Here is a 47,942-nt window from a genome sequence, read left to right on the forward strand (position 1 = left end):
GGACGGGCGAGGCCCCGGAGGGGCTGGGCGACGCGGACGCGCCGGGCGATGCCCCGGGCCGCGTGCGGCCGAGCGCGGACGGCAGCACCGGCCCCGGGGCGCGGAGCACCGAGGGCTGCCCGGTGGCGGGCGCGGGCACCCCGCTGACCTTGCCATCCGGGCCGAGGAAGGCGGGGCTGCCGCCGGGCACCATCCCCAGCGCCCGTGCCCGGCGCTCCAGTGCGGCGGGGGCGGAGAGCTTGTCGACGTCCTGCTGGAGCGCCTGGCGCTCGTCGGTGAGCTCCTTGGTCTGCTTCTCCAGCTTGCTGAGGTCGAACGACCCCTGGTTGAGGGAGGAGTTCAGCAGCAGCAGCGCGATCAGGCCGGAGCCGAGCAGGACCACGACCAGCAGCACGAAGGGCGTGCGCCTGGCCGTGGCACCCCCCGGCGCCGGCCGCGCTTTCGGCCCCGTCCCCCTCGTGCTCACGATTCCCCCTCGTCCGCACCGCCGCGGCGGTGGCCGATGTCACAGCCGTCCGCCCGGCGCGGGGCTGCCGCTCCCGTCGCCGTCCGCGGCCCGGCGGCCACGCGTACGCCGCTCACAGCACTACCTCGTTCGCTTCTCCGCACGCACGGCACAGAGGTACCGCCCCCGTCGCCCTTCGCGGCCCCGCGCACGCCGCTCACGGGGTCACCTCTTCCCGGATGCGCTCCGCTCCCCGGAACCGGGCCGGGGCGGCTCGGCGGTTCTCGGCGATCTCCTCCTCGGTGGGCAGCTCCGCACCGCGGGTGAGCAGCTTCAGCCGGGGCTGGTACGGCTCGGGGATGACCGGCAGCCCGGGCGGCGCCGTATGGCGGGCACCGGCCGCGAACACCTGCTTGACCAGGCGGTCCTCCAGCGAGTGATACGACAGCACGGCGATCCGCCCACCGACCGCGAGCGCCCCCACAGCCGCCGGAATGGCCCGCTCCAGAACCGCCAGCTCGCCGTTGACCTCGATCCGCAGCGCCTGGAAGGTGCGCTTGGCCGGATTGCCACCGGTGCGCTTGGCGGCCTGCGGCAGCGCCTCGCGGATCAGTTCGACCAGCCGGGCGCTGTTGGTGAACGGCTCCTTGGCGCGTTCGCGGACCACCGCGTCCACGATCTTCTTGGCGAACTTCTCCTCGCCGTACGCCCGCAGGATGCGCACCAGCTCACCCGGCGGGTAGGTGTTGAGCACCTCCGCCGCGCTGACCCCGGTGGTCTGGTCCATCCGCATGTCCAGCGGGGCGTCCTGGGCGTAGGCGAACCCGCGCTCGGCCTCGTCCAGCTGCATGGACGACACGCCGAGGTCGAAGAGGACCCCCTGGACGCGCGGCACGCCGAGCCGGTCCAGGACCTCGGGCAGTTCGTCGTAGACCGCGTGGACCAGCGTCGCCCGATCGCCGTACGGGGCGAGCCGCTCACCGGCGAGCCGCAGCGCGGCCGGGTCGCGGTCGAGGGCGATCAGCCGGACCTGCGGGAACTCGCGCAGCAGCGCCTCGCTGTGGCCGCCGAGGCCCAGGGTGCAGTCGACCACGACCGCGCCGGGCCGGGCGAGAGCGGGGGCCAGCATGTCCAGGCAGCGCTGGAGCATGACGGGAACATGGAGAGCGTTGCTGCTCATTGCGCTGCTCGTGCGCCCTTCTGGGGGTCGGGCGAGGAGGGCACGCACCTCCGGGTCCCCACCCGCTCTGAAGGGGAAGCGGCCTACTGGCGCCGGGGAAGTGACGTCAGGCGACCGGAGCGGGAGGAGGCCGAGGGGTACGTACGCACCGCGCTCACGCGAAATTCCGGGGTCCGAGGGGAGCGTCACGCCTCCCACTTCGCGCCACTTTAGTCCACTCGTCCCTTCGGTCAACCAACCGGCCAGCGCGTCCCGCCCCCGGGGGTGGTATCACCTCCCCCGGGGGCCACACAGCGGGGCATCCGGGGTTGTGGATTGACTCACATCACTCCTTCGGCCCACCCGGTTGCCCTCGTTTGCCCTACCTAAAGAGAAGACAAAATCCGCTGGTGAGAGGTAGTGTCACAACCATGTCGATAGCAGCGCCGCAGCCGAACCCGCCCGCCGACCGCGACGCCCGCACGGGAATCACGGTCACCGACGAACTCGTGGAGGCCAACCGCCGGTACGCCGAGAAGTTCACCGACCCCGGGATGGACGCGCGGCCCGTGCGCCGGGTCGCCATCGTCGCGTGCATGGACGCCCGTCTGGACCTGCACGAGGCGCTCGGTCTGGAACTGGGCGACTGCCACACCATCCGCAACGCGGGCGGTGTCGTCACCGACGACATCATCCGGTCCCTGACCATCAGCCAGCGCGCGCTGGGTACCCGCAGCGTCGTGCTCATCCACCACACCGGCTGCGGTCTGCTGAACCTCACCGAGGACTTCCGGCACGAGCTGGAGGAAGAGGTGGGCCAGCGGCCGTCGTGGGCGGTCGAGGCGTTCCGGGACCTCGACGGGGACGTCCGCCAGTCGATGCAGCGGGTGCGTACCTCGCCGTTCCTGCTGCACACCGACGACGTCCGCGGCTTCGTCTTCGATGTGACGACCGGTCTGCTGCGGGAGGTCACGCCGCGGGCGTGAGGGAACGCTGAGGGGATTCAGCACCCCAAAGTCGTACAGGCGTGACAAATAACCCCGGGTTATCCACAGCCGAGTGACGCGAGGCCGCGAGGACCGCAAGAATGCATAGGTGACATCGTCCCCCGCAACCACGCGGGGGCCGGTGCCAGCGTTTGCGGTGGGCCGGTCCGTTCCGAGGGCCACGGCCCTGAGAACGGGCCGAGGAGGGCCGGGTGACGACCTATGACGAGCGAGCGAGCCTCAGCGATCTGACCACCACAGCGGAGCGGGTCCGCCGGTCGGTGGAGAGTGTGATCGAGGGCAAGCCAGAGGTCGTACGGCTTTCGCTGACGGTGCTGCTCGCCGAGGGGCACCTGCTGATCGAGGATGTGCCGGGCGTGGGCAAGACGATGCTGGCCAAGGCGCTCGCCCGGTCCATCGACTGCTCCGTGCGGCGGATCCAGTTCACCCCGGACCTGCTGCCGTCCGACATCACCGGCGTGAGCATCTTCGACCAGCAGCGCAAGGAGTTCGAGTTCAAGCCGGGCGCCATCTTCGCCCAGATCGTGATCGGCGACGAGATCAACCGCGCCTCGCCCAAGACCCAGTCCGCGCTGCTGGAGTCGATGGAGGAGCGCCAGGTCACCATCGACGGGAAGAGCTACGAGCTGCCGAACCCGTTCATGGTGGTGGCCACGCAGAACCCGGTCGAGATGGAGGGCACCTATCCGCTGCCCGAGGCGCAGCGCGACCGCTTCATGGCCCGCGTCTCCATCGGATACCCCAGCCCGCAGGCCGAGCTGGCGATGCTGGACGTCCACGGCGGGGTCTCCCCGCTGGACGACATGCAGCCGGCCGCACATGCCCATGAGATCGTCAAGCTGGTCGAGGCGGTGCGCTCGGTGCATGTCGCCGAGGCCGTCCGGCGGTACGCGGTGGACCTGGTCGCCGCCACCCGCAACCACCCCGACCTGCGGCTGGGCGCCTCGCCCCGGGCCACGCTGCATCTGCTGCGGGCCGCCAAGGCGTCCGCCGCGCTGGCCGGGCGGGACTTCGCGCTGCCGGACGATGTGCAGTCCCTGGCCGTCGCGGTGCTGGCGCACCGGCTGCTGCCCACCGCGCAGGCCCAGCTGAACCGCCGCACCTCGGAGCAGGTCGTCGCGGACATCGTGCAGCGCACCCCGGTGCCCGCCTCCAACCCGCGCGGCACGGGCGCGATGCCGCCCATGCCGCCCATGCCCCCGGCCGACTACGGCCGGCAGCAGCCGGGCGCGCGGAGGCTGTGATGGCCGCGGGGGGGACGGACATGGGCCCCGAGGGCGGCGGCGCCGGGGAGCGCTCGGGCGGGCTGCGGGCCGCCCTCGCCGGTCTGACGACCCGCGGCCGTTCCTTCCTGGCCGCGGGGCTGGCCGCCACGGTGTGCAGCTACGTCCTGGGCCAGGCGGACCTGCTGCGGGTCGGGCTGCTGCTGGCCGCGCTGCCGCTGGTCTGCGTGGCCGTGGTCCACCGCACGCGGTACCGGGTGGCGGGCAGCAGACGGCTGGCGCCCGCGCGGGTTCCGGCGGGCTCGGAGGCCCGGGTGCATCTGCGGATGGACAATGTCTCGCGGCTGCCCACCGGGCTGCTGATGCTCCAGGACCGGGTGCCCTATGTGCTGGGTCCGCGCCCCCGGTTCGTGCTGGACCGGGTGGAGCCGGGCGGCCGGCGCGAGGTGTCCTACCGGGTCCGTTCGGATCTGCGGGGCCGCTATCCGCTGGGCCCGCTGCAGCTGCGGCTGACCGATCCGTTCGGGATGTGCGAGCTCACCCGCGCCTTCAGCGCCTATGACACGCTCACGGTGGTGCCCCGGGTCGAGCCGCTGCCCCCGGTGCGCCTGACCGGCGAGGCCGCGGGGTACGGGGACGGACGGCACCGCTCGCTGGCGCTGGCCGGGGAGGACGACGTCATTCCGCGTGGTTACCGCGTCGGTGACGATCTGCGCCGGGTGCACTGGCGGTCCACCGCGCGGTACGGGGAGCTCATGGTCCGCCGGGAGGAGCAGCCCCAGCGGGCCCACTGCACGGTGCTGCTGGACACCCGGAGCGCGGCCCACCACGGCTCCGGGCCCGACTCGGCCTTCGAATGGGCGGTCTCGGGTGCGGCCTCGGCCGCGGTCCATCTGCTGGAGCGGGGCTATGCGGTCCGGCTGCTGACCGACACCGGAAGCTCGGTGCCGGGCCCGGACGGCGGGGGCGGCTTCGCCGGTTCCACCCATGACTCGGCGGAGACGGCCGGGCTGATGCTGGACACCCTCGCCGTGGTGGACCACTCCGACGGCGAAGGGCTGGCGCGCGCCTATGAGGTGCTGGGCGGCGGTGAGGGGCTGCTGGTGGCCTTCCTGGGCGATCTCGACGAGGAGCAGGCGGCGACGGCCGCCCGGATGCGGCACCGCACCGCGGCGGCGGTGGCCTTCGTACTGGACGGCGCGGCCTGGTCGCGCGGGCCGGGGTCCGGGGACGGACGGGAGCTGGAGGAGCGGCTGCGGCGGCTGCGCGAGGCGGGGTGGACGGCGCTGCCGGTCGGCCCGGGGGCCTCGCTGGCACAGCTGTGGCGGCAGGCCGACGCCCAGGGTGCCGCCCGGGCGGACGCCGAAGGTCCCGCGATCGGCGGCAGGACGGGGAGCTGGGCATGAGTGGGAGCGTTCGGCTCGCGATATGCGCCACCGTGGCCACGGTGGCGGCGGCCTGTGCGCTGCTTCCGCTGGTGGATCCGGCGAGCTGGCTGTTGCAGACCGCCCTGTTGCTGGCGGTCCAGAGCGCGACGGGTGTGGTGGCCCGCCGGGTGCCGCTGCCCCGTCCGCTGACGGTGGCCGTGCAGGCCGTGGTGACGCTGCTGCTGCTCACCCTGGCCTTCGTGCGCGACCAGGCGCTGGGCGGGGTGCTGCCGGACCCACCGGCCCTCCACGAGTTCGCGCTGCTGCTGCGCGACGGCGCCGACGACGTGGGCCAGTACGCGACCCCCGCGCCGCTCACCGACGGCATCCGGCTGATGCTGGTGGGCGGGGTGATGGTGATCGGCCTGGTGGTCGACGCGCTCGCGGTGACGTACCGCAGCGCGGCCCCCGCCGGGCTTCCGCTGCTCGCGCTGTACTCGGTCGCGGCGGGTCTGTCCGACGGCGGGAACGACTGGCTGTGGTTCCTGCTGGCGGCGGTCGGCTATCTGCTGCTGCTCCTGGCCGAGGGCCGGGACCGGCTGTCCCAGTGGGGCCGGGTGTTCAGCGGTGGCGCCCCGCACCCGGCGGGGATGCCGCCGTCCGGCCTGGCCGGGGCCCGGGGCGGCTCGGCGCTCGCCCCGGTCCGCACCGGCCGCAGGATCGGCGTGCTGGCGCTCGGCATCGCGCTCGTGGTGCCCGCGGCGCTGCCGTCCCTGGACGGCGGGCTGCTGAACCGGCAGGCCGGCGGCGCCGGGTCGGGCAGCGGCGGCGGCACGATCTCGGCGGTCAATCCGCTGGTGTCGCTGCAGGACAGCCTGAACCAGCCGGAGAACAGGGAGGTGCTGCGCTACCGCACCTCCTCACAGACCACCCAGGACCTGTATCTGCGGATCGTCGCGCTGGACCAGTTCGACGGCACCTCGTGGAAGTCCTCCGAGCGGCATGTCACCGATGTGCCCGGTCAGCTGCCTTCACCGGCCGGGCTCGGCCCCTCGGTCAGGGTCTCCTCGATCGACACCTCGATCTCGGCCGCCGACTGGTACGCGCAGAACTGGCTGCCCCTCCCCTACCCCGCGTCCAGGGTCCAGATCGACGGGCGCTGGCGCTATGAGCCGGAGGGCCGCACGCTGGTCGGCGACCGCGGCCAGACCACCCGGGGCGCGCGCTACCGGGTCACCAGTCTGCTGGTGGAGCCGACGGCCGAGCAGCTGGCGGACGCGCCGCCACCGCCACCGCGGCTGCGCAACGAGTACACCAAGGTGCCGGACTCGCTGCCGTCCGTGGTGGCCCGTATGGCGCGCGAGGTGACCGCCGGCGCGGACAACGCGTACCAGAAGGCGGTCAAACTCCAGGACTGGTTCGCGGTGAACGGAGGGTTCCGTTACGACACCCAGGTGCAGTCCGGCAGCGGCTCGGCCGCCATCGTCCGGTTCTTGAAGCGGAAGGAGGGCTTCTGCGTCCACTTCTCCTTCTCGATGGCGGCGATGGCCCGGACGCTGGGCATCCCGGCGCGGGTGGCCGTCGGGTTCACCCCCGGCACCGCCCAGGCGGACGGCACGGTCTCGGTGGGGCTGAAGGACGCGCACGCCTGGCCCGAGCTGTACTTCGAGGGCGTGGGCTGGACCCGTTTCGAGCCCACCCCGAGCCGTGGCACCCAGCCCGACTACACGATGGAGCAGACGCCGTCGGGCGAGCCGTCCGACGAGCCGACGACCGAGCCCAGCGCATCCTCGGAGCCGACCGCCGAGCCGACCGCCTCCGACAGCTGCACCCCGGAGATGAAGAAGCTGGACACCTGCGGAGGTGCCGCGGCCCAGCGGCCGGACAGCGGCGCCTCGGGCGGGGGCTGGTCGGCGACCAAGGTCACCAGCTGGAGTTCGCTGGCGGTGCTGCTGGTCGTGGTGCCCCTGCTGCCCATGCTGTGGCGGCGGCGGATCCGGACCCGCAGGCTGGACGGCTCGGGCGGGCGCACGGAGCAGGACGCCGCCGACCGGATCCTCGCCGCATGGCGTGAACTCACCGATTCGGCCTGGGACTTCGGTGTGCTGCCGGACGACTCGCTGACCTCGCGCAGCGCCGTGGCCCGCATGGTGCGGGTCGCCGGGCTCGACGCCGAGCCCGCCCGGGCGGCGCAGCGGGTGGCCGCCGCGGTCGAGCAGGTGCTCTACGCCCCGCATCCGCGCCCGGTCCCGGGCGTCGCGGACGACGTCCGGCTGGTGCTGGCCGGCTTCCGGGCCAAGGCCGGGCGCCGGGAGCGGCTGCGTGCGCTGCTGGCCCCGCGGTCCGCGGCCCAGGTGGTGTGGGCGTGTGGACAGCGCTGGTCGGCGCTGGTCGAGCGGTGGGGATTCGCCCGCTGGGCGCGCTGGGCCTCCCAGCTGCGGTTCCCCCGCGGCCAGCGGAGCTGATTGATGTTCTCCGGGCCGTCCCGAGCCCCGGCACGGCGTGCGCGGGGGCCCGGGACGACCGGCCCAGGGTTCGGGGTGGCCGGTTCAGGGGCTTGGGGTGGCCGGTTCAGGGGGTCGTCGGGGCGACCGGTCCAGGGGGTCGGGGCGGCCCTGCCGAGGGCTTGGGACGGCCCCAGGGGCTTGGGGTGGCGCGCCGAGGGCCTCGGGGTGACCCCGCCAGGGGCTTGGGGTTGTCCGGCCGGGGGCCGGGGATTACCCCGCCAGGGCCTGGGCCAAGGGCTCAAGGCGAACCCATCAGGGGCCTGGGGCGACTCGACGTGGGGCTCACGGGCGGCCCGAGTTCGCCTCGGGGACTTGAGGGGGCTCAGGAGGCCAGACAGACAGTAGGCCGGGAGCGGCTCCAGCGGTTCGGCAGGCTCAGACGGGGGCTGGCGATGCGGTCGAGGGCCGCGGAGAGGCCCCGGAAACCACTGGGAAGCGTCAGAGGCGTTACGGCAGCACGGTTGAGGGGCGGTCGCCGACTGGCGACCGCCCCTCAACCGTTACCACCATTGCAGCCGTTCATCTGCGCATGCTCAGTGGCCCTGCTCATCACGGCGTCGCTGCCACCGCTCCTCGATTCGCGTCATCATCGAGCGTCGCTGACGCCCCTGACGGCGAGGAGCCGCCCCGCCGCCGCGCTGTGCCTCGCCGGGTTTGGGAGCCTTGCGCCAACCGGTCACCGCGAGCACCGCACATCCCAGCATGATCAGGAAGCCCACCACGCTGATCCAGATCTGGGGAACGATCACTCCGACCATGAGGAGTGCGATGCCCACCAGAAAACCCGCGACCGCCTGGTAGACCCGTCGCCGGGTGTACGTGCGCAGGCCGCTTCCCTCAAGCGCTGTCGCGAACTTGGGATCTTCGGCATACAACGCTCGCTCCATTTGCTCGAGCATGCGCTGCTCGTGCTCCGAGAGCGGCACGGAGTCCTCCTACTCGTCGGTCGCGGGGGGCGACCGGGGTGCGACCCTTTCAAGGATAGGCAGGGAATCGCCCCCGTGAAACCCGCCCCTCAGCGCCAATTAGCCCACCCCGTCGTGCGGGGCGAAAGTTGACGCTGAGACGTCCATTCCCCTCCCGCCGATTGGCCATGCCGGACGGTGTACCTCGATCATACGGGGCCGGACGTCCGATCGGGCCTCCTGTGGCCTACTCCACCTGCGCCGCCCGCCGCCTGGTGGGGCGGGCGGGGCGATCAGTCACGCTCGGCGAGAACGTGCAGCTGAGTGGCGACGGAGCGGAAGGCGGGCAGCTCGGCGGCGGCCTCCTCCAGCTGCAACAGAGCGTCCAGCGCCCCGGGCTCGGTGTCCACGAGCACTCCGGGGACGAGATCGGCGAAAACCCGCACCCCGTGCACCGCGACGATCTCCAGCCCGGCCGCACCCACCAGCTCGGACAGCTGGTCGGGGGTGAAGCGGCGCGGCATCGGGTCTCCGGAGCCCCAGCGCCCCTCTGGGTCGGTAAGCGCTTGCCGGGCCTCGGTGAAGTGACCGGCCAGGGCGCGGGCCAGCACGGCGCCGCCCAGGCCCGCGGCGAGCACGCTGAGGGTTCCGGCGGGGCGCAGGGCCGCCGCCGCGTTCCGCAGTCCCTCGGCGGGGTCGTCCACGTACTCCAGCACCCCGTGGCAGAGCACCACGTCGTAACCGTCCCGCTCGACCACGTCGAACAGCCCGTGGACGTCGCCCTGGACTCCGCGTACCCGGTCGGCGACCCCGGCCTCGGCGGCCCGCCGCTCCAGCGCGAACAGGGCGTTCGGGCTCGGGTCGACCACGGTCACGCGATGGCCGAGACAGGCCACCGGGACGGCGAAATTACCGCTGCCGCCGCCGGTGTCCAGGACGTCCAGCGCCCCGTGCACGGCCTCGCCTCCGGCGGCCTCCCGACCCGCGGCCTTGGCCCGCCGTTCCAGGGCGTCTTTCAGGACCTCCCAGACCACGGCGGTACGGAGGGACGCACGGGGGCGCTGCGGGTCTGACACGGCGAGTGGCTCCTCGGCGGGGTGCCGCCACCGCCCGGAGGCGGTGACGACGGCTTACTGACGTCGGCTCTCCCAGCCTATTGCCTCCGCGGGCCGGGCCGGGCCGCGCCCACCGGCCCCCCGGGACGCGCCACCGGCTGCCGGGGACACTGAGCGGCGGGGACACGCCCACCGGCCATCGGGGGTGCGCCTACCGGGCGCCGGGGACACTCCTACCGGGCGCCGGAGACGCGCCTACTGGGCGCCGGGGACACGCCTACCGGTCGCCGGGGAGCCGGGCACGGAACGTACCCACCCTCCTGGTACGCGCCCACAGGCCGTCGGGAAAGCACCCACCGCCCCCCTGGTACACGCCACAGGCCGTCGGGAAAGCACCCACCGGGCGCCGGGAACACCTGTCGGCAAGGACACCGGGCAGCGGGAACGCACCCACCGGCCGCCGGGGAGTCAGGCCGCCGGGGATGCGCCCACCGACCGCCGGAGACGCACCCACCAGGCGCCGGGACACGCCCACTGGCCGCCGGGGATGCGATTCAGGCGCCCGATGGGTCCGGCTCCTCGCCCGGCGGGGTCTGCTGGGGCAGGGCGGGCTGCAACATCAGCATGCGCTCCACCAGCCGCAGGAACATCCCGGTGGCGCGCAGCAGATCATCCGCGTCCCGCCGGCCGGCCGCGCCCGGTATCCCCGCCTCGGCGCGGGCCCGGCGCTCGGCGCCGGAGGCGAACAGCGCGCTCCACTCGGCCAGTTCGGGCGCGACCTCCGGCAGTACCTCCCAGGCGCTGCGGATCCGGGCGCGACGGCGGGCGGTGGACTCGGGGCGGCCGCGCACGGCGAGCACGGCGGCGGCCGTGCGCAGGGCGGCCAGATGCGCGGCCGCGAAGCGCTCGTTGGCGGTCTCGAGCGCGGCGGCCTCCTCCAGGCCGCGATGGGCCTGGGTGAGCAGGTCGACGGCGGCGGGCGGGGCGGACGCGCGGCGCAGCACGGGGTGGACATCGCTCGCGGGGCCGGTCAACGAGGGGGCAGGGGCGGCGGCACGGTGCCGGCGCGCTGCGGCGGTACGGGCCATGACGAACCTCCTGTCGTCGCGTGGCGGCCGGTCATGTGATAGAGCGACCGCCGTATGGGCCCATCGTGGGGCACACCACTGACAATCGGCCCTGACCTGCACGTATGACCCCGATGACGAACCCCGCCCGGCCATGCTCCATACTTGTATTTACACTGACCGGTCAGTTCAAAACTCAAGGGAAGTGGTTCGTGTGGGGGACACCCCGGAGGGGGAGACCGGCGCCGCGGTGACGGCCGAGGGGCTCGGCGTCAAAGGGGCGCACGGCTGGGCGTTCCGCGGTGCCGATCTCACCGCCGACCCCGGTGCACTGATCGCGGTCGAGGGCCCGTCCGGCTCGGGTCGCACCTGCCTGCTGCTCACCCTCACCGGCCGGATGCGCCCCACCGAGGGCCACGGCCGTGTCGGCGGGTTCCGGGTACCCCGGCAGATGGCGCGCATACGCCGGATCGCCGCCCTCGCGCACGTGCCGGGCGTCACCGAGCTCGACCCGGTGCTCACGGTCGCCGAGCACCTGCACGAGCGGGCCCTGCTGCGGCGCCGGTTCGCCGACTCCCCGCGCGGGCTGCTGCGCCCGCGCCGCGAGCGGGCGGCCGCGTCCCGGGCCGGGATCGACGCGGCCCTCACGGCCGCCGGGCTGGACCTCGACACGCTGCCCAAGGGGCCGCGTACGGCGGTGAGGGACCTGGAGCGGCTGGAGGCGCTGCGGCTGTCGATCGCGCTCGCGCTCATCGACCGGCCACGGCTGCTGGCCGTCGACGACGTCGACATGAAGCTCTCGGACGCCGAACGCGAACGGGCCTGGGCGCTGCTGCGGGAGATCGCGGAGGGCGGCATCACGGTCCTCGCGGTGTGCGGCCAGGCTCCGGAGGGCGCGGTCGTGGTCCGGACCGCACGCGAGCGCGCCGCCGGAGACGACGAGACGCCGGGGAAACCCCGGAAACGGAAGCAGCAGCGGGAGCAGCGGGAGGAGCCGCAGGAACCAGCCAGGCCGGAGAGGCCGGAGAGGCCGGAGAGGCCGGAGAGGCCGGAGAGGCCGGAGAGGCCGGAGAGGCCGGAGAGGCCGGAGAGGCCGGAGAGGCCGGAGAGGCCGGAGAGGCCGGAGAGGCCGGAGAAGGCCCCGCAGGCAGAGAAGGCCCGGAAGGCCGACGCGCGCACCACCGGGGCCGGCGAGACCGGGTCCGACTCCGACGGCTCCAACGGCAACGGGCCCGACCGGAACGAGGAGGGAGCGGCGGATGCGCTCACCGAAACTCGCCGCGCTTGAGCTGAAGCGGTTCGGCAGGGGAAGGCTGCCGCGGGCGGCGCTCGCCGCCCTGCTCCTGCTGCCGCTGCTCTACGGCGCGCTGTACCTGTGGTCCTTCTGGGATCCGTACGGCAAGCTCGACAAGATCCCGGTCGCCCTCGTCAACTCGGACACCGGCGCCACCGTGAAGGGCGAGCGCCTCACCGCGGGCGACGACATCAGCGGCAAGCTGCTCCACAGCAAGACCTTCGACTGGCACCCCACGAGCGCCGCCGAGGCCCGTAAGGGCGTCGCGAACGGCACGTACTACCTGTCGCTGACCGTGCCCCCGGACTTCAGCCGGCAGATCGCCTCCAGCTCCGGGAAGACCCCCGAGACCGGCGCCCTGAAGGTGCGCACCAACGACGCCAACAACTACATCGTCGGCCAGATCTCCCGCTCGGTCTTCTCCGAGGTCCGCGCGGCGGCCTCCGCCAAGGCGTCCCGCGGGTTCTACGACAACATCTTCATCTCCTTCGCCGACATCCACGGCGAGACGGAGAAGGCCGCCAGGAGCGCCGACAAGCTCGGTCAGGGCATCGGCAAGGCCAAGAAGGGCGCCGACGACCTCGCCGCGGGCCTGGCCAAGGCCAAGGAGGGCAGCCGCGACCTGAAGTCCGGGCTCGGCAGGCTCTACAAGGGTTCGGGGACGTTGCAGACCGGCGCGGGCGGGGTCGCCGACGGCACCCAGGCCCTGTCCGACAAGGTGAACGATGTGGCGGCCAAGGTCCGCCCGTTCCTCAAGGAGCACGGCAAGGAGATCGGGGACGTCTCCCAACTGGTCGCCGACGCCTCCCGTAAGGCGTCCGACAACCTCGACACCCTGCCCGAGACCACCGCCACGGCGGCCGCCAAGGCCCGTAAGGCGTCCGACGACCTCGCCGCCGACTACCGGACCCGCTGTAAGGGAGCGGTACCGGTGGACCCGGACTGTCCCGCCCTGAAGAAGTCGGTGGCGGCGGCCGGCACCGCCGCCGACGTGGCCGAGGGCGTCAACAAGCTGGTCCAGGACAACACCACCCAACTGGACACCCTCGGTGGCCATCTGGACGCTCTGCACGACCAGGCGCTCTGGCTCGCCCACCACGCCCCGCACCTGGGCACCGACCTCGACACCGCCGTCCGGAAGATCAACACCCTCAACTCCGGGGCGCAGAAGGTCGCCAAGGGCGCCGGAACCCTGCACACCGGGCTGAGCACCGCGAAGACCGGCGCCTCCGACCTCGACAGCGGTGTCGGCAGGGCACGCGGCGGCGCGGACACCCTGGGCGGCGGGATGTACCGGCTCGTCGACGGCTCCGGCAAGCTCTCCGGCGGTCTGCACGACGGCGCCGCCAAGATCCCCGACTACGGCAAGCAGGACCGGGACTCCCGTACCGAGGTGATGTCGGACCCGGTACGGCTGGTCAACCAGGCGCTGCACAAGGCGCCCAACTACGGTACGGGGTTCGCCCCGTACTTCATCCCGCTCTCCCTGTGGGTCGGCGCGATGGTGGCCTACATGCTGATCCAGCCGCTCAACGGACGCGCGCTCGCCGCGGGCGCCTCCTCGTGGCGCATCGCGCTCGCGGGCTGGCTGCCGGTCGCCGCGATCGGTGTGCTCCAGACGCTGGCCCTGATGGCGGTGTTGCACTGGGCGCTCGGTCTCCAGATGGTGCGGGCCGCGGGCACACTGGGCTTCCTGATGCTGGTGACGGCCTGTTTCGCGGCCATCGTCCAGTGGCTCAACGCCCAGTTCGGGTCGGCCGGCCGGATCCTGGTGCTGGCCCTGCTGATGCTCCAGCTGACCTCGGCGGGCGGCACCTATCCGGTGCAGACCAGTCCGCGCTTCTTCAACGCCGTCCACCCCTTCCTACCGATGACCCATGTGGTGGACGGGTTGCGCCGGCTCATCACCGGCGGCGGGCTCGGCCCGGTGTGGTCCGCCTGCGGGGTGCTCATCGGATACGGCGTGGCCGCCCTGGCGCTCACCGCGTGGTCGGCGCGGCGTCGGCAGGTGTGGTCGCTGAACCGGCTGCATCCGGAACTGAGCCTGTGAGCGGGAGCACATCGACAGCGGGCAGAATCGGCGCCATGGACAGCAGCAGCACGCGCCGCCAGGCCACACGGCAGAAACTCTTCGAGGCAGCGGTCACCCTCATCGCCGAACAGGGCTTCTCCTCCACCACCGTCGATGAGATCGCCGAGCGGGCGGGGGTGGCCAAGGGCACGATCTACTACAACTTCGCCAGCAAGACCGTGCTCTTCGAGGAGCTGCTGCGGCACGGCGTCGAGCTGCTGACCGCCTCGCTGCAGCGTGCCGCCGACGAGAACGCCGAGCGCGGCGGCAGCCATGTGGACGCACTGGACGCGATGGTCCGGGCCGGGCTGCACTTCATCTCCCGGTATCCGTCGCTGACCCAGCTGTACGTGGCCGAGCTGTGGCGCACCAACCGCGCCTGGCAGTCCACCTTGATGCTGGTCCGGCAGCGGGCCATAGCGGTGATCGAGGCCGAGCTGCGGGCCGGGGTGGCCGCACGGGAGTTCAGCGAGGACATCGACATCCCGCTCACGGCGTCGGCGCTGTTCGGGATGGTGCTGGTGGCCGCGCTGGACTGGCAGTCCTACCAGCCGGAGCGGTCGCTGGAGGATGTGCACGCGGCGCTGTCGCGGCTGTTGCAGGGCCGGGTGGGCGGAACGGTGGCCTCCGGACAGGAGCGGTGACCTCCCGGTAGGAGGGTCCCGTTAGGAAGGGTCCCGGTAGGAGGGCCTGGCCCGCGACAGGAGGCGTGGCCTCCGACAGGAGCCGGACTTCCCGGACGGCCCGGAGCGGCGGGCGGACCGGCCCCGGAGCAGGAACGCAGAAACCGGGCGGAGGAACGCAGAAACCGGGCGGAGGAACAACGAGTCCCGGCAGAGGGACGAAGAGCCCCGGCGGAGCAACCCAGAAGAGGAGACAGGCAGAAGGCGCTGTCCCGGCGGATCGGCCCCCACCGATCCGGCCGGAACAGCGCCTCCCCCCGTGAATCCCCCGTCCTTCCCCCGTTGGAGGCTCCTGATCCCGGAGACTCCCGGTGACTCCCACCTTTCCGTCCGGGCCGCCTCGCCGTTCCGCCGCCCCGTGTCGGCGGTGCGGCGAGCGGCCCTTCCGTGTGCTCCACTCTCCCGTCTGTGCAGGTGGCGACCCATCCGCGCGGCTACTCATCTACCGGTCTGAGTACGCGTACTCAGGTCTGGGCGCTCATCCCCAGGCGCGGTGCCCCGGTTGTCGGTGGCTGCGGATAAAGTCGCGGTCATGGCACGGATTGCGGTGATCGGCTCCGGGATGGGCGCCATGGCGGCGGCCGCCCGGCTGGCCGTGGCGGGCCACCGGGTGGTGGTGTACGAGCGCGGGCGGACCCATGGCGGCGGGGTCGGCCGCTTCGAGCGGGACGGGTTCCGCTTCGACACCGGCCCGGGGCTGCTGCACCTGCCCGCGGTCTACCGGGATCTGTTCGTGAAGACCGGCAAGGAGACCCTGGAGCAGAGCGTCGAGCTGATCCAGGTCGACCCGGCGAGCCGGCATCTCTTCGCCGACGGCACGGACGTCCGGCTGCCCAATGCCTCGCGTGCGGGGGTGGTCCAGGCGCTGGACGCCGCCTTCGGCGCGGGCGCAGGCGAGCGCTGGAGCGATCTGGTCAACCGGGCGCGAGAGGTGTGGGACGCCACCCGCAGACCGCTGCTGGAGGAGCCGCTGCGCGCCGACTGGCGGGTCCTGGGCCGCGACCCCTATCCGGCCGCCCCCGTGCGGCGCGGATGGCTCGGCGGGCTGTTCGGCCGGGGCGGCGCCGACGGCCCGCCCACGCTCGCCGGGGTGGCCCGCCGGGAGCTGAAGGACCCGCGTGCCGCCGCCCTCCTGGAGAGCCATGCGCTGGCGCACGGCCTCGACCCGCGATCCGCGCCCGCCGCCGCCACCGTCCTGCCCTATGTCGAGCAGACCTTCGGCACCTGGTACGTGCGCGGCGGTATGCGCGCGCTCGCCGATGCGCTCCATGAGCGCTGCCGTCGGCGCACGGTGGAGTTCCGCTTCGAGGCCGAGGTCACCGGCATCGTCGAGAAGGACGGCCGGGCGGCGGGTGTGGAGCTGGCCGACGGCACCGTCGCGGAGGCCGACGCGGTGGTCTCGGGCATCGACCCGGCGCTGCTGCCGCCGCTGCTCGGCGGGCAGGAGCCCTGGCGGGAGGGGGACGTCCGGCCGGAGCCCGGCGCGGACACCGGCACGTCGGGGCGGCTGACCGTCTTCCTGGCGCTGCGCGGCGCCCGCCCCGGGGACGCCGCTCACCGCACCGTGGTCCACACCCCGGACCGGGAGGCGGAGTTGGCCGCCGTCTTCGGCGACGGCCACGGTCTCCGCGAGCCCTGTCCGCATCCCACGGTGACCGTGCTGCGCCCGGACGATCCCGCGGTGCGCCCGGACGAGGATCACGAGGCCGTCACCCTCAGCGCGGTCGTCGCCCCGCACGGCGCGGTGGACTGGGCGGACGGCGGGGCGGCGGAGCGGGGTGCCCAGCGGCTGATCACGGCCGCCGAGGCCGCGATCCCCGGGCTGCGGGACCGGACGCTGTGGCACGAGGTCCGCACACCCGCCGACATCGGCGCGCGGACGGGCGCCCGGGGCGGCGCCGTCCCGGGCCCCGTGCTCGCCGGGGCGGACGGCGCGTTCCTGCGGCCCGCCAACGCCACCCGGCTCCCGGGCCTGTATCTGGCGGGCGGCTGGGCCCATCCGGGCGGCGGGCTCGCCCACGCCGGGATGTCGGGCGCCCTGGTGGCCGGGCTGATCGTCGAGGGCGACGACTGGCGCGGCTCCCAGTAGCCCCACAGGGACGAGCCGCGTCTCCCGGGACTCGAAGAGTTCCGGGGACCCCGAGACCCCCGGGGACCAAGAGTTCCGGGGCCCCAGGCCCGCGGACCCCAGGTCCGCCGGGGACCAAGAGCCCGGGGAGCGGGCTCACTTCCGGCGGCGCGGCTCAGTAGCGGTACTGCTCGTCGAAGCCCTGGGGATAGCCCTGGTGCTGCTGCTGGTACGGGTACGCCTGCTGGTCCGCCGCGGGGGCGGCGTCGCCCTCGCGCTGCTGCGGCACCCAGGACCCGCCGGGCTGCATCGCGTCGTATGCCGGATCCGGCGCGGGATAGGAGGAGTCGGCCGCCCAGTGGTCGCCGCCCACGGCCCCGCCACCCCCGCCGCCGTACGGATCCTGCTGACCGTACGGCGCGTACTGCTCGGCGTACTGCTGCTGGCCGTACGCCTGCTGCTGCTCATAGGGCTGGGCCGGGGGCTGGGCGCCGCCGTACGGATCCTGGTGGCCGTAGGAGGCCGCGTACGCCTCGTTCCCGTAGCCGTACTGCCCGCCCTGGCCCGGCTGGTCCGCGTAGCCGTCCTGGCCGCCGTAGCCCTGGCCCTGGCCCTGGCCGGGGTTTTGGCCGAGGTCCTGGCCGTGCTCCTGCTGCGAGTCGTAGCCGCCGTACGTCTCGTACGCGCTGTAGCCGCCGGCCGCGGCGTCGCTGTACGCGCCCGAGGCCGGGGTGAAGGGTGACGGCTCGTCATAGACGCCGTACTCGGCGGTCTCGTCGGGCATCGGCTGCGGCTGGTACGCGGGCGGCTCCGGCCGCGCCGCCGGGACCGCCTCCAGATCCGACACCTCCAGGATCGGCTCCTTGTCGGCGCCGTCCGGCCGGGGGCTCTTCTTCCCCCGCCCGGGCAGCCCCGGCAGTCCGCCGCGCAGCGCCCACCCCGCGGCGAAACCGCGCCGGAAGGAGAGCGTCACATACGTCTGGCCTATCGCGAAGGCGATCGCGCCCGCCCCGATCACCGGGACCGATGGGATCAGCACACCGACGACCACGCCCAGGAAGCCGAAGAAGGCCAGCAGCCGCCAGCGCAGCCGCGCCTTGTACTGCAGGAGGACTTCCCCCAGCAGCCACAGCGCGACGACGCCGAAAGCGATGTAGAGGACCGTCCAGCCCATGCCCGCCCCTCTCAATGCGGCCGCCCGTCGGCTGCCGTCATCAGGACCGCTGATGCAGCCCCAGATTCTCGTAGATTTCCAGCGTCGCCGTGGAGTGGTTCAGGGTAATGAAGTGCAGCCCGGGGATCTCCTCGGCCATCAACCGCGCGCACAACTCGGTGGCGTAGTCGATCCCGATTGAGCGTACAGCCGCCGGGTCGTCCTTCACCGCCAGGATCCGGTCCGCCAGTTCGGGCGGGAAGGCGGCATTGCTGAGCTGTGCGAACCGCTCGATCTGCTTGACGTTCGTGACGGGCATGATCTCAGGGATGATCGGTGTCGTACAGCCCGCGGCCGCGACCCGGTCACGCAGCCGCAGATAGTCCTCCGGGTAGAAGAACATCTGCGTGATGGCGAAGTCGGCGCCCGCGCGGCACTTGTCGATGAAGTGACGGATGTCGGTGTCCCAGTCCGTCGACCGGGGGTGCATCTCGGGGAACGCGGCCACGCCGACGCAGAAGTCCCCGGACTCCTTGATCAGCCGGACCAGCTCGGCGGCGTAGGTGAGGCCGTCGGGGTGCCGGATCCACTCCCCCATCGGGTCGCCCGGCGGATCGCCGCGCAGGGCGAGCATGTTCCGGATCCCGGCGCCGGCGTACTGGCCGATGATGTTGCGCAGCTCGGCCCGGGAGTGGTTGACAGCGGTCAGATGGGCGACGGGGGTGAGCGTGGTGTCCGTCGCGATGCGCTCGGTGGCGCGCACGGTGCCCTCGCGGGAGGAACCGCCGGCTCCGTAGGTCACCGAGACGAAGGTGGGCGAGACGGCTTCCAGCCTGCGGATGGCGTTCCACAGCGTCTGCTCGCCCCTCGCCGTCTTGGGGGCGAAGAATTCGAAGGAATACGACTGCTCGCCCGACGCGAGCAGATCGCGCACGGTACGGGCGCGATCTGTCCTGGTGGAAGCGGTGCCTAGGGCCATATGAGCAGGCTATCCACCCGGCTCGCCCACGCCCACCCGATCACGGAGATATGGGGTTTTTGCCAGGTTCCTGTCCGCAGTGCGGACAGCGCCGCGCGCCCTCGACCGCCTGCCGGTGCGCCCCCGGCCACCAGGCCGCCGCCGGGCGTGCGCCCTCGGCCGCCCCCCTCCAGCGCGGCCTCGACGGCCCACCGGCACGGCCTCGATCCCCTGTCGCCCCCTCGACCGCCACCGGCGCGTCTTCGCCCACCAGCGCACCGTCGGCGGCCCTCGACGGCGCCAGCGGCCCTCGACGGCCCCCGGCGGCCCCGGCCCCGGCGCAGTCTCGACCGCCTCCCAGCGGGTCCCCAGCGGATTCCCGGCCGCCGGGCGGGCCGAGCCGGGGAAGCAGTGGCCGGACGGGTCCGGCAGTGGCCGGGCGGGTCCAGACGGGGTCCAGGCGGGGAGAGCGGCCCGGTGAGCGGCTGGTCCGGCCCCGGTCAGGCCGCGCGCACCCGCTTCGCCAGCTCCGCCGTCGCCGCCGCCGGGTCGTCGGCGGCCGTAATGGCCCGGACCACGACGATGCGCCGGGCGCCCGCCTCCAGCACCCGGTCCAGGTTGGAGGCGTCGATTCCGCCTATGGCGAACCACGGCCGCTCCGTGCCCAGCCCTGCGGCGTGGCGGACCAAGGACAGCCCCGGGGCGGGGCGGCCCGGCTTGGTGGGGGTGGGCCAGCAGGGGCCGGTGCAGAAATAGTCCACACCGGGCTGGACGGCCGCCGCGTCCACCTCCGCCTCCGCATGCGTGGAGCGCCCGATCAGCACGTCCGTGCCGAGGATCGCCCGCGCCGCCGGCACCGGCAGATCGCCCTGGCCCAGATGGAGCACAGCGGAACCGGCGGCATGGGCGACGTCCGCCCGGTCGTTGACGGCGAGCAGCTTTCCGTGCCGACGGCAGGCGTCCGCGAAGACCTGGAGGTGCTCCAGCTCCTCGGCCGCCTCCATCTCCTTGTCCCGGAGCTGGACGATGTCCACCCCCGCCCCCAGGACGGCGTCCAGGAACTCCGGCAGATCGCCCTGGCGCTTCCGCGCGTCGGTGCACAGGTAGAGACGGGCGTCGGCCAGCTGCTCACGAGCGGCGGTGGACATGGATCGGTTCCCCCTTGAGGGTCGGCGGCTGGAGGGTCAGCGGCGTACGGGCCGTGAGCGGAGCCCGGCCCGTACGCCGAGTGCGATGCGAGAACGGCGAACCCCGTACGAGAACGGCGACCCCCGTACGAGGACGGCGAGCCCCGTACGGACGACGGGACCCGTACGAGGACGACGGGCCCGGTGTGAGCCCGGTACGGCATCCTCTGCGGGCCCGGTACGAGCACCCGGTACGAGCGTGGTACGCGGGCCCCGGTACGGGGAGGCCGCCGGAAGCGGGGCGGGAGCGGCGTCAGACGGCGAGCGCCTGCGCGCGCCGCTTCACTTCCGTGCCACGATTCTCGCTCAGGGCCTGGGCCGGGGTGCCGGGCAGGCTCGGGTCCGGGGTGAAGAGCCACTCCAGCATCTCTTCATCGCTGAAACCGTCGTCCTTCAGAAGCGTCAAGGTGCCCACCAGGCCCTTGACGATCTTTCCGTCACCGATGAACTCCTCGGGCACCTGAAGCACCCTGTTCTCGCCACGGCGCACCGCGATCAGCTGGCCCTCCTTGACCAGCTGCCGGACGCGTGTCACCTCGACACCGAGCCGTTCGGCGACATCGGGGAGGGTGAGCCAGGCGGGGACGAGAGCATCGATCTTTGCGTCAATCTCGGTCACGGAACAAGCCTGCCATCTGGGACTGACAGTCGGTAGCCGGGAGCCCGCCGCGCGGGCCGCACCGCCCCGCCCCGGGCGCCCGGCCCCGCGGTCACCGGCCGGTCAGCGGACGGCCGACTTCAGCGGCACCGAGGGGTCCGTGGCCCGCGTCCGGTCCAGCCGGGCGCCGCGCTCGATCAGCTTGCGCCCCTGGGCCAGATCGCGCGGACGGCCGACCGCCAGCAGGGCGACCAGGGCGCCCTCGCGCAGCCAGCACACCGACCAGGCGGCGCCGGCCGGATCGCCGCGCCAGACCAGTTCATCGGCCTCCGAATGGTGTCCGGCGTACTGCACGAAGCGCCCGAACTGCTCGGACCAGAAGTACGGCACCGGGTCGTAGACCGAACCGGGGAAGTGGGCCGCCGTCCGGCTCCCCACCACATTGGCGGCGACGGTGCGCGGCCCCTGCAGCGCGTTGTCCCAGTGGTGCACCAGCAGCCGCGTCCCGTAGCGGGCGGAGGGGAAGGAGGCGCAGTCACCGACGGCGTAGACGTCCGGCACCGAGGTGCGCAGCCGGTCGTCCGCGGCCACGGACCGGTCCTCGGCCAGTTCCACGTCCGAGCCCGCCAGCCAGTCCGTGGCCGGCCGGGCCCCGATCCCGACGACCACCGCGCCCGCCCGCAGGCGGGTGCCGTCGGCGAGCAGCAGCCCGTCCTCGTCCACGGAGGTCACCCGGGCGCCGGTCACCAGCCTGGCGCCGCAGTCCTCGTACCAGGCCGTCATGGGGGCGGCGACCTCGGCCGGGAGGGCGCCCGCCAGCGGCCGGTCCGCGGCCTCGACGACGGTCACGACGCAGCCCGCCTCGCGCGCCGCCGTGGCGAACTCCGCGCCGATCCAGCCCGCCCCCACGACCACGATCTCCCGCTGCCGGGCGAGCACCGGACGCAGCCGCTCGGCGTCGTCCAGAGTGCGCAGCAGATGGACGCCGGGCACGCCCTCGGTGCCCGGCAGCGGGATCGGCTCGGCGCCGGTGGCGATCACCAGGATGTCGTACGGGACCGGCCCGGCCCCGGTCTCGACCAGTCGCTTGTCGGCGCGCAGTCCGGTCACTCGGACGCCGAGCCGCAGCCCGATGCCGAGCCCGGCGAAGTCGACGTCGAGCGTCGACCCGTCGGCCTTTCCGAGCAGCACGGCCTTGGACAGCGGCGGCCGGTCATAGGGCTGGTGGGTCTCCTCGCCCAGCAGGACGATCTCCCCCGTCCAGCCCTGTTCGCGCAGCGCGACGGCGGTCTGCACTCCCGCCATTCCCGCGCCGACGATCACCACCCGCTGTTCGCCGCCACCCGGGGACGCCTTCGTCCCCGTCGTCGTCTCATCGCTCACACGGATCACTGTATTGCGGCAGGCGGAGCCGACCGCAGAGCGCAGGACGAGATCTGGGGCACAGAACGGGGGTACGGACGGGGTACAGACGGGCGGTACGGACGGGGGCACGGACGGGATCTGGACGCGGTCCGGACGGCGGATCGCCCGGGTGAACCGTACGGCGGCGGCGCGGCGGGGCGAACGGCCGCCCTTCCGGCCGATTCGGGCCCCGTACTAGGGTGGCGGGACGAGCACTCGCGGGAGCCCGGACGCACCGGGCTGAGAGGGAGGCTGACACGGCCTCCGACCGTACGAACCTGATCCGGGTCATGCCGGCGAAGGGAGGGGCGGCGTGTCCACGCCCGCACCAGGTCATCACGACGGATCACGCACACCGAGTCACCACGACGGCCCGCACGCACCAGGTCACGACGAACCACAGGCACCAAGCCACCGTGACGGACCACGCACCCCGGGTCAGCACGGCGGGCCCCCGGCACCGGGCCACCGCGGCGGGCAGCACCCACCGGGCCACCGTGACCGACCGCACACACCAAGCCACCATGACGGCCCACAACAGGCACCGGGTCGCGGTGACGGACCGCACACACACGGCCACCGCGGCGGGCCGCCCGGCCGTCCCCATGACGCACTCGTCATCGGCGGCGGCGTCATCGGCCTGGTCACCGCCTGGCGGGCGGCCCAGCGGGGCCTGCGCACCGCCCTCGTCGACCCGGCACCCGGCGGCGGGGCCGCCCGCGTCGCGGCCGGGATGCTGGCCGCCGTCACCGAGCTCCACTACGGCGAGCAGACCCTGCTCGGCCTCAACATCGCCTCCGCACGCCGCTACCCCGACTTCGTGGCCGAGCTGGAGGAGGCGAGCGGCCAGGACGTGGGCCACCGCGCATGCGGCACGCTCGCCGTCGCGTTCGACTCCGACGACCGCGCCCAACTGCGCGAGCTCCACACGTTCCAGCAGGAGCTCGGGCTGGAGTCCGCGTGGCTGACGGGGCGTGAGTGCCGCCGTCTGGAGCCGATGCTCGCACCGGGCGTACGGGGCGGGCTGCGCGTCGACGGCGACCACCAGGTGGACCCGCGGCGGCTGGCGGCGGCGCTGCTCACCGCGTGCGAACGGGCCGGGGTGGACCTCCACCGCGCCCGCGCGGAGCGGCTGCTGCTGGACGGCGACCGCGCCACCGGGGTCGAGCTGACCGGCGGCGCGCGCCTGACCGCCGAGCGGACCGTACTGGCCGCCGGCAGCCTCAGCGGGCGGCTCGCGGGCGTCCCCGGCGAGGTCCTGCCGCCCGTACGCCCCGTCAAGGGGCAGGTGCTGCGGCTGTCGGTGCCCGAGCGCTACGCGCCGTTCCTCTCCCGGACCGTACGGGCCGTAGTGCGCGGCGGGCCGGTCTACCTGGTGCCGCGCGAGAACGGCGAGCTGGTCGTCGGCGCGACGACCGAGGAGCTGGGCTGGGACACCACGGTCACCGCCGGCGGGGTGTACGAACTGCTGCGGGACGCCCATGAGCTGGTGCCCGGCATCACCGAGCTCCCGTTGGTGGAGACGTGCGCCGGGCTGCGCCCCGGCTCCCCCGACAACGCCCCGATGCTCGGCCCGACCGCGCTGCCGGGGCTGCTGCTGGCCACCGGCCACCACCGCAACGGCGTCCTGCTCACCCCGATCACCGGCGATGTCATGGCCGAGGTGCTGACCAGCGGAGAACTCCCGCCGGAGGCCCGGCCGTTCACCCCGCGGCGCTTCGCGGCCGCCGCGGACGCCGGGGCGGCCCCGGCCGTCCCCGCGGCCCCCGACGCCGCGCCCTCCCCAGCACAGGAGCAGCACACATGACCGTCTCCGTCAACGGCGAGCCCCGCGAGTTCCCCGACGGGACCACCCTCGACCGGCTCGTCGCGACCCTCACCCAGGCGCCCTCCGGCGTCGCCGCCGCCGTCAACGAGACGGTTGTCCCGCGTACCCAGTGGCCCGTGACCCCGCTCGGCGACGGTGATCGCGTCGAGGTCCTCACCGCGGTCCAAGGAGGCTGATCCGACCCATGGCTCCCACGACGAGCACCACGACCGCCGAGACCCCCACGGACCGCACGGCCGCCCCGGACCGCACCACGACCGCCACGGACCCCACGACCGCCACGTCCACCCCCGACCCCAAGACCACCACGCCCACCACGACCGCCACAGACCGCACGCCCACCCCCAACCCCAAGACCGCCATGTCCACCACATCCATCACGGACCCCACGACCGCCCCAGCCCCCGCGACGGCGCACCCCCCGGCGGCCCACGGCGTCGCCGCCGACCCGTTCACCATCGCCGGGACCACGTTCGGCTCCCGCCTGATCATGGGCACGGGCGGCGCCCCCAGCCTGGAGGTCCTGGAGCGCTCGCTGCTGGCCTCCGGCACCGAGCTGACGACCGTCGCGATGCGGCGGCTCGACCCGACTGTGCAGGGGTCGGTGCTCTCCGTGCTCGACCGGCACGGCATCCGCCCCCTCCCCAATACGGCCGGGTGTTTCACCGCCGGTGAGGCCGTGCTCACCGCCCGCCTCGCCCGAGAGGCCCTGGGCACCGACTGGGTCAAGCTGGAGGTGGTCGCCGACGAGCGCACCCTGCTCCCCGATCCGATCGAGCTGCTGGACGCCGCCGAGACCCTGGTCGACGACGGGTTCACGGTCCTTCCGTACACCAATGACGATCCGATCCTGGCGCGGAAGCTGGAGGACGTCGGGTGCGCCGCGATCATGCCGCTCGGCTCCCCGATCGGCTCCGGTCTCGGCATCCGCAACCCGCACAACTTCCAGCTGATCGTCGAGCGCGCCACCGTGCCGGTGATCCTCGACGCGGGCGCGGGCACGGCGTCGGACGCCGCGCTGGCCATGGAGCTGGGGTGCGCGGCGGTGATGCTCGCCTCCGCGGTCACCCGGGCGCGGGAGCCGGAGCTGATGGCGGGGGCGATGCGGCACGCGGTGGAGGCGGGTCGGCTGGCCCACCGGGCGGGCCGCATCCCCCGCCGCCACTTCGCCGAGGCGTCCAGCCCGGCCGAGGGGCTGGCGGCCCTGGACCCCGAGCGCCCGGCGTTCGGCTAGTTCTGCCGTCCGGGGACGTTGGTGACGGACGACGCGCCGTGTCCGCCGGGCGGCATCCCACAGGCCGCGCCGCCGGGCGGCATCCCGCGGGCCGCGCCAGTGGGCCCGGCCCAGCGGGCCCACCGTCCGGCGCCGCCCTCTACCGTGGACCGAGGGGGGCACACACAGCGTGCGGCGCACAGGGCGGAGGTGGTCGCCGTGACCGTGACCGTGGCCGACCGGATCGAGCGGGAGGTGTACGTACGGGCGCCGATCGACCGGGTGTGGCGGGTGCTGACGACGCCCGAGCACATCCGCGCCTGGTACGCCCCCGGCGGCTGTGAGATCGATCCGCACCCCGGCGGGACGCTCCGGTTCCGCTGGGACGAGCACGGGGAGTTCCACGGCCGGGTCGAGCGGGCGGTCCCCGACGCCCTCTTCCGCTTCCGGCTGGCCCTGGAACCCGATCACGCCCCCTCGGCCCCCGGGGAAGCGACCGTGGTGGAGTTCGCGCTCTCCGCCGAGGGACGGGGCACCCGGCTGCGGTTCGCGGAGAGCGGTATCCGCGCCCTGGCCGTCCCCGACGAGGCGAAGGCCAAGCACGCCGAGTACGCCACGCTGTCCTGGACCTCCGCCCTCGAGGAACTGGCCGCGATCGCCGCCGCATCGCACAACTGACTCACCGGTGTCACCGTTCCGCTGCAGTCCCGCTCCGCCCGGGGCGACCGGTCCTGGCTCATTCGGGCCCCTCGTAGACTTCCCCCGTGGATACGACCCTCCAGGACCCCCTCGTCGGGCAGGTGCTCGACGGCCGCTACCGCGTCGAGGCGCGCATCGCCGTTGGCGGGATGGCGACGGTCTACCGGGCCGTCGACACCCGGCTCGACCGTGTGCTCGCCCTGAAGGTGATGCACCAGAGCCTCGCCTCCGACGCCGCCTTCGTCGACCGCTTCATCCGGGAGGCGAAATCCGTCGCGAGACTCGCGCACGCCAATGTGGTCGCCGTCTACGACCAGGGAACGGACGGCGACCACGTCTATCTGGCCATGGAGTACGTCGCGGGCTGCACCCTGCGCGATGTGCTCCGCCGGCGCGGGGCCCTGCATCCGCGCGCCGCGCTGGACATCCTGGAGCCGGTGCTGGCCGCGCTCGGGGCGGCCCACCGCGCCGGTTTCGTCCACCGCGACATGAAGCCGGAGAACGTGCTGATCGGCGACGACGGCCGGGTCAAGGTGGCCGACTTCGGGCTGGTCCGGGCGGTGGACACCAACACCAGCGCGTCCACCGGCGCCGTCCTCGGCACCGTGTCGTATCTCGCTCCCGAGCAGATCGAGCACGGCACGGCCGACACCCGCGCCGACGTCTACGCCTGCGGTGTGGTGCTGTACGAGATGCTGACCGGCGTCAAGCCGCACGGCGGCAGCACCCCGGCGCAGGTGCTCTACCAGCATCTGAACGAGGACGTCCCGCCGCCGTCCGCCATCGCGCCCGAGGTCGCCCCGGAGCTGGACGCCCTGGTCGCCTCGGCCACCGCGCGCACCCTCGAGGAACGCCCCGCCGACGCCGTCGCGCTGCTGGGCGCGGCCCGCACGGCGCGCGCCGCGCTGACCGACGCCCAGCTGGACGCGGTGCCTCCGCAGGCCAAGGAGGACACCTCGGCCGGTTCGGAGAACCGTACGACGGTGATTCCGCGCCCGACGGCGGCAGGTGACGACCCGGAGCCGCTCCACCACACCAGCCGCCTGGAGCTGCCCCCGGAACCGCCCCGGCCGGAGGGGCGCGGCCGGGGTGGCCGGGGGCGGCTGCCGCGCCGCGGGATCGTCACGATCGTCGCCGCGGTGCTGCTGCTGATCGGCCTCGGCGTCGGCGTCTGGTACGTCAGCGTCGGCCAGTTCACCGAGGTTCCGCCGGTGCTGCGGAAGACCCGGGCGGAGGCGGAGAAGAAGCTGCACGACGCCGGTCTCGATGTGAAGGTCGTCAATGAGTTCAGCGATGTCGTCCCCAAGGGCAAGGTCATCGGCTCCAAGCCCGGACCGGGCGAGCGCGTCCGCGGCAGCGTGACCATCCGCGTCTCCCAGGGGCCGCCGCGGGCCGAGGTGCCCAATGTGGTGGGCATGCCGCTCGCCGACGCCAAGCGGAAGATCGCGGACCAGGGGCTGACGGTCGGCAAGGTCACGCGTCGCTTCAGCAGTGAGACGGCCCAGGGCTCGGTCCTCTCCACCAGCCCGGGTTCCGGCTCCGTACGCCGCCCGGAGACGGCCGTGTCGATCGTGGTGAGCGAGGGACGGCCGGTCGACGTCCCGGATGTGGTGGGCGATTCGGTCGCCGAGGCCCGGTCCACGCTCCAGGAGGAGGGCTTCAAGGTCAAGGTGGCCGAGCGCCAGGTGTTCTCGGAGGAGGACAAGGGCTCGGTCGCCGCGCAGTCCCCGTCGGCGGACGACCGGGCCGCCAAGGGCGACACGGTGACGCTGACCGTCTCCAAGGGCCCGCAGATGATCGAGGTGCCGGACGTCACGGGCCTGAAGGTCGACGAGGCCAAGCAGCAGCTGGAGGAGGCGGGCTTCAAGGTGAACGTCGACAAGGCGCTGCTGTTCCCCGGGAACACGGTGAAGGACCAGTCGGTGGAGGCCGGGGACGAGGCGCCCAAGGGCAGCACCATCACCATCAAGCTCGACGGCGGCGTGTTCTGACTCCCCCCGGCCTGCACGGACAACACCGCCAGGTCGGTCTTGCTTCAGTCTCCGCGCTGGGCAGGGTGAATCGGAGATGTCGCGGTCCGGGCGACTGAGTACGAGTACTCATGGAGGCGTCCCGTCCGGCCCTCTACGCTGAACCTTTGGTCACTGTGAGTTGCGTGAGGCGACAGAGGGGGAGTACGTGTCGTTCGACGCGGAGTGGGCGCAACGCAAACGCGAGGCATCCGGTGACGCCGGGATGAACCTCGCGAGCGCCGGCACCAAGCCCAACGGGGGACAAGGCGTCGGCGGCGAGAGCCGGGGCAGGTGACGGGGAGCAGTGGATTACGCGACTCTCAAGTCCCTCAAGCCGTCGGAGTTCGAGGACGCCGCCGATGGCTATCAGGCCGTCAGCAACATGGCGGACCACGCCAGGGAGAGTGTGGAGCAGCGGATCGCCGCCAAGATGCAGGCAACCCTTAAAGGCGAGGCCGCATCGGCAGCCCTGACTCAACTGCGGAACTTGGGACAGAACTTCCATTACATCCAGGTCGAGTGCGGTCTCGCCAGTACGGCGCTGAACGCCATGGCGAGTGACTTCCGGGCAGCGAAGAAGAAGCTCGACTCCGCCGTGGCGGATGCGCATGACCAGGGGTTCACGGTGAACGCGGATGGTTCGGTGAGCTATCCGGCGGGAGGCGAGAAGGACGAGGACGGCAAGACCCCGGAGGGCGGGAACGTCTCCGGCATCGCGAACGCCTCGTCGAAGGGCCCACTCACGGACGCCGGTGATTCGTCGGACACGGCCAAGGCCATTGCCCGACAGGCAGCCAACTTCGATCCCAACCCGAACCATGCCCGGGCCCTGGAGTACGCCAACCGCATCGCCCAGGCGGTCCAGGAAGCGGCGGAGGCCGACGAGCTGTGGGCGCCGAAGCTGCGGTCGCTGAAGGCCGATGACGATCTGACGGTCTCCGACGACGACTGGATCGATGCCAAGAAGGACACCGGCGGCGTTCGCACGGCCGCGAAGAACTATCTGGGCGCCATCAAGGACCGGCCCAAGAACGGCGATCCGAAGTTGACCGCCCAGTGGTGGAAGGGGCTGTCCAAAGATCAACAGGAGGCTCTGATCGCCCTGGATCCAGCCGGCCTGGGGAAGTCGGACGGGCTTCCGGCCGAAGTGCGCGACGAGGCGAACCGCACCGTACTGAGCGAGGCACGCGCCCAGTACCAGAGGGAGCGGGACGCGATCCCTCCCGAGCCCACGAAATTCAGACATCTCGGCCCCAATACCGAGGCGTACACCGACGAATGGCTTGCCTGGCACCACAAGTACGAGAACCGAGCCAAGCAGCTGGACAAAGCATTAGCCGGCATGGACAACATCGAGAAGCGCTTCGAGAGGACAGGGACGAAGAACCTTCCCGAGGCGTATCTGATCGGATTCGACCCCTTTGCGAATAGCGACGGAAGGGTCATCATCGCCAACGGAAATCCGGACACTGCCGACCACACCGCAGTGTATGTACCGGGCTCGAAGACGGATATACGCAGTATCAACGACGAGCTCGACAAGAGTGAGACGCTGTGGCGGGAGAGTTCTTCTCTGCGTCCCAATGATTCCGTGTCGACGATCACGTGGTTCGACTACAACGCGCCGCGCTCAGTAAAGCCCATGATCGAACACGATGTGTTACCCGAGGCCATGTTCGATGACCAGGCGGCCGAAGGGGCTCCCCGTCTCCGACAGTTCCTCGACGGCAATGCGGCGGCACACGAGTCGGCCACGGGAGAAAAGGGCCACAGCACGCTTATCGGCCACAGTTACGGCACTACGGTTATCGGGGACGCCGCCAAGGTCGATCCTCCTTACCACGGGGGCCAGGCCCACGATCCCCTGCCGGTGGATGACGTGATGACGGTAGCGAGCCCTGGCGTACAGGCAAAGTCGCCCGGTGACATGGGTCTCGACCCCAAGCACTTCTGGGCGATGGCTTCCCCAGACGACAGCGTACCAGGATGGGGCAAGACGGCCGGACTCGGTGAAGACAGGATCGTTCCCTCGGATCCGGAGTTCGGCGCCAATATCATGACGACAGACACCGAGGGCCATAGTGGCTACTGGGATTACAAGGACAATGAGGCCTCGAAGAGTCTGACAAATCAAGCCGGCGTCATTGTGGGCGAGTACGACGAAGTTGGACTGAAGCAGGAGGCTCACGAGTGACTCTACAGAACGGAAGGACGGTTCGCGCAACTCTGGCGCTACTGGGCGCCCTGATGCTGACGGTGGGGTGTTCCTCGATGGACGGAAATTCGAGCGGGCTGGAATACGAGCCACAGGTTCGCAAAAGTCGAGCAGTGGAAGAGGAAGTCGGCACCCTCTCCAGCAGGCTGCTCGAAATGCTGAAAATCAAGGGAAAGGTGACCGACCTTGCCCCCATGGCCAGCTCCTGCCAAGTGAGCGACGACGCTACGAAAAAATATCGCAGCGTTCGACACCCGTGGTCCATCTACGATGTCGACAACAAGACCCTCGAAAAGGGCATGAACAACCTTGCGGCGCAATTGCCGAAACAGGGATGGCGGGTCGTGAAGGACGGGCCAGACGAAAGCAGGAATCGTAACCGGGAGATTCTGGCCGTGCACACCAAAACACACACCCAGATGGAAGCCACCTGGAGGAAGCGGCCCGAAGGCGACGACCCGCTCATCTCGTTCGCCGTGTACTCCCGGTGCTTCCGCGATCCTGGCCACTCCTCCTGACCTCCTTGGCTTGAGGCCAGGGCCGGGGCGGGAGCCGGCGGCTGGGATGCTGGAGGGGTGAGCACGAACCGCATCCGCAACCCCATCGGGGGCCATGTCCGTGTGGCCGGTGGCCTCGCCACCGTCGGCCTCGCGCACGCCGCCGACATCGGCGCCGAGACCGTCCAGGTCTTCGTCGCCAATCCGCGCGGCTGGGCCACCCCGGTCGGTACGCCCGCCCAGGACGAGGCGTTCCGCGCCGGCTGCGCCGAGCGGTCGATACCTGTGTACGTCCACGCCCCCTACTTGATCAACTTCGGTTCGCACACCGAGGCCACGGCCGAACGCTCCGTCGCGTCCCTGCGCCATTCGCTCCGCCGAGGCCGGGAGATCGGCGCGCTCGGCGTGGTCGTCCACACCGGCTCGGCGACCGGGGGCCGTCCGCGTGCCACGGCGATCGCGCAGGTGCGGGAGCGGGTGCTGCCGCTGCTGGACGAGCTGACGCGGGACGACGACCCCTGGCTGCTGCTGGAGCCGACCGCCGGGCAGGGCACCTCGCTGTGTTCACTGGTGGAGGAGCTGGGTCCGTACGTCGAGGCGCTCGACCGGCACCCCCGGCTCGGCGTCTGCCTGGACACCTGCCATGCCTTCGCGGCGGGCCACGACCTCGCCGCCCCGGGCGGTATGAAGCAGACCCTGGACGAGCTGGTGTCCGTGATCGGCGAGGGGCGGCTCAGGCTGATCCACGCCAATGACTCCAAGGACGTGGTCGGCGCGCACAAGGACCGGCACGCGAACATCGGCGCCGGGCATATCGGGGCGGAGCCGTTCCGCGAGCTGTTCACCCACCCGGCGACCGACGGGGTCCCGCTGGTGATCGAGACGCCGGGCGGCACGGAGGGGCATGCGGCGGACGTCGCCCGGCTGAAGGAGTTGCGCGCCGGGGTGTCCTGAGAACGCGCCCGACGCACTGAGGAATACCCCCAGGGGGTAAAGCGTTGACGAGGGTCGAACGAAATCCGCGACCACCGCTGGGGGCACGGGCATGCGACAGCATGAGCACAGGCAGAGCGGACCGCATGAGCCCCATGGGCACCAGGACCAGGAGCACCAAGGTCATGGGCACCAGGGTCATGGGCACCAAGGCCCCGGTCACCAGGAGCACCACGGGAGCGCGGCGAACTGGTCGATGGCCGCCCAGGCCACCCTGCACTGCCTCACCGGCTGTGCCATCGGCGAGGTCGTGGGCATGGCCATCGGCACAGCCCTGGCCTGGCACAACGTCCCGACCATGATCCTCGCGATCGCGCTCGCCTTCGTTTTCGGCTACTCCCTGACGATGCGGGGCGTGCTGCGGGCCGGGCTCGATATGCGCAGCGCGCTACGGGTGGCCCTGGCGGCCGACACCGTATCGATCACGATCATGGAGCTCGCCGACAACGCGACGATCGTCGTCTTCCCGGGCGCGATGGACGCGACACTGTCCGACGTTCTCTTCTGGCTCAGCCTGGCCCTGTCGTTCGCGGTGGCCTTCCTGGTCACCACGCCGGTCAACAGGTGGATGATCGCCCGGGGCAAGGGGCACGCGGTGGTCCACCAGTACCACTGACCACGCCACGGCGGCGCGGCCGAACGCCCCTAGAGCTCTGGGCCGTCGCCCGGCTCCTCCTGGTAGGAGTAGCGCTGTTCCGCCCAGGGGTCACCGATGTTGTGGTAGCCGCGCTCCTCCCAGAAACCGCGGCGGTCGGCGGTCATGTACTCCACCCCGCGCACCCATTTCGGGCCCTTCCAGGCGTACAGATGGGGCACCACCAGCCGCACCGGAAAGCCGTGCTCGGCGGTGAGCAGCTCCCCGTCCTTGTGCGTCGCGAACATCGTGGTCTCCGCCGTGAAGTCGGACAGCCGCAGATTCGAGCTGAATCCGTATTCCGCCCACACCATCACATGGGTGACGTCCGGCGCCGGCGGTGCGAGCCCCACGATCTCCCTGGCGGAAACCCCGCCCCATTCGGCGTCGAGCATGCTGAATTTGGTGACGCAGTGCAGATCGGCCACGACCGTCGAGTACGGCAGGGCCGAGAACTCTTCATGCGTCCAGCAGTGTTTTTCGCCATCCGCCGTGGCACCGAAGACGCGGAACTCCCACCGGTCCGGCTTGAACTTCGGGACCGGCCCATAGTGCGTAACCGGCCAACCGCGCTGCAGTCGCTGCCCGGGGGGCAGCTTCGCGAGCTCCCCCTCGCGGCTTTCCGACTGACCCATGGGCTCCATGGTCTCAGACCGCCGGGGGTGGTCGTGACCAGGGCATCGAGCATCCGGACAACTGGTGGTAAGCATGGACTTACTGGACGGTCCACCAGGCGCGATGCGACGATGCGCGGTACCTGCCGTTCCCGATCGGATTGGAAGGAGCCCCTCCGATGCAGGGTGACCCCGAGGTCCTCGAGTTCCTCAACGAGCAGCTGACCGGCGAACTGACCGCGATCAATCAGTACTTTCTGCACTCCAAGATGCAGGATCACTTTGGCTGGTCTCGACTTGCCAAACACACCCGGTCGGAGTCCTTCGATGAGATGAAGCACGCGGAGATGCTCACCGACCGGATCCTTCTCCTGGACGGCCTGCCCAATTACCAGCGGCTCTTCCACGTCCGGGTGGGCCAGACGGTGACCGAGATGTTCCAGGCCGACCGGCAGGTGGAGGTCGAGGCGATCGACCGCCTCAAGCGGGGCGTCGAGCTGATGCGGTCCAAGGGGGACATCACCTCGGCCAATCTCTTCGAGGACATCCTCGCCGACGAGGAACTCCACATCGACTATCTCGACACCCAGCTCGAACTGGTCGAGAAGCTCGGGGAGGCACTGTACATCGCCCAGCAGATCGAGCAGCCCAGCGACTGAGACCGAGCGGTCGAGCGACCGATCCGGGGCGCCCGGCCGGGCCGGGACCCGGCTCAGGCCGCCTCGGCCGACCGGGCCGGGGAACGCGTCGGGCCCGCGCCCGTCAGTCCGCCCCGGCCGACCGGGCCGGGACGCCCGTCAGGCCGCTTCGGCCGCCGCCGGGACGGGCGCCGCGGCGGTGGCCGCCTGACCACGGCCCGTCAGGACGACCGGGTCCAGCGCCTCGCGCCGGGGGCAGGCTCCACGGCCCAGCAGCGCCTGGATCTTCCGCACACACGAGCCGCAGTCGGTGCCCGCCTTGCAGGCGCCGGCGATCTGACGCGGGGTACAGGCGCCCGTCTCCGCGTGCTCACGCACCTGCTGCTCGGTGATGCCGAAGCATGAGCAGACGTACACGGGCTCTCCAGCGATGGGATTGATCAGTGAGGTAATCCTTACCTTACCCGCCCTGCCGGACCCCCACAACGCGGGTGGGGCACGGATCCCTGTGATCCGCGCCCCACCCGCGTCTTTGTGATCTTCGCCGGTGCCTACTGGTCCCGGTACATCTCCGCCACCAGGAACGCCAGGTCCAGCGACTGGCTGCGGTTGAGCCGCGGGTCGCACGCCGTCTCGTAGCGCTGGTGCAGATCGTCGACGAAGATCTCGTCGCCGCCGCCCACGCACTCCGTGACATCGTCGCCGGTCAGCTCCACATGGATGCCGCCCGGATGGGTGCCCAGCTCCTTGTGGACCTCGAAGAAGCCCTTGACCTCGTCCAGCACGTCGTCGAAGCGGCGGGTCTTGTGCCCGGACGCCGCCTCGAAGGTGTTGCCGTGCATCGGGTCGCAGACCCAGGCGACCTGGGCACCGGAGGCGGTGACCTTCTCCACCAGGTCGGGCAGCCTGTCGCGGACCTTGTCCGCGCCCATCCGGGTGATGAAGGTGAGCCGGCCCGGCTCGCGGTCCGGGTCGATCCGCTCGATCAGCGTCAGCGCCTCTTCCGGCGTGGTCGTCGGGCCGAGCTTCACCCCCACCGGGTTGCGGATCTTCGACGCGAACTCGATGTGCGCCCCGTCCAGCTGCCGGGTGCGCTCACCGATCCAGACCATGTGCCCGGACACGTCGTACAGCTCGCCGGTGCGCGAGTCGGTGCGGGTCAGCGCCGTCTCGTAGTCGAGGATCAGCGCCTCGTGCGAGGAGAAGAACTCGACCGTCTTGAACTCCTCCGGGTCCACCCCGCAGGCGTTCATGAAGGACAGGGCCCGGTCGATCTCCCGGGCCAGCACCTCGTAGCGCTGACCCGAGGGCGAGGACTTCACGAAGTCCTGGTTCCAGGCGTGCACCTGGCGCAGGTCCGCGTAGCCACCGGTGGTGAAGGCCCGCACCAGGTTCAGCGTCGAGGCCGACGCCTGGTACATCCGCTTCAGCCGCTGCGGATCGGGGATCCGCGCCTCGGCGGTGAATTCGAACCCGTTGACGGAGTCGCCGCGGTAGGTGGGCAGCGTCACCCCGTCGCGGGTCTCGGTCGGCTTCGAGCGCGGCTTGCTGTACTGCCCGGCGATCCGGCCCACCTTCACCACCGGAACCGATCCGGCGTAGGTCAGCACGGCGCCCATCTGCAGGAGCGTCTTCAGCTTGTTGCGGATCTGGTCGGCGCCCACGCCGTCGAACGCCTCGGCGCAGTCACCGCCCTGCAGCAGAAACGCCTCGCCCCGCGCCACGGCCCCCAGGCGGTTCCGCAGCGCGTCGCACTCGCCCGCGAAGACGAGCGGCGGATAGGACTCGAGCTCAGCGATCACATCGCGCAGAGCCGCTCGGTCCGGCCACTCGGGCTGCTGCGCCGCGGGAAGAGACTGCCAGGTGTAGCCACCGGCGTGGGTTTCAGCGTTCACGGTCACCCGCACAAGGTTACGTGGTCTCCCTGGCCGTCCAGCCTGCTTGCCCACGGTGTGAGACACCACCCTCACGCCCTGAGCTCGCACCACACCTTTTCGCCGGGCGCGCCCCCGGCCCGGCCGACGCCCCGGGCGCCCTCCGAACGACCCCTCCGAACGACCGTGCCGCCGCCCGCCCCCGCGGACGGTGGCCACGACACCGAAGTCCCGTACGCTGTCCCCATGAGCGCCGCGCCGCTGCCGGACTGGGTGATCCCACCTCCCGGCGGATTCACCGCCGAGGATCTTCTGCGGCTGCCTGAACTTCCCCCGCACACCGAGCTCATCGACGGAAGCCTCGTCTTCGTGAGCCCGCAGGAAAAATGGCACAGCCGGGTGATCAATCTGCTGGTCGCGGAGCTGGACCGGCAGGCCCCGGACGGGCTGCGGGCCGATCGGGAGATGACCGTACGACTCGCGAAGCGCCAGGCCCCCGAGCCGGACGTGGTCGTGGTGACGAGCGAGGCGTACGACCGCGACGAGCCGTCCACGTACTACGTTCCCGAAGACGTCGTGCTGGCCGTCGAGGCCGTGTCGCCGGACTCGGAGGAGCGTGACCGCGACACCAAGCCCCGGAAGTACGCGAAGGCGGGCATCCAGCACTACTGGCGGGTGGAGAACGACAGGGGACGGACCGTGGTCTACGTCTACGAACGCGACCCGGCCAACGACTGCTTCGCCTTGACCGGCATCCACCACAACCAGCTCAAGTGCACCGCGCCGTTCACCATCGACATCGACCTCACCTCCGTGGGCAAGCGCTCCGCGCACTAGAGATCCGCACCGAACAGCACCGGAGGTCCGCACCGAGCACACGCAGGACGCGTCGCGCAAGGGCGGGCGTCCGGGCATTCTGCGGCCGTTTACGGACAGTCCGTGAAGATGCGGTGATGGAACCGTGCGCTCCTCGGACGCTTTTCGGGTGACCGGCCCACCCCCGTGGCCGGTCCCCATCCGAAGGAGTGCCCCATGAGGAAGCTGCTCCGCCGAGCTGCCGCCGCCTTCGCGGCCGCCGCCTCGCTCGCACTGATGTCGCTGGGCGCCACCCCCGCCCAGGCGGACTCGTCGGCCATCCCGTCCGGGATGACCTGGACCGTACTCGCGAAGGGGACCGACGGCACGATCAGAGTGGGCGCGGACTCCGCGACCGACGCGTACAACGGTGACACCGCCGCCACGGCGACGCTCCCCCTGCTGTGCCTGCGGGTCGACGGCAGCGCCGTGCCCGGCGGGATCACCCCGGACTTCTACGCGGGCTGGGCACGCGGCACCGTGGCCGCGACGCCGCCCGTGTCGGGCAGGTCGCTGACCAGCCGGGCCGCCGCGGACGCGATCTGCGCCCGGTACTACGGCGCGGACTGGCGGGAGGCCGAGTTCCACGACGGCCGGTACGGCGCCAACCTGGAGGCGAGCGGTGGCTGGTCCTTCTGGGCGTACGGCTACGTACCCGAAGGCACCCGCTTCTGGACCGCGATCAACGATCAGCCCGCCAACCCCTGGAACTGATCCTGTAGGGTTCTCGGCATGCACGCGCGACTGACCATGACCTGGTGGTGGACCGCTCATCCGGCGGCCCGCTGAATCGCGCACTCCCAGACACCGCGAAGGCCGCCCGAGGGGCGGCCTTCGGCGTTTCCGCGGGTCGTTCCTCATTCCGGAAGGAATCACCCGCCATGCAGAACCCCCGCGCCCAAGCCGTCGTCGCACGGCTGCTCTCCGATGACGCACCGCCCTTCGCCCTGCTGCACCGACGCACCCCCGGCCGGGCGCCCGACACCGTCGAGGTGCTGCTCGGCCCGGTCGGCGAGGTCGCACGGCTGACCGACATCCCGCTGCCCACCGGGGCGCCGGAGGACGGCGCACCGGTGGCGGACGCGCTCGCCCTGGTGCCGTTCCGGCAGATCCGCGAGCGGGGGTTCGAGGTGCGCGACGACGGGACGCCGCTGGCCGTGCTCCACCCGCGGGAGACCCACGAGCTGCCGCTCGCCGAGGTGCTGGAGGCGCTGCCTTCGCACCGGGTGCGGGTCGAGGGCGGGGCGTTCGACGTGGCCGACGACGCGTACGCCGCCATCGTGAGCCGGGTCGTCGAGGACGAGATCGGCACCGGCGAGGGCGCCAATTTCGTCATCCGGCGGACGTTCCGGGGCGAGATCCCGGGGTTCGGCCGAAGCGACGCGCTCGCGCTCTTCCGGCGGCTGCTGGCCGGTGAGCGGGGCGCCTACTGGACGTATGTGGTGCGGCTCGCGGACGGGCGCACGCTGGTGGGGGCCAGCCCCGAGGTGCATGTGCGGATGTCCGGGGGGACCGTCGTGATGAATCCGATCAGCGGGACCTACCGCTACCCCGAGGGCGGGGCGGACGCGGAGGGGCTGCTGGAGTTCCTGCACGACCGCAAGGAGGTGGAGGAGCTGTCCATGGTCGTGGACGAGGAGCTGAAGATGATGTGCACCGTCGGCGACATGGGCGGGACGGTGATCGGGCCCCGGCTCAAGGAGATGGCCCATCTGGCGCACACCGAGTACGAGCTGCGCGGCCGCTCCTCCTGGGACGTCCGGGAGGTGCTGCGCGAGACGATGTTCGCCGCGACGGTCACCGGATCGCCGGTGCAGAACGCCTGCCGGGTGATCGAGCGCTACGAGCCGGGCGGCCGTGGCTACTACGCGGGCGCGCTCGCGCTGATCGGACGGGACGGCGGCGGCGCCCAGACGCTGGACTCGCCGATCCTGATCCGGACCGCCGACATCGGCGCCGGAGGGTCCCTGGAGGTGGCGGTCGGCGCGACGCTCGTACGCCACTCGGACCCGCGCGGCGAAGTGGCCGAGACGCATGCGAAGGCGGCCGGGGTGCTGACCGCGCTGGGCGTGCGGCCGGCCCCCGTGCGGTCCGCGGCGGACGGCCCGCGGCCACGGCTCGCGGACGATCCCCGGGTGCGGGCGGCGCTGGACGCGCGACGGGCGGACCTGGCGCCGTTCTGGCTGCGGATGCAGCACCCGGAGGAGCCCCAGGGCGGAGGGCTGTCCGGGCATGCCCTGGTGATCGACGCCGAGGACACGTTCACCGCGATGCTCGCGCATCTGCTGCGCACCTCGGGGCTGACCGTGACCGTGCGGCGGTACGACGAACCGGGGCTGCGGGAGGCGGCGTCGGCCCATCAGGGGCCCGTGGTGCTCGGCCCCGGGCCGGGCGATCCGAACGACACGGCCGATCCGAAGATGCGCTTCCTGCGGGCGCTGACCGCGCGGCTGGTGGCCGGGCACCGGCACGGGCTGCTGGGGGTGTGCCTGGGGCACGAGCTGATCGCGGCCGAGCTGGGGCTGGAGATCGCGCGGAAGGACGTGCCGTTCCAGGGGGCGCAGGAGCGGATCGACTTCTTCGGGCGCGAGACGACCGTCGGCTTCTACAACACCTTCACGGCGCGCTGCGACGAGGCGGCGGAGACCGAGCTGGCGATGCACCGCGTGGAGCTGAGCCGGGACCCGGTGACCGGCGATGTGCACGCACTGCGCGGACCGGGTTTCGCCGGGGTGCAGTTCCACCCGGAGTCGGTGCTGTCGCGGGAGGGGTCGGCGCTGGTGGCGGAGTTGCTGGCGGCGGTGCTGGTCTGAAGGGCGCTTCGTGCCGGAGGGCGCTTCGCTTTCGGAGTGCGCTTCGCTTCCGGAGGGGCCTTCGTCCCGGAAGGCGCTTCCTTCCAGAGGACGCTCGGAACAGCCCGCCGGTCCGCAGGCCCCCTGGAGGGGCCCCGGTCCGAACAGCCCCTCACGTCCTGAGCGCTCCGAACAGCCCCGCCGCCGCGACGGGCACCTCGAAGGACCCCGCCGCCGCGACGGGCGCCCCGAACAGCCCCGCCGCTCCGAAGGGGTCGGCACGCCGCAGGGGGCGTGACGATGGGCCGGGTGCGGGGGACGCGCCCGGCCCATCGTCGTACTGCACCCAGACGGCCTCAGCCGAAGAAGACCTCGGCCTCGGCGTAGAGCGTGGGATCGACCGTCTTCAGCCGTGCGGTCGCCTCGGCGAGCGGCACCCGGACGATGTCGGTGCCGCGCAGCGCGACCATCTTCCCGAAGTCCTCGTCCCGCACCGCCTCGATGGCGTGCAGCCCGAAGCGGGTGGCCAGCCAGCGGTCGAAGGCGCTGGGCGTGCCCCCGCGCTGGACGTGGCCGAGGACGGTGGTACGGGCTTCCTTGCCGGTGCGCTTCTCGATCTCCTTGGCCAGCCACTCGCCGATTCCGGAGAGCCGGACATGGCCGAAGGAGTCCAGCGTGTCGTCCTTGAGGACCACATCGCCGTCCCTGGGCATCGCGCCCTCGGCGACGACCACGATCGGGGCGTAGCGGATCTTGAAGCGGGATTCGACCCAGGCGCAGATCTGCTCGATGTCGAAGCGCTGCTCGGGGATGAGGATCACGTTGGCGCCGCCCGCGAGCCCGGAGTGCAGGGCGATCCACCCGGCGTGACGGCCCATCACCTCCACCACGAGGACGCGCATATGGGATTCGGCGGTGGTGTGGAGCCGGTCGATGGCCTCGGTGGCGATGTTGACGGCGGTGTCGAAGCCGAAGGTGTAGTCGGTGGCGGAGAGGTCGTTGTCGATGGTCTTGGGGACGCCGACACACGCGATCCCGTAGTCGCCGGAGAGCCGGGCGGCGACGCCGAGGGTGTCCTCGCCGCCGATCGCGATCAGCGCGTCGACCTCCTGCTTGGCCAGGGTCTCCTTGACCCGGCGGATGCCGTCCTCGCTCTTGAGGGGGTTGGTGCGGGAGGAGCCGAGGATGGTGCCGCCGCGCGGCAGGATGCCGCGCACCGCGCGGATGTCGAGGGGGACGGTGTCGTTCTCGAGAGGGCCGCGCCAGCCGTCCCGGAAGCCGATGAAGTCATAGCCGTATTCCTGTACGCCCTTGCGCACGACGGCGCGGATGACCGCGTTGAGCCCGGGGCAGTCACCGCCGCCGGTCAGCACTCCGACCCGCATCGTTTCTTCCCTTCTCCCGTGAAATCCCGTGATTGGGCCCGGTATGGAAAGCCACGCTAACGGTGATCCAGGTCACACGGGATGGGGCGTCAGCCGATTCCCGTGCGTCCCAAGGGAGTTGGATTTCAACTTCACTCTTACGAGCGGTTACGCGTTGTCACCGCCTCGGCCGGACGGCGTCAGGCGTCGTCCAGGCCGCGCTCGATCGCATAGCGCACCAGCTCGACGCGGTTGTGCAGCTGGAGTTTGCCGAGGGTGTTCTGGACGTGGTTCTGCACCGTGCGGTGCGAGATGACCAGCCGCTCGGCGATCTGCTTGTACGAGAGCCCCTTGGCCACCAGCCGCAGCACCTCCGTCTCGCGCTCGGTCAGCCGCGGGGCGGCCGGCTGGTCGGCGGCGGTGGGCACCGGCTCGCCCGCCAGCCGCCGGTACTCGCCGAGCACCAGGCCCGCGAGCCCGGGGGTGAACACCGGGTCGCCGGCCGCCGTACGGCGCACCGCGTCCAGCAGTTCCTCGGTGCTGGCCGACTTCAGCAGATAGCCGGTGGCCCCGGACTTGACCGCCTCCAGGACGTCCGCGTGCTCACCGCTCGCGGAGAGCACCAGCACCCGCAGCTCGGGACGGTCGGCGACGACCTCCTTGCACACCTCGACGCCCGGCAGCCCGGGGAGGTTGAGGTCGAGCACCAGGACGTCGGGCCCGGCGGCCTTGGCCCGGCGGACCGCCTGCGGTCCGTCCCCGGCCGTGGCCACCACGTCGAACCCGGCCTCGGCCAGGTCCCGGGCCACCGCGTCACGCCACATCGGATGGTCGTCGACCACCATCACCGAAACCGGCCGGCCGTCGTGCTGAGCGGTCATCGTGCCGCCTCCCCCTTCTGCTTCGCCTTCTTCGCCGACGCCTTCGGAACCGTCAACTCCACCTCGGTGCCCTGGCCCGGGGCCGAGATCCACTCGGCGGTCCCGCCCAGGTCGCGCAGCCGTCCCCGGATCGACAGGGCCACTCCGAGGCGGCCCTCGGCCTCCGCGTCCGCCAGCCGGCCCTCGGGGATGCCGGGGCCGTCGTCCCGTACGGTCACCATCACCGCGTCCGGCTCGTCCTCCAGCAGGATCCAGGCGCTGGCGTCCTCCCCGGCGTGGACCCGCACATTGTCCAGGGCGGCGCCGACGGCGGCGGCCAACTCCCCTGCGACGCCCGCCGGGAGGAGCACCGGAGCACCCGGTTCGGAGAAGGTGACCCGGGAGCCCGCGTGCGGTGCCAGCAGCGCCCGCAGATCGCAGGGCCCGCCGTCGGAGCGCTCGGGGCCGGGCGGACAGGGCGGGGCCGACGCGCCCGAGGCGTCCGGGAGGCCCCCGAGGTCCGGTGCGGTGTCCGGCCCGCCCGCGCCGTCCACCCCGCGCGGCGGGGTCACCAGCCCGGTGGAGACCAGGGTGCGCAGCGCGACCTCCTGCTCCCCCGCCATCCGGCCCAGTTCGGCCGCCTCGCCGCCGATCTCGGCGCCGCGCCGCTGCACCATGGCGAGCACCTGGAGCACGCTGTCGTGAATGTCGCGGGCCAGCCGCTCCCGCTCCCGGGTCGCCGCCTCGATGCGCAGCGCGCGGGCGAGGGTACGCTCACTGGCGCGGGCCACCTCGACCACATAGCCGATGGCCACGCTCGCCACCCACACCAGCATCAGCATATGGATGGTGTCCTGGGCGAACCTGCCGCGCTCGATCACATTGGCGGCGCACACCACGGCGGAGGCCCAGGCGCCCCAGCGCCAGCCGCCCTTGATCGCGAAGCCGAGGACCGCGCCCATCGTCCATATGGACGGCAGGGTGGGCGTACCGTCGGCGATCCGGTCGTGGTTGTCCACCAGCGGGGTGAGCAGGATGCCGGCCACCGCGATGCCGAGGTCGCCGACGAGGAACCGCCGGGTGCAGCGCTCGGCCGAGCAGACCATCCGGAAGGTGAGCGCCGTCCACAGCGTCAGCACCGCCATGTAGACGACGGCGCCCAGCGGATGGTCGTAGTCGTCGTAGGAATAGACGCACAGGCCGAGCGCGTAGAGCAGGGTGAGCACCCGATAGACGGTCAGCGCCTGCCACAACGGCTGTTCGACCGACATGCGCACCACACGTTCGCCTCCGGCGCGCGCACGCCTGGACCGCTCCGTCAACGTCCCCCCACCCCCGGTGCCGGCGCCGCTAGGCGCCGGGCGTGTGCTTGTCCTTCTCCTTCTCGGCCTGCTTCCGGGCCGCCTCCGCCTCCGCGATCTGCCGCTTGGCCGCGGTCGCGTAGATGTCCACGTACTCCTGGCCGGAAAGCTTCATGATCTCGTACATGACCTCGTCGGTCACCGAGCGCAGGATGAAGCGGTCGCCGTCCATGCCGTGGTAACGGCTGAAGTCCAGTGGCTTGCCGATCCTGATACCGGGCCGCATCAGCTTCGGCATGACCTTGCCGGGGGGCTGGATCTTCTCGGTGTCGATCATCGCGACGGGGATCACCGGCGCGCCGGTCGCGAGCGCGACCCGGGCCAGACCGCCCGGCTTGCCCCGGTAGAGCCGCCCGTCGGGCGAGCGGGTGCCCTCGGGGTAGATGCCGAACAGCTCACCACGCTTGATCACCTCGATGCCCGCCTTGATGGCGGCCTCGCCGGCGCCGCGCGAGCCGGAGCGGTCCACCGGGAGCTGCCCGACGCCCTTGAAGAAGGCCGCCGTCAGCCGCCCCTTGACCCCGGGGGTGGTGAAGTACTCCTGTTTGGCGATGAAGGTGACCTTCCGGTCGAGCACCGCGGGCAGGAAGAAGGAGTCGGAGAAGGAGAGGTGGTTGCTCGCGAGGATGGCCGGACCCTCGGCGGGGATGTTCTCCAACCCTTCCACCCAGGGCCGGAAGGTGAGCTTCAACGCGCCACCCACCGACAGCTTCATAGCGCTGTAGAACAACCGGGACCTCCTGTATCCGACGAGGAGACCTTAACCTGCCTACCCCCTGTGCGGCGCGCCGCGTACGCTGAGGACCTCGATGCCCACTTCCCCAGTGAACGGAGATCCGTGGTGCCGCTCCTGCCCGGAGCCGAGCCGTTCCGCCACGACGGCGGAGAGATCGGCGTCCTCGTCTGTCACGGCTTCACCGGTTCCCCGCAGTCCGTGCGGCCCTGGGCCGACCATCTGGCGGCCCGCGGTCTGACCGTCTCCCTGCCGCTGCTCCCCGGCCATGGCACCCGCTGGCAGGATCTCGCCGTCACCGGCTGGCAGGACTGGTACGCGGAGGTGGACCGCGAGCTGCGGACGCTGACCAGGACGTGCGAGCGGGTGTTCGTCTGCGGTCTGTCGATGGGCGGGGCGCTCGCGCTGCGGCTGGCCGCCCAGCACGGCGCGGCGATCAGCGGCCTCGCCCTGGTCAATCCGGCCAACAAGGTGCACGATCCGCTGGCGGTGGCGCTGCCGGTGCTGCGCCATCTGGTGCCCTCGGTGAAGGGCATCGTGAGCGACATCGCCAAGCCGGGGGCGCGGGAGTCGGGCTACGAGCGGATCCCGCTGCACGCCGTGCACTCGATGCGCCGGCTGCTGAGCGTCGTCGACGCGGAGCTGCCGCAGGTGACCCAGCCGCTGCTGGTGATGCACAGCCCCCAGGACCATGTGGTGCCGCCGGCCGACTCCGAGCGCATCCTGAGCCAGGTCTCCTCGCGGGACATCACCGAGCGGCTGCTGGAGCGCAGCTATCACGTGGCGACCCTGGACCACGACGCGGAGTTCATCTTCGAGCAGACGGACACGTTCATCACCCGGCTGACGGCGGGTATGGGTGAAGACACCCGGACCGGCCTCGGGAAGGGCAGCGGAAAGGAGGGGGCGGCGGCCAGTGGCTGAGCGCGACTCGAATGAGAACGAGGCGGACGCGCGGCGTGATGACGACGCCGCCTTCGCCGCGATCGTCGCCGCGTACGGGGAGGAGCCTCAGGACCCGCCGGGCGCCGAGCGGTGGCCCGCCGCCGAGAACCTCGACGAGGAGTGGGGCCGGGACCGCCGGTCCGCGACGACTGACGGTGACACGGGCACGGACACCGGCACAGGTACCGGCAAAGGCGTCGGCACCGGCACCGGCAAAGGCACCGGCACCGACGCCTCGGACGACGCCCCCGGTGACGGCGACGCGGTCGGCGAGGCGGCGACGGCGGCGACGGGCGGTCTGACCAAGCCCGACAAGACCGACAAGCCGGTCGGGAGCTTCATCGTCTACGGCCCCGGCGTGGGCCCCCGCGACTGGGAGCCCGCCGAGCCGTCCGAGGACGACTTCGACGAGACCGACGAGGGCCATTTCGTCCCGCCCGAGCCGCCCCCGCTCCCCGAGTCGGACACCACCTCCCGCTTCGCCTGGCTGGGCGTGCTGGGCGGACCGCTGCTGCTGCTCGGCGTGGTGGTGTTCCAGGTGGAGATGACCTGGTGGATCACGACCCTGGGGGTCGGGGGTTTCCTGGGCGGCTTCCTCACGCTGGTGCTGCGGATGAAGGACGACGACGAGGACGAGGACGACGACCCGGGGCGCGGCGCCGTCGTCTGACCCGGCGCCCCGGCCCCCGGCCCCCGGCCGCTGACCCGGTGCCCCGGCCCCGGGCCCGACTGCGAGCCATGGGCCGTGGGCCGACGTTCAGCAGGCGCCGGACCGCGACCCGTAGCGCCCAGCAGGCACCGGACCGTAGGTCATACGTTCAGCACGCTGCGGGCCGTGAACCGTAGTGCCCAGCACGCACCGGGCCGCGAACCGTAACAGTCAGCGAGCTTCGGGCCGTAGGTCATACCCCCGTAGGGCGTCGGGCCGCCGAGCCGTGGCGCCCAGCAGACGCCCGGCCACGGGCCGTGGCGCTCGGGACGGGCCCCCGGCCACGGACCGTGGCGTTTGCGATGGCTCCCGGCCACGGACCGTAGCGCCTGGAGGCTCCGGACGGTGGGCTCAGACCGGGGATACGCGGGGCAGCCTGAGCGCGGCCAGGACCGGAAGGTGGTCGGTGGCCGCTGCGAGGTCCGCGTCGGCGACACCGGGCAGCCCCGCCGGAACCCCACAGCCGATGATCTCCACGCCTTCGGAGACGAAGACGGCGTCGATGCGCTGGTGCGGGTTCCCGGGGGTCCAGGTGGCCTCGCTCCCCCAGGGCTCGGTGGCCCAGCCGTCCCGCAGCTTCCCCGCGATCCGGCGGAAGGCGCGGCCCTCCGGCCGGTCGTTGATGTCACCGGCCGCGATGGCGTACGGGACGTCCAGCGCGGTCAGGTGGTCCAGCAGCATCCCGGCCTGCTCGTAGCGCTCGGCCTCGGCGAGGCTCAGATGACAGCTGACCACGCCGAGCCGGATGCCGTTGCCGTTCCCCGGCCCGCCGGTGTCCCGGTGACCGCCGCCGAAGCGCAGCACGGCGGTCGCGAAACCGCGCTGGTGCAGCCCGGGGACGCGAGGCAGCAGGGTGTCCTCGGCGTGCTCCACCTGGGCGCGCAGCGAGGTCAGGATCATCGGACCGGCGGCGGTGGCCCCGCCCGTGGTGTAGACGAGGCCGGTCTCCCGGGCCAGCCAGGCGGCGGCCTTGCGCCAGCGGAAGAAGCGCGGCGCCTCCTGGACGCAGACGATGTCGGGGGCGCAGGCCCGGATCACCCGGGCCAGCGCCTCGCGGTCGTCGCGCATCGAGCGGACGTTGTAGCTGAGCACCCGGACCACCGCCGCGTCCGGGCCGGTGGTGGATCCTGGCAGGTCCGCGAGCGGCACGATGACGGTCCCCCCTCGGCTCTCAGCCCTGGCGGGCCAGGTCGGCGGCACCGACCAGCCCCGCCTTGCCACCGAGCTGGGCGGCGAGCACCTGGGCGTGCGGACGCCACTGGTTGCCGACCAGCCAGCGCCGGAAGGACTTGCGGATCGGCTCCAGGACGAGATCGCCCTCGTCGGAGACCCCGCCGCCGACGATGAACGCCGAGGGGTCGAAGAGCGAGGCGAGGTCGGCGAGCCCGGCCCCGGCCCAGCGAGCCAGCTCGCGGAAGGAGTCGATGGCGACGGGGTCGCCCTGGCGGGCGGCGTCGCTGATGTGCTTGCCCTCGATGCCCTCGGGGGTGCCGTCGCCGAGGCCCAGCAGGACCGTGGCGTTCTCCGGGGTGGCAGCGGCGCGCTGCCTGGCGTAGCGGACCAGGGCCCGGCCGGAGGCGTACTGCTCCCAGCAGCCCTGGCTGCCGCAGCCGCACAGCAGACCGTCCGGGACGACCCTGATGTGGCCGAACTCGGCGGCGACGCCGAACCGGCCGCGGTGCAGCTTGCCGCCGATGATGATGCCGCCGCCCAGGCCGGTGCCGAGGGTGATGCACACGACGTCGTCATGGCCGACCCCGGCGCCGAAGCGGTACTCGCCCCACGCGGCGGCGTTCGCGTCGTTCTCCACCACGACGGGCAGGCCGACGCGCTGCTCGACCTTGTCCTTGAGCGCCTCGTGCCGCCAGTTGATGTTGGGCGCGAAGAGCACGGTGGCGCGCTTGTCGTCGACATAACCGGCGGCGCCGATGCCGACGGCCTCGATGTCGTGTCCCTCGCTCACGATGCGCACCGCGTCGGCGATGGCGTCGACGACCCCCTCGGGAGTCTGCGGGGTCGAAACCTTGCTCGTCTCGAGAATCGTGCCCTCTTCGTCGACCACACCGGCCGCGATTTTCGTACCGCCGATGTCGACGCCGATGGTGAGTCCCATGAGTCCCTCAGTTATTTGGTCGAACCCCGCCGAGGCTAACGGTACCGGAGGAGCGCTCAATCGAGGTCGATGTGTTCACTACTCGAACTCTCGCCCTCATCGCCAGGGCCCTTGGGACGGTCGTCGGCGCCCCGGGTCCAGCGCCGCTCCTGACCGGCCACGGCGGCGCGATAGGCGGCGAGCAGCTCGGATCCAGCGCCGGCCAGGTGCTCGAACACATCCGGATTGCGCTCGATGACCGGCTCCACGGCTGCCTTCGCCTGTGCGATCAATTGTTGTACGGCCCCCTGAACCGCCGTACCGGCGATCGGCGTCTGGATCCCCGCGACCTTGTCGGCGAGCGCGTCGGCCAGCTTGAGGAACTCCTCGGCGACGCTCCCCGGTTCCTCGGCGGACTGCCGGGCCCGCCGCCGGGCCCGCTCGGCGGCGAGGTCCTCGGCACAGGCCCGCTCCCAGGCGTCGGGATCGATCTCGGTGACCGGCACCTCGGTGTCCGGGGGCTCTGCGGGGCGCTCGGTGGCATCGCTCATGGCGAACTCCTGCGGCGGGATGCTGGCTGCCCGTGTGTTCATCCGGGCTTGTGACCGACGTTACCCGAAGGAGCGGGGCGGGGTCAGAGCCCGGGACCCGCCGGAGGCGGCGCCGGGTTCACAGCCGCTTCGGCCACAGGTCCGGGTCCGGGGTGAAGCGGACCTGGAGCCATCCCTCGCGCAGCCCGGCGCCGGAGACGGTGCAGCGGCGCAGGGCGGACGGCAGCGGCAGCACCCGGTGGAACGGGCCGACGGTGACGATCAGTTCATCGCCCCGGCGCACCAGCCCGAGCCCGTCGCGGTCGGCGCCGG

At 72.2% G+C, this 47,942-nt stretch carries 47 protein-coding genes and 1 riboswitch; of the genes, 25 read left to right on the forward strand and 22 right to left on the reverse strand.

What is annotated here, in order from left to right:
- Positions 1-466: cell division protein FtsL (gene ftsL, locus AXW62_RS23020; RefSeq protein ID WP_060946205.1), on the reverse strand; the 466-nt coding region annotated here is incomplete at its 3' end.
- 196 nt (positions 467-662) lie between these two features.
- Positions 663-1,625 (reverse strand): 16S rRNA (cytosine(1402)-N(4))-methyltransferase RsmH, encoded by a 963-nt coding sequence (gene rsmH, locus AXW62_RS23025; protein ID WP_079105897.1) that lies wholly within the window; start codon positions 1,623-1,625, stop codon positions 663-665.
- 410 nt (positions 1,626-2,035) lie between these two features.
- Here rsmH and AXW62_RS23030 point away from each other — a divergent pair, with 410 nt between their 5' ends.
- The 4 genes from AXW62_RS23030 to AXW62_RS23045 all read left to right on the forward strand — a co-directional run bounded on the left by AXW62_RS23030 (position 2,036) and on the right by AXW62_RS23045 (position 7,666).
- Positions 2,036-2,590, forward strand: coding sequence for a beta-class carbonic anhydrase (locus tag AXW62_RS23030; protein WP_030831631.1), 555 nt, complete (start codon positions 2,036-2,038; stop codon positions 2,588-2,590).
- A gap of 212 nt (positions 2,591-2,802) precedes the next feature.
- A complete protein-coding gene (locus AXW62_RS23035) occupies positions 2,803-3,855 on the forward strand; it encodes an AAA family ATPase (protein ID WP_030831628.1) in 1,053 nt (350 codons plus the stop codon).
- On the forward strand, positions 3,855-5,240 hold the full coding sequence (locus AXW62_RS23040; RefSeq protein ID WP_060946182.1) for a DUF58 domain-containing protein: 1,386 nt from the start codon (positions 3,855-3,857) through the stop codon (positions 5,238-5,240). Before AXW62_RS23035 ends, AXW62_RS23040 begins: the two co-directional genes overlap by 1 nt.
- Positions 5,237-7,666 (forward strand): transglutaminase TgpA family protein, encoded by a 2,430-nt coding sequence (locus AXW62_RS23045; RefSeq protein WP_060946183.1) that lies wholly within the window; start codon positions 5,237-5,239, stop codon positions 7,664-7,666. The genes AXW62_RS23040 and AXW62_RS23045 overlap by 4 nt, the downstream gene beginning before the upstream one ends.
- A 575-nt stretch (positions 7,667-8,241) precedes the next feature.
- On the opposite strand, the gene AXW62_RS23050 is transcribed toward AXW62_RS23045, so the two are convergent.
- The 3 genes from AXW62_RS23050 to AXW62_RS23060 form a co-directional block, all read right to left on the reverse strand.
- Complete coding sequence (locus AXW62_RS23050; RefSeq protein ID WP_030831620.1) at positions 8,242-8,634, reverse strand: SCO2097 family morphological protein; 393 nt, start codon at positions 8,632-8,634, stop codon at positions 8,242-8,244.
- Between the two features lie 272 nt (positions 8,635-8,906).
- Positions 8,907-9,689 (reverse strand): methyltransferase, encoded by a 783-nt coding sequence (locus AXW62_RS23055; protein WP_030831617.1) that lies wholly within the window; start codon positions 9,687-9,689, stop codon positions 8,907-8,909.
- 533 nt (positions 9,690-10,222) lie between these two features.
- Positions 10,223-10,756, reverse strand: coding sequence for an SAV_6107 family HEPN domain-containing protein (locus AXW62_RS23060; RefSeq protein WP_060946184.1), 534 nt, complete (start codon positions 10,754-10,756; stop codon positions 10,223-10,225).
- Between the two features lie 193 nt (positions 10,757-10,949).
- Between AXW62_RS23060 and AXW62_RS41285 the strand changes: the two genes are divergently transcribed.
- The 4 genes from AXW62_RS41285 to AXW62_RS23080 all read left to right on the forward strand — a co-directional run bounded on the left by AXW62_RS41285 (position 10,950) and on the right by AXW62_RS23080 (position 16,872).
- Positions 10,950-12,023, forward strand: a complete 1,074-nt coding sequence (locus AXW62_RS41285; RefSeq protein ID WP_252368688.1) for an ATP-binding cassette domain-containing protein — start codon at positions 10,950-10,952, stop codon at positions 12,021-12,023.
- Positions 11,995-14,079: a YhgE/Pip family protein gene (locus AXW62_RS23070; RefSeq protein ID WP_060946185.1), complete on the forward strand. Its 2,085-nt coding sequence runs from the start codon at positions 11,995-11,997 to the stop codon at positions 14,077-14,079. The genes AXW62_RS41285 and AXW62_RS23070 overlap by 29 nt, the downstream gene beginning before the upstream one ends.
- Before the next feature lie 35 nt (positions 14,080-14,114).
- The gene (locus AXW62_RS23075) at positions 14,115-14,744 is read left to right on the forward strand and encodes a TetR/AcrR family transcriptional regulator (RefSeq protein WP_060946186.1); all 630 of its coding nucleotides are present in this window, start codon (positions 14,115-14,117) and stop codon (positions 14,742-14,744) included.
- A 571-nt stretch (positions 14,745-15,315) separates the two neighbouring features.
- Positions 15,316-16,872, forward strand: coding sequence for a phytoene desaturase family protein (locus tag AXW62_RS23080; protein ID WP_079115744.1), 1,557 nt, complete (start codon positions 15,316-15,318; stop codon positions 16,870-16,872).
- A 154-nt stretch (positions 16,873-17,026) separates the two neighbouring features.
- Here the strand turns inward: AXW62_RS23080 and AXW62_RS23085 are convergent, their stop codons facing one another.
- The 6 genes from AXW62_RS23085 to AXW62_RS45985 form a co-directional block, all read right to left on the reverse strand.
- Entirely contained in the window at positions 17,027-18,025 is a 999-nt protein-coding gene (locus tag AXW62_RS23085; protein WP_060946188.1) for a hypothetical protein, read from the reverse strand.
- A gap of 40 nt (positions 18,026-18,065) precedes the next feature.
- Entirely contained in the window at positions 18,066-18,983 is a 918-nt protein-coding gene (metF, locus tag AXW62_RS23090; RefSeq protein ID WP_030831594.1) for a methylenetetrahydrofolate reductase [NAD(P)H], read from the reverse strand.
- Positions 18,984-19,462: 479 nt separating this feature from the next.
- Positions 19,463-20,110 (reverse strand): thiamine phosphate synthase, encoded by a 648-nt coding sequence (thiE, locus tag AXW62_RS23095; protein ID WP_030831591.1) that lies wholly within the window; start codon positions 20,108-20,110, stop codon positions 19,463-19,465.
- Between the two features lie 292 nt (positions 20,111-20,402).
- Positions 20,403-20,768, reverse strand: a complete 366-nt coding sequence (locus tag AXW62_RS23100) for an Rv2175c family DNA-binding protein (protein ID WP_030831588.1) — start codon at positions 20,766-20,768, stop codon at positions 20,403-20,405.
- Between the two features lie 102 nt (positions 20,769-20,870).
- On the reverse strand, positions 20,871-22,130 hold the full coding sequence (locus tag AXW62_RS23105; protein WP_079115745.1) for an NAD(P)/FAD-dependent oxidoreductase: 1,260 nt from the start codon (positions 22,128-22,130) through the stop codon (positions 20,871-20,873).
- Positions 22,131-22,359: 229 nt separating this feature from the next.
- Positions 22,360-22,474, forward strand: a riboswitch (TPP riboswitch).
- Positions 22,475-22,497: 23 nt separating this feature from the next.
- Positions 22,498-22,911 (reverse strand): hypothetical protein, encoded by a 414-nt coding sequence (locus AXW62_RS45985; RefSeq protein WP_252368691.1) that lies wholly within the window; start codon positions 22,909-22,911, stop codon positions 22,498-22,500.
- Here AXW62_RS45985 and thiO point away from each other — a divergent pair.
- The 10 genes from thiO to AXW62_RS23150 all read left to right on the forward strand — a co-directional run bounded on the left by thiO (position 22,792) and on the right by AXW62_RS23150 (position 32,224).
- Complete coding sequence (gene thiO, locus AXW62_RS23110) at positions 22,792-23,958, forward strand: glycine oxidase ThiO (RefSeq protein ID WP_252368690.1); 1,167 nt, start codon at positions 22,792-22,794, stop codon at positions 23,956-23,958. The two genes, AXW62_RS45985 and thiO, sit on opposite strands and share 120 nt — an antisense overlap.
- A complete protein-coding gene (thiS, locus tag AXW62_RS23115) occupies positions 23,955-24,155 on the forward strand; it encodes a sulfur carrier protein ThiS (RefSeq protein ID WP_030831580.1) in 201 nt (66 codons plus the stop codon). The genes thiO and thiS overlap by 4 nt, the downstream gene beginning before the upstream one ends.
- 185 nt (positions 24,156-24,340) lie before the next feature.
- Positions 24,341-25,213: a thiazole synthase gene (locus tag AXW62_RS23120; protein WP_079115747.1), complete on the forward strand. Its 873-nt coding sequence runs from the start codon at positions 24,341-24,343 to the stop codon at positions 25,211-25,213.
- A 198-nt stretch (positions 25,214-25,411) separates the two neighbouring features.
- Positions 25,412-25,870 carry an SRPBCC domain-containing protein gene (locus AXW62_RS23125; protein WP_060946207.1) on the forward strand — a complete coding sequence of 153 codons (459 nt, stop codon included), beginning with the start codon at positions 25,412-25,414 and terminating at the stop codon, positions 25,868-25,870.
- A gap of 86 nt (positions 25,871-25,956) precedes the next feature.
- Positions 25,957-27,882 (forward strand): Stk1 family PASTA domain-containing Ser/Thr kinase, encoded by a 1,926-nt coding sequence (gene pknB, locus AXW62_RS23130; RefSeq protein WP_079115746.1) that lies wholly within the window; start codon positions 25,957-25,959, stop codon positions 27,880-27,882.
- A gap of 160 nt (positions 27,883-28,042) precedes the next feature.
- The gene (locus AXW62_RS44070; RefSeq protein WP_159060940.1) at positions 28,043-28,198 is read left to right on the forward strand and encodes a hypothetical protein; all 156 of its coding nucleotides are present in this window, start codon (positions 28,043-28,045) and stop codon (positions 28,196-28,198) included.
- A 9-nt stretch (positions 28,199-28,207) separates the two neighbouring features.
- A complete protein-coding gene (locus AXW62_RS23135; protein ID WP_060946191.1) occupies positions 28,208-30,097 on the forward strand; it encodes an alpha/beta hydrolase in 1,890 nt (629 codons plus the stop codon).
- Positions 30,094-30,636 (forward strand): hypothetical protein, encoded by a 543-nt coding sequence (locus tag AXW62_RS23140; RefSeq protein ID WP_143712823.1) that lies wholly within the window; start codon positions 30,094-30,096, stop codon positions 30,634-30,636. Before AXW62_RS23135 ends, AXW62_RS23140 begins: the two co-directional genes overlap by 4 nt.
- A 57-nt stretch (positions 30,637-30,693) precedes the next feature.
- Entirely contained in the window at positions 30,694-31,569 is an 876-nt protein-coding gene (locus AXW62_RS23145) for a deoxyribonuclease IV (RefSeq protein WP_060946193.1), read from the forward strand.
- 91 nt (positions 31,570-31,660) lie between these two features.
- Complete coding sequence (locus tag AXW62_RS23150; protein WP_063817638.1) at positions 31,661-32,224, forward strand: DUF4396 domain-containing protein; 564 nt, start codon at positions 31,661-31,663, stop codon at positions 32,222-32,224.
- Positions 32,225-32,253: 29 nt separating this feature from the next.
- Here the strand turns inward: AXW62_RS23150 and AXW62_RS23155 are convergent, their stop codons facing one another.
- On the reverse strand, positions 32,254-32,877 hold the full coding sequence (locus AXW62_RS23155) for a sulfite oxidase-like oxidoreductase (RefSeq protein WP_060946195.1): 624 nt from the start codon (positions 32,875-32,877) through the stop codon (positions 32,254-32,256).
- A gap of 158 nt (positions 32,878-33,035) precedes the next feature.
- Here AXW62_RS23155 and bfr point away from each other — a divergent pair, with 158 nt between their 5' ends.
- On the forward strand, positions 33,036-33,515 hold the full coding sequence (gene bfr / locus AXW62_RS23160) for a bacterioferritin (protein WP_030831554.1): 480 nt from the start codon (positions 33,036-33,038) through the stop codon (positions 33,513-33,515).
- Between the two features lie 138 nt (positions 33,516-33,653).
- On the opposite strand, the gene AXW62_RS23165 is transcribed toward bfr, so the two are convergent.
- A complete protein-coding gene (locus tag AXW62_RS23165; RefSeq protein WP_060946196.1) occupies positions 33,654-33,911 on the reverse strand; it encodes a (2Fe-2S)-binding protein in 258 nt (85 codons plus the stop codon).
- Between the two features lie 134 nt (positions 33,912-34,045).
- A complete protein-coding gene (locus AXW62_RS23170; protein WP_030831543.1) occupies positions 34,046-35,395 on the reverse strand; it encodes a class II 3-deoxy-7-phosphoheptulonate synthase in 1,350 nt (449 codons plus the stop codon).
- A gap of 219 nt (positions 35,396-35,614) precedes the next feature.
- On the opposite strand from AXW62_RS23170, the gene AXW62_RS23175 reads away from it, so the two are divergent.
- The 4 genes from AXW62_RS23175 (at position 35,615) to AXW62_RS23185 (ending at position 39,036) form a co-directional block, all read left to right on the forward strand.
- Positions 35,615-36,205, forward strand: coding sequence for a Uma2 family endonuclease (locus tag AXW62_RS23175; protein ID WP_030831540.1), 591 nt, complete (start codon positions 35,615-35,617; stop codon positions 36,203-36,205).
- A gap of 195 nt (positions 36,206-36,400) precedes the next feature.
- Positions 36,401-36,937 carry a hypothetical protein gene (locus AXW62_RS23180; protein ID WP_060946197.1) on the forward strand — a complete coding sequence of 179 codons (537 nt, stop codon included), beginning with the start codon at positions 36,401-36,403 and terminating at the stop codon, positions 36,935-36,937.
- Positions 36,938-36,955: 18 nt separating this feature from the next.
- A complete protein-coding gene (locus AXW62_RS47550; protein ID WP_488186596.1) occupies positions 36,956-37,012 on the forward strand; it encodes a trp operon leader peptide in 57 nt (18 codons plus the stop codon).
- A 92-nt stretch (positions 37,013-37,104) separates the two neighbouring features.
- The gene (locus AXW62_RS23185) at positions 37,105-39,036 is read left to right on the forward strand and encodes an anthranilate synthase family protein (protein WP_060946198.1); all 1,932 of its coding nucleotides are present in this window, start codon (positions 37,105-37,107) and stop codon (positions 39,034-39,036) included.
- A gap of 335 nt (positions 39,037-39,371) precedes the next feature.
- On the opposite strand, the gene AXW62_RS23190 is transcribed toward AXW62_RS23185, so the two are convergent.
- The 4 genes from AXW62_RS23190 to AXW62_RS23205 all read right to left on the reverse strand — a co-directional run bounded on the left by AXW62_RS23190 (position 39,372) and on the right by AXW62_RS23205 (position 43,315).
- Positions 39,372-40,400 carry a 6-phosphofructokinase gene (locus AXW62_RS23190; protein ID WP_060946199.1) on the reverse strand — a complete coding sequence of 343 codons (1,029 nt, stop codon included), beginning with the start codon at positions 40,398-40,400 and terminating at the stop codon, positions 39,372-39,374.
- 179 nt (positions 40,401-40,579) lie between these two features.
- Entirely contained in the window at positions 40,580-41,260 is a 681-nt protein-coding gene (locus tag AXW62_RS23195) for a response regulator (protein ID WP_030831531.1), read from the reverse strand.
- Complete coding sequence (macS, locus tag AXW62_RS23200) at positions 41,257-42,510, reverse strand: MacS family sensor histidine kinase (protein ID WP_060946208.1); 1,254 nt, start codon at positions 42,508-42,510, stop codon at positions 41,257-41,259. Before macS ends, AXW62_RS23195 begins: the two co-directional genes overlap by 4 nt.
- 79 nt (positions 42,511-42,589) lie before the next feature.
- Positions 42,590-43,315 carry a lysophospholipid acyltransferase family protein gene (locus tag AXW62_RS23205; protein WP_060946200.1) on the reverse strand — a complete coding sequence of 242 codons (726 nt, stop codon included), beginning with the start codon at positions 43,313-43,315 and terminating at the stop codon, positions 42,590-42,592.
- A 126-nt stretch (positions 43,316-43,441) separates the two neighbouring features.
- Between AXW62_RS23205 and AXW62_RS23210 the strand changes: the two genes are divergently transcribed.
- A complete protein-coding gene (locus tag AXW62_RS23210; RefSeq protein WP_060946209.1) occupies positions 43,442-44,257 on the forward strand; it encodes an alpha/beta hydrolase in 816 nt (271 codons plus the stop codon).
- Complete coding sequence (locus AXW62_RS23215; RefSeq protein WP_060946201.1) at positions 44,250-44,948, forward strand: hypothetical protein; 699 nt, start codon at positions 44,250-44,252, stop codon at positions 44,946-44,948. The genes AXW62_RS23210 and AXW62_RS23215 overlap by 8 nt, the downstream gene beginning before the upstream one ends.
- A gap of 390 nt (positions 44,949-45,338) precedes the next feature.
- On the opposite strand, the gene AXW62_RS23220 is transcribed toward AXW62_RS23215, so the two are convergent.
- From AXW62_RS23220 to AXW62_RS23235, 4 genes are all read right to left on the reverse strand, one after another.
- On the reverse strand, positions 45,339-46,136 hold the full coding sequence (locus AXW62_RS23220) for an endonuclease/exonuclease/phosphatase family protein (RefSeq protein ID WP_060946202.1): 798 nt from the start codon (positions 46,134-46,136) through the stop codon (positions 45,339-45,341).
- Between the two features lie 22 nt (positions 46,137-46,158).
- A complete protein-coding gene (locus tag AXW62_RS23225; RefSeq protein WP_060946203.1) occupies positions 46,159-47,100 on the reverse strand; it encodes an ROK family glucokinase in 942 nt (313 codons plus the stop codon).
- A 56-nt stretch (positions 47,101-47,156) separates the two neighbouring features.
- Entirely contained in the window at positions 47,157-47,630 is a 474-nt protein-coding gene (locus AXW62_RS23230; protein WP_060946204.1) for a DUF5304 domain-containing protein, read from the reverse strand.
- A gap of 118 nt (positions 47,631-47,748) precedes the next feature.
- Positions 47,749-47,942 (reverse strand): ArsA family ATPase (locus tag AXW62_RS23235; protein WP_442267817.1); only part of this gene is annotated, 194 nt, incomplete at its 5' end.

Source organism: Streptomyces hygroscopicus subsp. hygroscopicus (genome assembly GCF_001553455.1).
GTDB classification, from domain to species: domain Bacteria; phylum Actinomycetota; class Actinomycetes; order Streptomycetales; family Streptomycetaceae; genus Streptomyces; species Streptomyces hygroscopicus.

Excerpts from the sequence above, each read along its gene's own strand:
- rsmH (WP_079105897.1), bottom strand. The coding sequence starts at position 1,625 with ATGAGCAGCAACGCTCTCCATGTTCCCGTCATGCTCCAGCGCTGCCTG.
- AXW62_RS23030 (WP_030831631.1), top strand. The coding sequence starts at position 2,036 with ATGTCGATAGCAGCGCCGCAGCCGAACCCGCCCGCCGACCGCGACGCC.
- AXW62_RS23040 (WP_060946182.1), top strand. The coding sequence starts at position 3,855 with ATGGCCGCGGGGGGGACGGACATGGGCCCCGAGGGCGGCGGCGCCGGG.
- AXW62_RS23045 (WP_060946183.1), top strand. The coding sequence starts at position 5,237 with ATGAGTGGGAGCGTTCGGCTCGCGATATGCGCCACCGTGGCCACGGTG.
- AXW62_RS23060 (WP_060946184.1), bottom strand. The coding sequence starts at position 10,756 with ATGGCCCGTACCGCCGCAGCGCGCCGGCACCGTGCCGCCGCCCCTGCC.
- AXW62_RS23070 (WP_060946185.1), top strand. The coding sequence starts at position 11,995 with ATGCGCTCACCGAAACTCGCCGCGCTTGAGCTGAAGCGGTTCGGCAGG.
- AXW62_RS23075 (WP_060946186.1), top strand. The coding sequence starts at position 14,115 with ATGGACAGCAGCAGCACGCGCCGCCAGGCCACACGGCAGAAACTCTTC.
- AXW62_RS23080 (WP_079115744.1), top strand. The coding sequence starts at position 15,316 with ATGGCACGGATTGCGGTGATCGGCTCCGGGATGGGCGCCATGGCGGCG.
- AXW62_RS23085 (WP_060946188.1), bottom strand. The coding sequence starts at position 18,025 with ATGGGCTGGACGGTCCTCTACATCGCTTTCGGCGTCGTCGCGCTGTGG.
- metF (WP_030831594.1), bottom strand. The coding sequence starts at position 18,983 with ATGGCCCTAGGCACCGCTTCCACCAGGACAGATCGCGCCCGTACCGTG.
- thiE (WP_030831591.1), bottom strand. The coding sequence starts at position 20,110 with ATGTCCACCGCCGCTCGTGAGCAGCTGGCCGACGCCCGTCTCTACCTG.
- thiS (WP_030831580.1), top strand. The coding sequence starts at position 23,955 with ATGACCGTCTCCGTCAACGGCGAGCCCCGCGAGTTCCCCGACGGGACC.
- AXW62_RS23120 (WP_079115747.1), top strand. The coding sequence starts at position 24,341 with ATGTCCACCACATCCATCACGGACCCCACGACCGCCCCAGCCCCCGCG.
- AXW62_RS23150 (WP_063817638.1), top strand. The coding sequence starts at position 31,661 with ATGCGACAGCATGAGCACAGGCAGAGCGGACCGCATGAGCCCCATGGG.
- AXW62_RS23155 (WP_060946195.1), bottom strand. The coding sequence starts at position 32,877 with ATGGGTCAGTCGGAAAGCCGCGAGGGGGAGCTCGCGAAGCTGCCCCCC.
- bfr (WP_030831554.1), top strand. The coding sequence starts at position 33,036 with ATGCAGGGTGACCCCGAGGTCCTCGAGTTCCTCAACGAGCAGCTGACC.
- AXW62_RS23175 (WP_030831540.1), top strand. The coding sequence starts at position 35,615 with ATGAGCGCCGCGCCGCTGCCGGACTGGGTGATCCCACCTCCCGGCGGA.
- AXW62_RS23180 (WP_060946197.1), top strand. The coding sequence starts at position 36,401 with ATGAGGAAGCTGCTCCGCCGAGCTGCCGCCGCCTTCGCGGCCGCCGCC.
- AXW62_RS23185 (WP_060946198.1), top strand. The coding sequence starts at position 37,105 with ATGCAGAACCCCCGCGCCCAAGCCGTCGTCGCACGGCTGCTCTCCGAT.
- AXW62_RS23190 (WP_060946199.1), bottom strand. The coding sequence starts at position 40,400 with ATGCGGGTCGGAGTGCTGACCGGCGGCGGTGACTGCCCCGGGCTCAAC.
- AXW62_RS23195 (WP_030831531.1), bottom strand. The coding sequence starts at position 41,260 with ATGACCGCTCAGCACGACGGCCGGCCGGTTTCGGTGATGGTGGTCGAC.
- macS (WP_060946208.1), bottom strand. The coding sequence starts at position 42,510 with ATGTCGGTCGAACAGCCGTTGTGGCAGGCGCTGACCGTCTATCGGGTG.
- AXW62_RS23205 (WP_060946200.1), bottom strand. The coding sequence starts at position 43,315 with ATGAAGCTGTCGGTGGGTGGCGCGTTGAAGCTCACCTTCCGGCCCTGG.
- AXW62_RS23225 (WP_060946203.1), bottom strand. The coding sequence starts at position 47,100 with ATGGGACTCACCATCGGCGTCGACATCGGCGGTACGAAAATCGCGGCC.
- AXW62_RS23230 (WP_060946204.1), bottom strand. The coding sequence starts at position 47,630 with ATGAGCGATGCCACCGAGCGCCCCGCAGAGCCCCCGGACACCGAGGTG.